The following is a 47,972-nucleotide window of genomic DNA, read 5'->3' as shown; positions in this document are numbered from 1 at the left end:
CTGACTCCACACCACTGATAAAAGAGGGTGATAAGTCTATACAAACTTGCTTGATATTCTGTCTCTGGGTACCTTTAGTTTCCAGATAATCAGCTATTTTCGTAATGGTGTCTGCTCCCTTGCCCTCAGTTGCATGTACTACCCTTGAAGTTTTCATATCCACCGCAACGGTTATATAATCATGCCCCTTTTTAGAACTTGTCTCGTCTATTCCCAATGTTGAAATATCACTATGATCTGCACCACAATAAGCAATTCCAAGCCAATAATTAAAGATATTCCAGATGCGATTGGGGTAAACTCCAATCACTTTGCCTACCTTGTTGACTGGCATTTCTTGCTCTATTAACAACATACTAAATGCCTCAAACAGAAGTGTAAAACCACTACCTTCCCGTGCCCACGGTACTGAGACTTGTTCAACCTTATTCTCAACAGTTTTTACACGTGGTATTTTACAATGTAGGTAACACTTATGCTCAAAAAAATTCTGGTGCCGCCACTTCCTATCTACTCTATCATGTACAGTACTCTTGCCAGTCTTATCAATAAAAAATCCAACTTTGTAGTCAATCGTTAAATGAAGCTCTTTTTGATAATCCCCATCCAAAAACTCTACTTTTGAAACATACCACGGCTCATTTAAACCTAAAGCCAATTGAAATATTTGTTCACTATTCATTGAACAAATATCAGAAACAAATTTTATCTTACCCACTTAATTCAACATAGCACCAAAATAAATAATAGCGGTAACGGATTTGATATTCTTTCCTTTGTTCCAAACAAGTCAAACCCAACATCTTTAAGAATATTTGAAGCTAAACCTTTGTCCGGCACTTCTGTCGAATTACCGTCGACCGTGAACAGCGGGACACAAATGAGTATGCAATGGATACAATCGAACATAAACCTAATGATTACTAATTCTGACCAAGTAATTCAGGAAGTAGGAAACTCCATGAATATATTAATGTTACAAAATAAAGTTGAGAGATTTGTAGTCACAATTGATAAAAATTTGAAGCAGGTAATTATTCTTAAACTTGATAACTTTTAAATTTATATGATTCAAGAATTGCAAGAAAAGCTTGAGCTCTGTTCAAAAAACGAGCATCTCTATTTGGAATATCTTAAAAATCCTGAATACAATGCAGAGTACTTGATAATGAATTTGATAAGTTGCAATTTGCAAATTGCCGCCAATGAAATATTTGGAAAAAAGGATATATACAAAGGTAAAAATTGCTTTTTTAGGGCAGCTTTGTTAAAACTGTTCTTGCATGAAAATTATGATAAGGGTACCTATACAAGTAGTAATTTGTTTTTAGTTTCTAACGGTTTCATGTATAGTATTTTAAGTGATAACCCTAAACTTATTAATCGCCTCTCAATATATGAAGATAATTTTTTAGACACTTTTGGAGCTTGTTTTGCTAAAGCCATTCAAGCTTGTATGAGGGGAGATAATAAATATTTAATTGAACAAATAACAAATCTAGAACGTCATACTAGAAAGGGTAATGCAAAAAATTATAGTGGAATTTCAATTGCATTTAAAGGGTTGATGGAATTTGATAAAAATACTATTGAAGAGGGTATAAAAGAAATACTTTCTAAACATAATAAACAGGAACAACCTACAGTGATAAAAGATTATTTAAATCTTGAGGCTCTTACTTTGGCAAAACTTGCATTAAGAAAAGGTATTCTTGTAAATATTGATAATCCCCTATTACCTAAAGAAATGATACCTATTAATGCATTAGAAAATTATAAAGGGTATGATATTTTAAAAGAAATTGAAGCTTTTTTATAACTCTTTGTCAAAAGGCTATTGCCTTCGCACGTGTGTAATGCGGTATTTGACCGCAGAAAGTAAATTTGAAACGAGAAGGAAATGAGTACAAAATATATATTGAATAATCAAAACGAGGTGTTTGTTTTAGGACATCAGTCATTCAATAACCGTAAAAAATATAAGAAATTATAAAAATTGATTAAAAATAAAAACCCCATTAACCCAAATATACGGATGCTAAAACCACTTTTATTAAGCCTACTGCTATACATCAGTACCGCTGTCAATTTACTGGCAGCTGGTGACCCACCCACAAAGCAAATCAAGGGCTCTGCTACTGCATTGAACGCTGCTCAGCAGCTTCAGCTCAACAAAGCCCTCGCAGGCTTGGAGCAAAGCCTTGCTGCAAATGCCGCTAACCTCAACTTTGTGGACCAAATGCAAGACATGCAGGAGACCGTAAGTCTTGCAGCCGAGTCAGACAGACAAGTAGCTCAAAAACTCATGAGCTATCTCGACGACAATCCAGAAAAAGTAAAAGACATCCTCAGTCTAAACTTTGAAGACCTCACCCGTTTGCCGATTGGTCTTACAGCCAAACTTAAAGACGACGCAAGGGTAACTCTAGGGGTTTTAGAAGCCAAGTTTTTCCCAACCTATGCTGAAGTAACCGTTTTTGCCCGTATAGTATTCACCGTTGATAACACCCAAAGAGACCTCTTCTTTGGTGTAGATGGTATCAAGTTCACCCGCAACGGCTTTGTGGATGGGGGTGGTTTTAGAGCTGTACTTCTTGGCGACTACCTCATTCCGGGTGACAAATGGACCATCAGACTCCGTGGTGGCTCAGGTAAAGGCGACAGAGATTACGATGGTTCTAAGACATTTGTCAATTTCGACTGTAACGACTTTCAAGAAGCCAGCCTAAGTGCCGATGTTATATTCCCACGCTCGGTATTGCTCCCTTATGATGTAGCCACAGGCAAAGAAAAACCTGAAGGTCGAGTAGTTTTTCAGCAAGAAAATTTAATAGGAAAAATTTAGTAAATTGCTGAATTGATTGAATATTTCAAAAATGACAATAAAAGAACTTACAGATTATTTAGAAAAGATAGCTCCACTGAGTTATCAGGAAGATTATGACAATTGTGGTCTCATTGTGGGTGAAGCTAATGCAGAAGTTACCAATGTTTTGGTAAGCTTGGATGTTACTTTGGAAGTCATAGATGAGGCCATTGCTAAGAAATGCAATTTGGTTATTGCCCATCATCCATTGATTTTCAAAGGTTTGAAGAAATTGAATGGCAAAAACTACATTGAAAAGTCGGTTATTAAGGCTATTAAAAACGATATTGCTATTTATGCCATTCATACCAATTTGGATAATGTAACGAATGGTGTTAATTTCAAAATAGCCGAGAAACTTAATCTGCAAAATGTAAGTATCCTAAAACCCAAGTCGGATACTTTGATGAAGCTTACTGTTTTTTGCCCCATAGAAAATACACCAAGACTTCAAGATGCCTTTTATGCTGCAGGTGCGGGTGAAATTGGAAACTATTCCAACTGTAGTTTTAAATCTACTGGAATAGGGAGTTTTAAGCCCAATTCGGTGGCAACACCTGTGATAGGCCAAAATAATAAGTACGAGGAAGTAGAGGAAAACAGAATTGAAGTAGTTTTTCCAGCGTATTTGGAGAGTAAAATATTGGAGACCATGCGTAAAAACCACATGTACAAAGAAGTAGCCTATTATTTACACAGAATAGAAAACCAAAACCAAGCGGTGGGTTCTGGTGCCATTGGAAACTTATCTGAGGCCATGACCAAATCTGAGTTTTTGGCCTACCTCAAAAATTGCATGAATTTGAATGTTATCAGGTTTACTGAAACAAAATCTGAAAAAATCAAGAAAGTGGCGGTATGCGGTGGAGTTGGAAGTTTCCTTTTGGCAGATGCTAAAAGACAAGGTGCTGATGCATTTGTAACGGCCGATTACAAATATCATGAGTTTTTTGATGCAGAAAATGAGATAATGATAGCAGATATTGGACATTTTGAGAGCGAAGTATACACAAAAGATTTAATTGTAGAAATAATTTCAAAAAAATTCACTAATTTTGCGTCCTATTTATCGGAAATAGATACGAATCCAATTAAATATTATCATTAAAAGAGGTGTTCTTTTTACATTCTTAAGTATATGGAGATTACAATAGCAGACAAGCTGGTTACACTTTTGGAATTACAGGAAATTGATTCAAGATTAGATCAATTAAGAAAGCTTCGTGGCGATTTGCCAGAGGAAGTGAAAGACCTTGAAGACGAGGTGATTGGAATCGAAACCAGAATTGGTAAATTCCAAATAGAGATAAACGCACTCAAAGAGGAAATCGAGCGTCATATCCAGAACAAAAAAGATGCTGAAAAACTTATAACCAAATATAAGGATCAGCAAATGAATGTTCGTAACAACCGTGAGTTTGACGCCATTACGAAAGAACTTGAGTTGCAAGAATTGGAGATTCAATTATCTGAAAAAAGAGTAAGAGAAGCTGAATACAAAATTAGCGTTAAAGAAAAAGAAATAGAAGATACCAATGCTGCCAAGGAGAAAAGATCAGAGGTATTGGAGCAGAAGCGTCAGGAATTGGACAAGTTGGTGTCTGATAGCCAAGACGAAGAGGAGAAATTAATGAAGCAGTCGGAGAAACAATCTAAGAAGGTTGAGGACAGACTTCTTAAAGCTTATATCAGAATCCGTGGAGGTGCCAAGAATGGTTTGGCGGTAGTAGCTGTTGACAGAGGTGCTTGTGGAGGCTGTTTCAACGTGGTACCACCGCAGCGTCAGGCGGATATTATGGATAAGCAAAAAATCATCATCTGTGAGCATTGCGGAAGAATATTGGCCGATGCCGATATGATAAAAGTACACAGAAAGAAGAAATAAGGATAACAGAAAAAGGAGCGATTCGCTCCTTTTTTTATGTCTTTTTTTGGAAAAGAGCGAGCTAGAAAATAAGTCTCAACATCACACTTCGGGACCGCTCAGTGTCCGAATACTCAAACTTCGGCTCCGCTCAGTGTCCGAATACTCAAACTTCGGGACCGCTCAGTGTCCAACTCCGACGTCGGCTCCGCTCAGTGTCTAACTCCGACACTTCGGCTCTGCTCAGTGTCCGAATACTCAAACTTCGGGACCTATCGGTCTCAATTTCATTTAGATTTTCATCTGAATTTTATTTTGCTCATTGTCCTGGTATTTAACTTTTCAGTAACCACACTTCGAGACCTACCGGTCGAAATTTCATTCAGATTATCATCTGAATTTCATTGTGCTCAGTGTAAAACTCTGACACTTCGGCTCCGCTCAGTGTCCAACTCCTACACTTCGGCTCCGCTCAGTGTCCAACTCCGACACTTCGGCTCCGTTCAGTGTTCGGGTGATGAATTTGCCAATAAACACTCAAATAATAACCACTCAACCAGTAACCACACTTCGGCTCCGCTCAGTGTCCAATTCCGACATTTCGACTCCGCTCAGTGTCCGAGTTACTAATTCACCAATAACCCGTCAACTAATAACCCGTCAACCAATAACCAGTATACCAATAACTAATGAACCAACCCTACTCTTCATAATAATACCCAAAAATAATTCCCATTTCGTCCTCGGAGGTAAATCCAAATCTGATGGTTTGATCCGTGTAATTGTTATAGGTTATTCTTGAGGTTAGGCTTTCTCCTGCTTTCAGTGCTATGGGGATGGCGTAGTCTATTTTAGCTGGATGTTCCCAATTTGTAGATGTGTATATCACTTCACCATTTCTGGCCCCCCCTTTAATTAATACTTCAAACTTTTCTCCTAGCTTGTGTGTATGTGAAAACAGGGTCACAATTCTAACGTTTTTGTCGAATTTGAAGTCTTTGGTAACGGTTGTTGTTTTCTTAGGAGGCAGGACAAAGTTGGTGTTGCCCAAGTCCAGTACCTTTAATGTCTTTTTTACTTTTTCTTTGGGTACGGTATATAAGTTTATGTATACTTCACCATTGTAGGACTTTGCACCTTTGTTGAAATAATGCGAGTTAACATCAAAAGTCATGTTGGCAGGAAGTTCAACTGCTGTACCTTCTGGAAAATTAAAGGTGAAATTGCTTTCACTTCCTCCAAAATAAAAAACATGATTGCCGATTTGCTGAAGGGTAAGGAAGTTAAAGGACAAATCTTTATTGCGTAAATCCCTGATTTCGTTAATTTGTGGAAGATTTTGATTGTTTCGAAAGCCATACAAAATAAAATGATGACTTCCGGGGTGCATTTTTAGTTGAAATTTATTCACGAATACGTTTTCTTTATTGTTCAAAGGTTTACGAACGAAGATTTCCCTCTCGAAATACGGATAGATTTCAAACGGCTCCAGTTTCATTTGAAAACCTTGATCGGCTGTCGGTGCGGCAAGCGGGTCGAATTTCTTTAAAACAGGCGTTTTGTCGTCTAATAGACTGACATCAACAACATTTCCTTCTTGGGGTGCTCCCGCTTCAATCCATCTTCTGATATACTCAATTTGGCCAGTAAATAGCATGTCTTTACCCAAAGGCATTATGCTACCAAAGTTCTTGTTGCTTTTGTGACTAGTTTCGAAAAGCATTTTTTGAAACATCAGACTATTTTCGGCATCAAAAGGTAAAACCCGCTTTAAGTTTTCATCTTTCGCAGTTGGATTTTTTGGAGTTGCATTTATCAGGTTTTGGTAAGATTTTCCCTCAGCTAATATTAGACCATGCTGTGGGAAAGTACCATCTGATTCGCTAAGATGACAGCCAGATACAGCACATGAAGTATTTAGAATTTCGGTTTGAATGTTTTCGAAAGTGCTGGTTTTTTCTAAATCTACGACATTTTTATTACAGCTAATTGTAAAAACAAATACCCCAGAGAAAAGTAAAAACACCCATGTTAAATTTTTCATGGCTCGATATTTTTGAAAAAAATAGGTTTTAGAATTTCTGATTACACAAATTGTTCTACAGATTATATGCAAATAAACACTGTTTATACATAATTGATTTCTTAGTGGTTTGTTTTTATTATATTTATGAGACATTCTTACCATTATGTTAAACGTAGTAATATTAGACGATGAATCCAAGGCGATTCAAAGTTTGGAGTGGGAACTTAAGAGTTTTTGTCCTAACGTGAACGTGTTGGCTACATTTACCAATCCATTCGAGGCAAAAGACTTTTTGCAGAGTAATTCCATCGATTGTATCTTTTTAGACATCGACATGCCCCAGATGGACGGCTTCCATTTTCTTGAGTTTTTTCCACAGCGTGACTTCTCGGTTATTATTACCACAGCCTATGATCAATATGGAATTCAAGCCCTAAAAATGCAGGCACTTGATTACTTGCTTAAACCTATCGATTCCGATGACCTCATTAAGTCTATTGAAAAAATAAGAGCTCATAAAAATTCTACTAACATTAAGGATATTTTGGAAGATATGCTTCTTAATATCAATACTTTACAGTCAATAGGTTCTAAAAAAATCAATATCAGTTGTGATGGTAAAATATACTTTTTAGAACCCAACGAAATACTTTTTTGTGAAAGTGACGGCAACTACTGTAATGTTTATTTGGAAAATGGACAAAAGCTTTTTTTGACCCAAATTCTAAAAAATATAGAAGAAAAATTGCCTAAAAGTATTTTTTATCGAGTTCATAATTCGTTCGTAGTCAACCTCAACAAAGTTAGGGAATATCAAAAAAATGAGGGCTATTTGGTGCTCACAAATGGAAAACACATACCGGTTTCAAGAACAAAAAAGGGGCTTTTTCTGGATAAATAAATGAAAAAAAATATCCTTATCATTTTCTTTTTCGTATTAAGTTTTGGTGCATTTGGTCAAGAAAATTTGGCAGAAGTCATCAGTTCATTGAAAGATAAACCAAATCTCGATTTAACAGAAATGGACAAAGCCTTTGCTGCCTTTAAGCGTGACTCTGCTGCTATGAGGCAACTTTCAGAGGTTTCAGGATTTGAACTAGGCAGAATATTCGGATTGAATTCATTGGGTGTATTGGCTAGAAATACCTCCAATTATAAAGAATCCATACGTCTACATCAGATGGCACTTAAAGCTGCTGAAGAACTTAAACACGCTGAATCAATTGTTTCCAGTTTAAACATGCTAGGCGTATCTTACCGACGACTAGACGAGGTACGATTGGCATTGGATTATCACAAACAAGCACTAAGTATTTCTGACAAAATAAAGCACAAGTCTGAAAGTATATTAAGAAGCACAGCCGTTTCATTAAATAGTATTGGTAACATTTATTTGGTTTTAAAACAATACGAATTGGCCGAACAGCAGTTTACCAAATCAATGGAAATTGAGAAAAAGCTAGAGAATAAATTAGGTTTAGCTATCAATTATCAGAACATCGGAATTATCAAAGAAGCTCAAAATAAGCTTGATGCGGCCCTTCAGAATTATAAAACTTCTTTGGAATATAACTTGCAAATTAAATCCGAATTGGGTAAGATTATTTGTGAAAATTCTATTGGACAGATACTTATAAAACAAAATAAGCCAGAAGAAGGTCTTCGAAGGATTCTCCCAACCATCGCATTGGCCGAAAAACTTGGGGATAAATATTATATTACAATGGCCAAGGTTAACTCAGGTTGGGCATTGAGTATACTCAAAGATTATCCGAATGCGGAGAAATATTTGCAAAGTGGTTTAGAAATGGCCATTGCCAATAGTTTCAACTCATCTACTTCTGAGGCCTACACGCATTTGGCATACCTATACGAATCCAAAGGTGAATATCCAAAGGCTTTAGAAAATTTGAAAAAGAAACAAGAATTTAGTGAGAAAATACTTAATGAAGAGAATCTTCGATATACGGCCGAGTTGATTGTAAAGTATGACAATGAGAAAAAAGAGAGTCAAATTGCCCTACTTGAAAAAGAGAATGAATTAGTTAAATACCGGCTTTTTGAAAATCAACGAATAATGATTTTCGCAGGAGTATTACTAGCCCTACTGGCTGGTCTTTTGTTTATTTGGTATAGACAATATCAACTGAAGAGTGAAAAGAAAGTTTTGATGTTAGAGCAGCAGATGATGAGGTCTCAAATGAATCCTCATTTTCTGTTTAACTCTTTGAATTCCATAAAGTTATATATCATTAATAACGAAAAGGAAAATGCAGTCTATTACCTTAATAAATTCTCTAAACTCATTAGAGCCATACTATCAAACTCAAGGGAGAAGGAAATTAGTCTGAAGGAAGAACTCGAAATGATGGAACTTTATGTCAATATTGAGAGCATCCGATTCACAGAAAAGATTCATTATGATGTAATCATAGATGAAAGCATTGACACCGAGCGAATCAAAATTCCTTCCATGATTCTACAGCCTTTCATTGAAAACGCCATTTGGCATGGTTTGTCTAATAAAGTTGGGGATAAGAATTTGAAAATATATATTACCAACAGGGTTAAGGGTCAGATTTCGTTTGAGATAGTGGATAACGGTATTGGCCGACAAAAAGCCCAAGAAATAAAGGAGAATAAGGTATCCAAACAAAACTCTATTGGCCTGAAACTGACCAAGGAGCGTCTGGAAAACTTTGCCAAAAATATCAATAAAGAGATTGTGATGGATTTTGAAGATATGGTTGACAACAATCAACAACCGTTAGGCACTAAGGCTATTATCATTTTACCTATAAAATAAAAGAGGAAGCTTTTGGCTCCCTCTTCTGGTTTATAAAATTCTCAATTATCAGTTCAGAGATTTTATCAATTTCTCGTTCAAAGCAACATAGTCAGGATTATTTCCCTTTGTGGCCAATTCCAAAGATTTTTTAGCAGTTGCTATTGCACCAGCTTTATCGCCAGATTTTGCTTGAATTTTTGCTTTAAGGTGAGCAATCCAATAAGCATCAGGTTGAGCATCTACCGCTCTATTTGCCCAAGCCAAAGCTTTGGTTAGGTCTTTGCCATTGTCAAAATAATACGAAGCAGCAGCAAAATAAGGCTTACTATCAACATTCATAGCTTTATCTATATCCGCCATGATTTTGGTGTCGATATCAGCAACAATTGGAAACTCAACCTCGGTGTTTTCCCATATAATGCTCATGTTTACGCTGTTTGATGTTTGAGCTCCAAACAAAATCATGAAGTTTTCAACATTCATTGGCAAAGTTGTAGATTTTGCCGTGAAACGCGTTACTTCGTTTTCTGCTTTGTAGTTGAATACGCTCGTTTCGGGTTTTGCAAGGATGATTTCCCACTCAGACTTTCCAGGAATAGACAAAAGCGAGTATTTTCCAGCCTTCACAGCTTTTCCTCCAACGGTTACATCTTCACCGAAAGTAATTAAGGTTTGTGAGTTTGCTCCTGTTCTCCACATTTTTCCATATGGAACCAAATCGCCAAATATTTTTCTTCCTTTGGCAGCCGGTCTAGAATAGACAACTTCCACGCTTGAAAGAGCAAAGTCTTGTTTGATTGTTTGTCCTGGACTAGGAGCAGGAGTTTTGATTCCTTGTGCAAATGCACCTAAAGACATTACCGAAAGAGCAAGTACAATAAGTTTTCTCATACAATATTAAAGGTTTGTTTATTTAAATTCAACGCAATTTACTTCAAATTAGTTTTCTGAGTTATCAAAAACGCCTTTTTTTCAAAGACTCATCGAGAGACCTCCATCAACAGGCAAGTTTACACCGTTGATTGAAGCTGCGATAGGCGAACATAAAAATGCAACCGCCGCCCCCACTTCTTCGGCAGTAGCAAATTTGCCGGTAGGGATGTTTGTCAAAATTTGATTTTCTATTTCGGATCTTGCCACATTTGATGCAACAGATTTCTGAGTTAGAACCTCATCCAATCGTCCGGTTAGGGTATATCCAGGTAATACATTGTTTACAGTTATTCCAAAATGAGCGATTTCTTTAGAAAGGGTCTTTGCCCATGAGGCAACTGCCCATCTGATGGTATTTGAAACCCCAAGACCCACCAAAGGTTGTTTAACCGAAACCGATATTACATTTACAATTCTTCCAAAGCCCGTTTCTTTCATTGCAGTTACAAACGCTTGAGTAAGAATTTGATTGGCTATCAAATGTTGCTGAAAGACATGCTCGAACTTTTCTGGGCTTTCATTAATAATATCCCCACCCGCTGGGCCACCAGTATTGTTGACTAATATTTGATATTTTTTCTTTGAAGCCAGTTGTTGAGCAACCGTTTTTAAGTTCTCTATATCTGTATAATCCAATACAATGTAGTCGTGAACTTGGGCCGAGGAGATGACAGGTAATTCGGTTAGTTTTTGTTTCAGCAGCTCTTCGTTTCTGCCTACCAAGGTTACATTAGCTTCAAGATTTGCGAGTTCAACGGCCGTTGCGAAACCAATTCCTTTTGAGCTGCCACCTACAAAGGCATTTTTGTTTTTTAGATTTAAATCCATTTGTTACTCTTTTAAATATTCGTCTTTGTAATTTCCAATGTTTTTCTCACTCTTCAATATTCGTTTTCTATGAACTAGAAAGTTTGTAATTCCAGAAATCAATAGTAAAATTGAAATCGCATAAAGGCCAATTTCTAAATAAAGCGAATTATCAATCTTTAATAAGTTATGTAGACTTAGTGCTGCTATAGAAAAATACAAGGCAGTCCTTAAGAATGCCAACAGCGTTGACTGATTGGCCAAGACTGTTCTTTGCAATGCCAATTTTTCCCTCAGTATTAAGTCTTTGTTTATGATTTTATCCATCTCAAAACGTCTAAGGCTTGCAATTTAAGCAAAAAAAAATCTCGCACCTAAGTACGAGATTTTCTTAAAGAATATATTTCCAGAATTAGTTAAAGATATATCTTAATCCCAATTGAACTTGGAATACGTTATCAATATTAACTGCTTTTACAAACGAATCTCTAATCAAATTAGGAACTCCGTCTATTGTTTGAGTAGCCAATCTATAGGTAGGAACACCGTTCACAGTACTAGCCAATGTCATTACATTTGGAGTACCTAGTAGGTTACCAACACCCCATTTGTTGTTGATCATGTTACCTACGTTCAAGATATCAGCACGGAAACGAAGCGTATTTTTCTTACCACCTACGTTGATGTAAATATCTTGCTCAGCAGTAAAGTCAAATCTTGTCAACCATGGAGAGTATCCACCGTTTCTTTCAGCATATTTGCCTCTTCTGGTTTTCAAGTAAGGATTGTTCTCAATCAATTTCTCCCAAGCTTCTTGTTGTTGAGCAGGAGTCCAAGTAATGGTTTGTCTTGCACCTGCGGCGTCAGTGTAAGTACTTGTAAACTGAGCGAAAGCCGTTTGGTTTCCGTTATTAGGAATGAACAAGAGGTCGTTCAAGGTAACGCCATCTCCGTTAATATCATTTCCAGAAACATAAGAAACTTTAAATCCACTTTGTGAGGTCATACCCAATGTAAGCATAGTTGCTCCACCAAACTCGCCACCATAAACAAATCTTTTATTTACATAACCCACAAATCTGTGACGTAGGTCATTTTGAGAGTAGGCTAGTTCAAGATAGTTTAGACCCTGAACCGAAGCAGTATTCAAATCAACTGTAGAAGAAACAGAAGCGATATCTCTGGCTTTTGCATAGGTATAACCCACCATTCCACCTATTCCATTAGCACCCATTGGCTTCTCTAATTTGGTGGTTAAACTGTATGAGTATCCCTCGTCGGTATTAGTAAGCATCAAAGCTCCGTTGATTTGAGGATTGATGTATCTGCTTGTTCCAGCAACTGCTGAGGCTGGGTATCTGTTTCTGTTATCCAATCCAGAGAATATTGCAGCTGCTGGTTTCAAGTTGGCATCGATATATTTCAACGCATTTATGTTTTTGTTGAAAATACCTTCTATTGTACCAACTATGCCCCAAGGAAGTTTTTGGTCAATAGCTAGGTTAGTTTTCCAGATTTGAGGGAATCTCAAGTTAGGATCTGATGCATTGATATTGTAACCAGTTATTTTGGTAATATCGGTAGTAGCAGGTCTGTATACAGAAGGATCCAATGTGAATGGGAAGTTATTAGCACCCGTGGCAGTAGTTCTGCTGATACCAGAGATGTTCACACCATTGTTACCCAATTGGTTTGAAATCAAAACATAAGGGATTCTTGACAAAAATAATCCAGAACCACCTCTGATTTGTGTAGTCTTGTCTCCTTTAACGTCCCAGTTAAATCCGATTCTTGGAGACCAATATAATCGTCCTTTTGGAAGGTTGGCCATATTGATTTTGTAGTCAGTATTATCAGGAAGTTTAAAAGTTAAACCGTCTACAACAGGATTGTAATAGTTACCAGCAGTTGGTGCAACACTTATGTAGTCTCCACGAAGACCGTAAGACAATTTGAATTTCTCTGTGACTTGGTAATCATCTTGAGCATAAAAACTTGTCGTGTACACTTTCAATCTCTGCCAAGGAGCTTCGCCACCGTCTACCAAAGAGTATCTGTAGTCAAATTTCGCAACTGGAACTGGTGAAACCGTAAGGTTTTTGTTATCTAAGTATGCGTTCGCAGCAGTTTTGAAATCTTCGATTGAGTTAAATGCCCAAACACCGTTGCTCGCAAAGAAGAACAAGTTGTTCGACTTGAAATATTCGAAGGCACCACCAAATGTAAGCGTATGCTTCCCAGCGAAGTATGTTAAGTTGTCTGTCAAATTGAAAGTTGAATAATCCAATCTATTATCAGGAGTAAATGGATCAAAACCAATTGTAGTGTAAGTAGTATTGTCTCTTCTGATCTCTACCGTAGGGAACAATTGCGTACGGTATTCTCTATCTTCAATTTGTTTGTTGAATGTACCAATCAAATTGTTGGCTAATTTTCCACTTAAAGTAGAGTTCCATTCTCCAACAATCGAGCGAGTGTTATCTTGGATGATATATCCTGTGTTTTGAGGAGAAAGAGCCAAAGCCGAGTTGGTTCTGTTACCAAATCCAGCAGTGTTACCACTATTTGAGTTTGATATCAAGGCGTCCGATTTCGAGTCATGATGAGAGTAACGCAAGGTAAATTTGTTTTTCTCATTCAAGTTGAAATCCAAACGAGCCAAGAATTTGTTCGATTTAACATCGTTGTTAAATTGGTCAACCGCACCGATGTTGTAATCGAATTTCTCTTGCATAAATTTACCTAAATCTTCAATGTCCGCAGCTGTCGTACGAGAAACACTACCACCAGTAGTACCTGGACGGCTAGCAATCCAGTCTAGAGCTGGTCTAGAACGACTTAAAAATTCACCGTTTGCGAAGAAAAATAGTTTATTTTTCAATATTGGGCCACCAATTCTAAAACCGAAAGAGTTCTCTGAGAAAGTAGGTGCTGGAATTGCAATTCCGTTTGCTTTTTTACCTACCAATCCATCTCCTTGAATGAACGTGTAAACTGAACCTGAAAAATCGTTGTTACCAGATCTCGTTACGGCATTGATACCTGCACCAGCAAAGCCTGATTGACGAATATCAAAAGGAGCAATATTAACTTGGATTTGCTCTATCGCGTCCAAAGAAATCGCAGAAGTTCCTGTACGTCCACCAGCAGCGGCGTCATTACCTAGTCCGAATCCGTTGTTGAAAACTGAACCGTCAATAGTAATGTTGTTGAAACGGCTATCTTGACCTCCAAATGAAGTTCCGTTGCTGTAAGCATTGTATTTGGTGATGCTGTTCATTGTACGACTCAAGGTAGGTAGGTTGTTCACCGCCTCACGTCCTAGGGTGAAGGCCGCACCTGTTCTTCCTGATGAGAAAATGTCTGATCTTGAGGCTACAACACTTACTTCATCTAGCATTTTGCCCTCTTCTGCCAATTTGAAGTCTACATTTGACGAAGTACCTAAGTTAGTAATCACACCTGTTTTTACATCTTCTTTGTAACCTACAAAAGTAGCAGTAACTGTAAAAGGACCACCAACCCTAACAGCTGGTAAAGAGTAACGACCAGAATTGTTTGTTACGGCCGCATACTTCGAGCCAGAAGGCACGTGCAAGGCTACCACCGTAGCACCAGGTAAGCCTTCTCCAGACTTGTCGATAACGACACCCGTGATGGCTGCAGTAGTTACTTGGGCATTAGAATGCATTGTAAAGAACATGAATGCGAATGCAGAAATAACTAATCTTAATAAAGTAGTTTTTTGATTCATAAAATAAAATTTGAGGTTAATTTGTTAATAAGTTCTTGATTCAAAAGTACAAATAAATTAAACGATGCAAAAGTAATGGTTTTTTCAAACGAAAAAAAATGAGTGATTTCATAAAAAGTTTAAACTTAGAATATTACACTAAAATATTGGATATGGTAAATTATGAAATTGTTAAGTGCTTTTTTTCTACCTTAATATGGGAAAAATGCAAAATTGAGTAAATACTAATCTATCATTCCGATATAGAAACTGGAACGTTTCCTGAGTAACCCAATAGGCTAAATCTGGCAAAAAGCTCCTCAGAATACCACTTTTGGCTACGTGTTTTCTTGATGACTTCAGCATGTTCATTTTTTCGGTAAGCAAATGCCTTCATACTGTTTTCATTTTTCCATACTGACAAGGTTGCTTGCTTGAAAAAAGGCATTTCGCCAACACCAATAGAGTAGAGAAAGCCCTCATTTTGAGCAAAGTTTTTGGCTATTTCTGGCACATTTCTCCAAAAATCGGCGGCCTTTTGAATCCTGATGCTTGCTCTAGTAAGAACTATTATGGTTTCATTTTCAGTGAAAATACCTTTGTTTTCGACTTCGAAGGGGTTTCTCTTATCCCAAAGTCCATGGGATTGCTTGGGTTGGAGAAATAGGGTAAAGTTTGTCGTAGAATACTTTTGGATGTATTTCATTATCCAAGACTTTTCCTTAAATCTCGCATAATCCTCCTCATTCTCCCACACCCACATGTAGGCCCATTGCTCCAGGTCGGGCTGTATATCAAAAGTTCCGTTTTTTCCAGAACCCATTAATTTGGAAAATTGTATGTTGTGGTTTTTGAAAAACAGTAAAAATCGAAATATGGCCATAGAGAAAAAGCCGAACAATATATTTTTTCCAGAATATTTAGCAACAGTGAAGCTTACAAACATATTTTCAAGATTTTAAACTAAACTCTCACTTTTTTCGTAGTTTAGCTATCATCATAACCTCTAAGTAATGAAAATCGTTTTAAATTTTATTTTCGGCCTAGTGCTACTTCAAAGTTGTTTTGCGGTAGAGTCTCCTACCTCAAATGCAGCACCGGTTTCTCACGAAATTTTTAACGGCCTTTTGAAAAAATATGTAACTGACAAAGGTGTAGTAAACTATGGCGGTTTTAAGAGAGAGCAAAAGGAGTTGAAAAAATACCTTGATATGATTTCAAACAATGCTCCTGCCAAATCATGGTCTGACAATGAAAAACTGGCTTATTGGATAAATGCCTACAATGCATTTACGATTCAGTTAATATTGGATAACGCCGATCAGAATCTCACCAGTATAAAGGATATAGGTAGCAAAATAAAAATTCCGTTTGTCAACACACCTTGGGACGTAAAATTTATTGTAATTGGCGGTAAAAAAATGGATTTGAATAACATTGAGCACGGTATCATACGCAAGCAATTCAACGAACCACGTATACACTTTGCCTTGGTTTGTGCTGCAAAATCATGCCCTCCTTTAAGAAATGAGGCCTTTACTGCTGAAAGACTTAACGAACAATTGCACAATCAAGGAGAGAAGTTTGTAAACGATGCCTCGAAGAACAAGATTTCAAAATCTGAGGTTACCATTTCTAAAATTTTCGACTGGTATGGCATGGATTTCAAGCCAACGCCTATAGTGGAGACTTTAAACAAATATTCAAAAGTTAAAATAGATGCCAAAGCCAAGGTAAATTACAATACCTACGATTGGGCATTGAATGGCTCACTTAAATAAATCTGCTTTTTGTTTCTTTTACCAAACCTATTGAGGAACTTTGTTTTTTTAAAACTTCTCAATGAGCAACGTTCTTTTTTGGTTTAGAAACGACCTGCGGTTACACGATAATGAGGCTTTCGTACGAGCTACTCAGATGGGCGATGTAGTGCCAGTTTATGTCATAGACACAAGGCTGCTGAAGAATACTTTTTTAGGTTTCAAACGCACGGGCAAATTTAGGTTAAAATTCTTGTTGGAATCTTTGGCAGATTTGAAAAAAAACCTCCAAGCCATAGGGTCTGATTTGATTGTTAAGGTTGGAATTCCTGAGCATGAATTGTTTGATATTGCCGTAAAGTATGAAGTCGAGTTTGTGGTCACTTCTAAAGAGGCTACGCAAGAGGAAACAAGCGTTGAAGCTGCTTTTTCACAAAAATTGAAAACCAAAAATATAGACATTGACTTGTTTTGGGGTAATACATTGGTGCATGTACGAGACCTTCCGTTTCAGATACATTTTGTACCAGATATTTTCACAGATTTTAGGAAAAAAGTCGAGAACTTCTGGAAAGTTAGGCCTACTTTCGAAACAGTTGTTACAGTTAATTCGCCCCAAAGCCTTGAAAGCACGACTATTCCTTCCTTGACTGACTTGGGTTATGAGGATTTTGGAAAACATCCAAACGACACCATGGGCCTTCAAGGTGGAGAAACCGCTGCTTTGACAAGACTTCAGGAATATATTTGGGATAAGGAACTTATTCATACCTACAAGAAAACCAGAAACGGAATGTTGGGTAAAGATTATTCCTCGAAATTTTCGGTTTATTTGAGTTTGGGTTGTTTGTCTCCAAGAAAAATCTACGAGGAAATCAAAAAGGCCGAAGAAATCAGAGGAGCCAATGATTCTACTTATTGGTTGATTTTTGAGTTGTTGTGGCGTGACTACTACTATTTTATTGCTCTCAAATTTGGTATCAGGCTTTTCAAAAGGGCTGGTATTAAACATGATTTTTCCAAGAAATGGAAAAGAAATAGGGAGCATTTTAAAAAATGGATGGATGGTGAAACAGGAGTGCCATTTATAGATGCTTGTATGCGGGAATTGAAATTTACGGGTTACTTATCTAACAGAGGAAGGCAAAATGTGGCCAGTTTTTTTACCAAAGATTTGGGTCTAGAATGGTGGTGGGGAGCCATGTATTTCGAGAGCCAATTGATTGATTATGAGGTTTGTAGTAACTGGGGTAATTGGAATTACCTAGCTGGAATAGGTACCGATCCCCGTGAGGATAGATATTTCAATCCAGTCAGTCAGGCCAAAAAATATGACGCCCAAGCAGAATTTATAAAGTATTGGGTTCCAGAATTGGCAGGTATTGAAAATGAGATTTTAATAGAAATCAACGAACTTCATTTGGCTCTTCCCGAGGGTGTCAATTACCCGCGGAATCCGATACCAAAAAACAAAAAATGGTAAAAGCTACCGCTCAACATGATTTTTGAAGAATCCATAAATAATATTTTTTTTGATATTGGATTCTTTATTTAAATTTGACAAATTTTAATATAAAATAGACTAAAAAATGAAAAAAGGAACTCTCGCAATCGTAGCAATTCTTCTGTTGTTTGGAATGTACGGGTGTAGCTCATACAACGGCTTGGTTGGAAAAGACAACAACGTTCAAAAACTTTGGGCTGACGTTCAAACACAATATCAAAGACGTGCGGATTTAATCAGCACATTGGTAAAAACAGTACAAGGAGCTGCAGATTTCGAAAAAAGTACACTTACGGAGGTTATTCAAGCAAGGGCATCTGCTACTCAAGTAAAGTTTGAAGCCAAAGACCTTACTCCAGAAAACATGGCGAAGTTTCAGGCTGCCCAAGACCAACTAAGTGGTTCTTTGAGCAGATTGATGGTTTCGGTAGAGCAATATCCAAACCTCAAGGCCAACCAAAACTTCCTTGATTTACAGGCTGAATTGGCTGGAACAGAAAACCGTATCGCTGTAGCACGTAGAGACTTTAACGGTGGAGTTGGGGAGTATAATCTATCAGTTAGATCATTCCCTATGAATATCTTGGCAGGTATGTTTGGTTTTGCTCCTAAGGGCTTTTTTGAAGCATCTGCAAAAGCACAAGATGCCCCAGACGTAAATTTCGATTTTAAGAAATAATTAAATAGCCCGTCGAGAGGCGGGCTTTTTTTATGTTTATTCTTTCAGAACTTCAGCAAAAAAATATCATAGAGGCCATAAAAATGGCTGAAAAAAATACTTCAGGTGAGATAAAAGTGCATATTGAAGAAAACTGTAGCAGTGCTGATGCTATGGAAAGGGCGAGCGAGGTATTTGAGTATTTATCGCTTCATAAAACTGCCCAACGCAATGGTGTTTTGTTCTATTTGGCCTACGAGGATCATAAGTTTGCTATTTTGGGTGACAAAGGTATTAACGAAAAGGTAGGTCAGACTTTTTGGGATTCTACCAAAGATCTGCTCAGAGAAAACTTCAAGAAAGGAGACTTTGAAAAAGGTCTTACTTTGGGTATTACAGAAGCTGGAAATCAGCTTAAGCACTATTTTCCATACAATACAGACGATAAGAATGAAATTTCAGACGAAATAAGCCGTGGATAACCAAAAGACAATAGTAAGATATCTTACAAGTATTATTTTATTTTTCTTCCTTCAAAGTGGTTTTGGGCAAGATATTCCAGCGAAACCTAATCCACCAAAATTAGTCAATGACTTTGTAGGAGGTTTGTTGAGTCCTGCTCAAATTCAAGCTTTGGAACAAAAACTAGTAGCTTACAACGACTCTACTTCTTCTCAGTTAACCATTGTTATCGTTAAGTCTGTTCAGCCTTACGAGTCTGGTGATGTGGCTTTGAAAATATTGAGAGAATGGGGTGTCGGTCAAAAAGACAAAAACAACGGTATAGTATTATTATGGGCTCCTGGCGATAGAAAAATAGCCATTCAAACAGGCTATGGCATGGAAGGCGTACTGCCAGATATGTATGCCAAAAGAATCATTTCAAATGTTATTGGGCCGAAATTCAAGGAACTAAAATACTATGAAGGACTTGATGAAGGTACTACAGAGATATTCAAATACGCTGCAGGTGAGTATAAAGCCGAACCTGAGGAAGAAGGTGACGCCTTTTTAGGTTTTATAATAATTCTACTGGTCATTATATTCATCATCTGGATATTTTACAAAATAGGTAAAAATAATAGAGGCGGTGGCGGATTGCTCAGCGACAGTGCTGCACCATATACCACTTATACAGGCTGGGGTCGTCAAACAGGAAGCTGGGGCGGCGGATGGTCGAGTGGCGGTGGTGGCGGATGGTCCGGTGGAGGTGGAGGTTTTGGCGGCTTCGGCGGCGGCAGCGGCGGAGGCGGCGGTGCCAGTGGAGATTATTAAAAAAATAGAGCGATTTTCCCAAATCGCTCTTTTTGTGTGCAATTAAATATGTTTTCGAAAAATATTTTGAATGAGAACTAATTTTAACGAGATATTTTAGGCTAAGTTTTATAGAACTTCTAAAATCTTCAAAATGGCCTCACAATAAACTTTTGTAAACTTTCATTACCTTGGAAATTAATAAATCAGAGTCGAAATTCTTGAGATGTTCTTGGCCTTTGCGAGCTAGTTTTCGTCTTAAGTCTTCATTGTTTGACATGGCTTTTACGGCCTCTGTTATCTGATTTATGTTGTCAGGCTCAATATAGATAGCACCTTCTCCTGCAGCCTCTTCAAGGCATGATCCTTTTGCAGCAATGATGGATTTTTGGCTAGCCAAAGCCTCTACAATTGGAATCCCAAATCCTTCATAAGATGAAATGTATATGAATGTCAAGCAGCTTTGATAAATTGCAGGTAAATCTTCGGTTTTTACCTCGCTTAATACTTTAATATTTTCTATTTTGTTATTTTCTATGTAAGCTATTATCTCGTCCTTGTATTTTTTGCCTCTGCCCACAAGTATCAATTCTAGATTTTTATCATTCAGTTGATGGAATGCTTTTACAATATTCAACTGATTTTTACGCGGTTCTAGAGTGCCAACTGACAAAATGAATGGTTTCTGTAATTTGTATTTATTCGTGATTATGTTTCTTTCACTTTCACTAATTTCTTTTCGGTAAATATCTTGTATGCTTTGATATATTACCTCAATTTTATTTTCAGGAATTCCAAAATGTTCAATTATGTCATTTTTAGTTTGTTGACTGATAGCTATAATTTTATCTGCCTTGTGACAGGCATATTTGTACTTAAGTTTATATATTAGAGCATCAAAATATTTATAGTATTGGGGATATTTCAGAAAAATTAAATCGTGGACGGTTACTACAGTTTTGGTATTTTTCCAATTCACAAATATGGGTATTTCACTACTCAAACCATGAAAGATATCTAAGGCTTTTGCTTTTATGTCTTTCTTAATGAAGTGTAATCTCCATATGGAAGACAAAAGCTTTTTTTGCGGAAGAAGGATTTTTTCTTTTGGAAAAGTTTCAAAATATCCTTCTTTTGTTTTTGGAGTATATGCGACAATGTCAATATTTTCATCCTTAAAATTCAGGATGTTTTCTATTATAAATCTACTGTAGTTACCCAAGCCTGTATTGTTACAGAAGGCTCTTTTTGCATCGTAGCCAATTCTCATTTTATAGTTTATTTTAGGTATTGACAAAAGTAAGATAATCTAATTTAATCCTCAAAAAATATATTTTTGTCTCCACATAAGGTAATTTAGAACTTATTTATAAATTGCATAGATTTATTAAAAGAACCCAGTTATGACCTTAGAAAAATCTCTAAATGAGCATCCGTTAATGGATGTGAATGAAGGAATCGTTTTATTTCATCCTAACATTCCTAAAAACGCAGGCACTTACATCAATGAAGTTTTAAAAAGCAGATGGATTGGCCAAGGCCCCAAAGTTGAAGAATTTGAACTAGCCTTCGAATCTAAATTTTCATATCCATGCAAAAGTCTGGCCGTTGGCTCTGGCACTGATGCATTGCATCTCGCTTACTTATTATCTGGTATTAAAGAAGATGACGAAGTTATCGTTCCGGTATTCACTTGCACAGCAACTAATATCCCACTTCTTTATATAGGGGCAAAAATCGTTTTTTGCGACATAGACCATAATCTAAATATCGATGCCGATGCCATTGAAGAATTAATTACTCCCAAAACCAAAGCCATTGTTTGTGTGCATTATGGTGGTTTGCCGTGTGAAATGGATAAAATTTGGTACTTGGCTGAGAAATACAATTTGAAAGTAATAGAAGACAATGCTCATGCACTTGGTGCTACCTATAAAGGCGAAATAATAGGTAGTCAAAGTGATTTTTCCATGTTTTCGTTTCAAGCCATTAAGCATATAACTACTGCTGATGGGGGCATGTTGGCTATCAAAGATCCTGAGCTTTTAGAAAAAGCGAAGAGACTGAGGTGGTTTGGAATTGATAGACTTCAAAAACAAAAAGGAATTTGGGATAATGACATTACCGAAATAGGTTATAAATACCAAATGACTGATATAGCTGCCAGTATGGGTTTGGCATCTTTGGAGGAATTTGATGAGCATTTGGCCCATAGGCAAAATCTTTACAAGCTCTATTGTGAATATTTAAAGAATACCAAAGGGATTAGAATTATTGGCTCCGAATATCAGAATAGAGAGCATGCCGCTTGGCTCCTTACGGCCGAAGTGGATGATCGAGAGGGATTTATGAGCCATTTAAGAAGACATAAAATAGAATCTTCGCAGGTGCATTTTAGAAATGACCGATACACTATTTTTGGAGGCAGACAGGAAGGAAAGTTTACCAATATGGATGCTATGGAGGACAGATATATTGTTCTCCCACTTCATGCTAAAGTGTCAGAATCAGATGTAAAATACATTGCTGAAGTAATACAGCTCGGTTGGTGAGTTATCGTATAAATTATGATTTATAAAATTCATAAAGTAAGGCTAAATTTTGAGCCAGTTTTTTCAATTTTGATTCCGACCTGGAACAATCTTGATTATTTAAAATGTGTAGTGGCTAGTATTAGAAAAAATAGCTCCTATAAACACCAAATATTGGTTCATGTCAATGAAGGTAATGACGGCACTGAAGACTGGATTTTGAGCCAAAAAGATATCGGTTATACTAAAAGTTCAGAAAATTGCGGTGTTTGCTATGGTTTCAACGCGGTATCACATCTAGCTGTTTCTGAAAACCTCGTATTAATAGATGATGACCTCTACCTCTGTCCAAACTGGGATGGTTTTTTGCTAGACGAAATAAACAATCAAACTGATGAAAAATGGTGTATCAGTGGCACCATGCTAGAACCCTACGACAAGAAAATTCCTTGCATTATTCCAAATAAAGACTTTGGGAGACACCCATCGGAGTTTGATGAAGAGAAGTTTTTAAGTTTGTATCACACCTACCCTAAAAATGATTGGACGGGAAGCCAATGGTACCCGCTTGTTTTGCCCACTTTTGTCTTTAGGGCCATCGGTGGTTTAAGCGTTGAGTTTTTTCCAGGTATGTACAGTGATCCAGATTTTATGATAAAACTTTGGCATTATGGCGTGAGGTATTTTAAAGGTGTAAGTGCCAGTAGGGCCTATCATTTTGGAAGCATTAGTACCACCAGAGTAAAACGAAACGACGGTAGAAGTAATTTTATACTCAAATGGGGAATGAGCAGTAATACTTTTTTTAATAATTACCTCAAAATTGGCACTGACTTTACAGGGCCATCACCGATACCACAGGAGGGATTTCTGCTCCAGCTAAAAAAAAGGATAGATAGGTGGAAAGTTAAGTTTAAGAATAGAGCTATTGATATTGGCCTTTTCAATTAGCACTGTTTCTTGAATGTTACACATAGGTGCTTGTGAAAAAGTATTGTAGGGTTTTGATTTAACAGATATTGCTCTTTCAGTGCCGATTTTTCAACTTTCGATGAATTCTTCGATATTTTTTTGAAGGTTAAATATGTTCTAAGGAAAAACATCCAGCTAATGAAAATGAAAAATATAAAAGAGCTAATACCAAATTGGTTTTTATGAATTTTATGTATTTTTAAGCCTGCCAGGCCGGCCAAAGTTCTTATTTTTTGTATACCAATTAAAAATATTCTACCCATATAAATTCGGTCATCATCATACCCAATAACTGTATTTTCGTTGGGTAAAAACATATCCCCACGTTCAGACTCGAGCCAAAGGTTGGCTATTCTGCCCGAAATATTGCTATTATTTGGTTTAGTTAGAATCAAAATGCCATCTTTTTTGAGTATTCTACTAATTTCCTCGAAAAGTAGTCTTTGTTCTGAAATGTGGTCAATCGTTTCCATTAATAAAACAAAATCTGCTATTTCGGATTGAATAGGGAATGGCTTATTAAGGTCAATTTTTTGACTCTGAATGTTTTTGTTTTCCATCAAGTCAGGATAGAGATCAAAGGCAAGTACATTTGCTCCGGCATTGCTCCAAAGTCCGGCCACATACCCTTTCCCAGCTGATAAATCTATTACGGTTTTTCCTGATACGTCAGTGTCTTCCAGGTATTTGTGAATAAACTTTATGGCATTTATTCTTGAATGTGGAATATCCATCTGTTTTGATTTGTTTTTAATTAAAGGGTAAAAATTAACACAGCATTTTACAAATTACCTTTTTTCAACTCACTAACAGCAAAATCAGCTGCTCTTGCAGTTAGAGCCATATAGGTCAAAGAAGGGTTGGCACAGCTGTTGGATACCATACAAGCTCCATCAGTCACGAAAACGTTTTCTGCTCCCCAAACCTGATTGTGTTTGTTGAGGACAGATTCTTTGGGTGTGTGTCCCATCCTCGCTGTGCCCATTTCGTGAATGCAACGGCCAAAGCCTTCGAAGTCGTCATAAGTGCCAATGTCTTTGTATCCCGCGGCTTCTAACATTTCTGCGGCATCGTTTACCATATCTTTTCTCATACGTTTTTCATTGTCACCAATTTCAGCAGAAAAATTAGCCAAAGGCATTCCCCATTGATCTTTTTTTGTTTCATCAATCCACATTTTGTTTTCAAAATAGGGGAGAGTTTCTGCAAATGCACTCAGACTAATATTCCATGGGCCTGGTTTGGAAGCATTATTTTTAAAATCTACCCCAAAGTCTTCCTTGGGCACGTTCCAACCTCGTCCACTTCCACCTTCGTAGCCAAATCCTCTCAAATAATCTCTTTTGTCGTTGCCAAAATTTCGGTAGCGAGGTACATAGAAGCCATTCGGTCTTCTGCCATAGTAGTATTGATCTTCAAAACCTTCAACCGTTCCATAAGCTCCAGCCGAGAAGTGATGATCCATCAAATAATGGCCCAAAACACCGCTATCATTTCCCATTCCATTTGGAAATCTGGCCGATTTGGAGTTGAGTAAAATATAGGTGGAAGCCATGGCAGATGCATTGACAAAGATTATTTTTGCATTAAATTCCAGAACTTCTTTCGAGTTTTGGTCTATCACTCTTACGCCTGATGCTTTGCCTTTGTTCGCATCATAAAGTATTTCGCTTACTATGCTATGTGGTCTGACAGTGAGATTACCCGTACGTGTAGCTGCAGGTAAGGTGGCCGATTGTGTGCTAAAATATGCCCCATACGGACAACCACGCCAGCACATGTCTCGGGCTTGGCATTTCGCTCTACCAAGTGCAAGCTGTTCCTCGGTAGGTTCGGTTATGTGGGCCTGACGTGGAGGTATCACATAACGGCCATTAAATTTTTGGCTCACAACCCCTTTTAAATGGTTTTCAACACATGTCAAATCAAAGGGCTTTTGAAAAACGCCATCAGGTAGGTGGGGAATATTTTCTAAACTACCAGAAATACCAGCAAAACGCTCCACATAGTCATACCAGGGTGCTATGTCTTTGTATCTGATCGGCCAGTCGGCACCTACTCCTTCTTTTATATTTGCCTCGAAATCAAGGTCGCTAAATCTCAAAGCTACTCGCCCCCATGTAATGCTTTTACCACCTACTTGCCAGCTTCTTATCCAATCAAAGCGTTTTTCTTCTAGGTATGGATAGTCCACATCTTTTACAAACATATCTTTGGAGGCTTCGGTGATTGTAAAACCCGTTCGTTCATGAATGGGGTAGTTTTTCATTTCCTCCAGTGGAACTTTCACGTTTCTATGTTCGAAATCCCAAGGGTTTTTGAGGGCTGTTTTGTAGTCTTTTATGTGCTCAATATTTCGTCCTCTGTCAAGCATAAGTACCTTCAATCCTTTCTCACACAGTTCTTTAGCTGCCCAGCCGCCGGATATTCCTGAACCTACAACTATTGCGTCATAAGTGAGCTTTTCGTCTTTTTTTGATTGAAGTTTCATTATTTATTTAGGGTTTGAATTTTAAAAATAATTATAATTATCCAAAAGTTCGATTTGTTTTTAATCAAAGATTTAGTTTTTTGTTATATTTCAAATAATTAGCCTTGGTTTTATTATCTTTTTTTCTACCTTTGCAGTCCGATTTAAAAAGAAGGGGGTGTAAATTATGCTACATATTCAAATTAAGGATAATGAGTCAATCGATAAGGCTCTGAAACGTTTCAAGAAGAAGTTTGAAAAAACTAAAGTTTTGAAAGAACTAAGACGCCGTCAAGCGTTTGAGAAAACCTCAGTATCGCGAAGATTCGAAGTGATCAGAGCGTCATACAAGCAAAAAACATACGGACACATCGACGATTAATCGTTTTTGTAGAACCATATATTTCGACTAATTTTGTAAGGAACATTAATCTTGCAGAATTGGTCGATTTTTTTTTATCCTACCTCCAAAACGAGAAGCGACTGAGCCCCCACACGGTGTTGGCTTATAAGATTGATTTGTTGCAATTTCAAGATTTTATGAGCTCTCCAGATCGTGCGTATGATATTTCGGAGGCTCAATATCAAGATATAAGAGCATGGATAGTGCAACTATCTGAAAACCAAATAGACAACAGAAGCATAAATCGAAAAATTGCGAGTTTAAGGGCTTTTTATAAGTTTTTGCAGATAAAGAAAAAGATTGAGGTCAATCCTGTGGCTTTGGTGAAATCGCTCAAGATGGCCAAAAGACTACCTGTTTATGTGGAGGAAACACCCATGGAGAATCTTTTTGCTGATATAGAATTTGCCGAGGATTTTGAAGGTTTGAGAGATAAGTTATTGTTAGAAATGCTTTATGGTACAGGAATTAGGCTTTCGGAACTCGTAAATATCAAAAGTTCGGATGTGGATATTTTTGGAAGGAAAATTACGGTTTTAGGTAAAAGAAGCAAATACAGAATTATCCCTTTGCATCAAACTTTACTTGATTTAATTCAGAAATACCAAGAAATTCGAGGTTTGAGTTCCATAACTGCAAACGACTATCTATTGCTAACCGATAAGTACGAGCAACTTTACAATGTATTCGTTCAAAGGAAAGTCAAACATTATTTGGAGTTAGTGACCACCATTTCGAAGAAATCACCTCATGTTTTAAGGCATTCGTTTGCCACTCATTTGTTGAATAGGGGGGCGGATTTAAATGCCATCAAAGAACTTTTGGGCCATTCAAACCTCGCTGCTACACAAATTTACACGCACAATTCAATCAGTCAATTAAAGGAGGTCTATAAAAAGGCACATCCAAAAGCTTAAATTATGAAAATCAAATTATTAGTTCTCGCATTATCTATTGCTGTTCAAGGTTTTGGACAAGAGTCAACCGAAAAATCAAAATATGATCCGGTGGCGGTTTTTAACCCCATGATAAATTACCAACCATCGACCGTCTACAGAAGTGCTTCAGGAAATCCTGGGCCTGCTTATTGGCAAAATCAAGCCAATTATAAAATTTCGGCCACATTAGATGAAAAAAACAATACCATTGCCGGTAATGTAAAAATAGAATACATAAACAATTCACCCGACGAAATTACATTTGTTTGGCTTCAATTGGATCAGAACAAGTTTAATTCAACTTCAAGAGGGAGTAAAACCACTCCACCGAACTTAGGCAGATACGGATTGAAAGATTTTGAAGGTGGGTACAAAATCGCAAATCTGAAGGTTGAACAAGCTAGAGCCAATCTTCGAAATCAGCCCGTAAAATCTTTTATTGACGATACAAGGATGCAGATATTTTTGTCTGAACCTTTGAAAACAAAACAAAAGGTAGAGATTTCAATGGATTTTGAATTTCTAATTCCTGACAATGGAGCTGACAGAATGGGTAAGTATGATGCTAAAAATGGGGTGATTTACACCATAGCTCAATGGTTTCCAAGGGTTTGTGTGTATGATGATATAGAGGGCTGGAATACTACACCGTATTTAGGTGCAGGCGAGTTTTATTTAGAGTATGGCGACTACGACTTTGAAATCACTGTCCCTTACAATCATATAGTTGTCGCATCCGGTGAATTGTTAAACGGAAGAGAAGTGTTGACTAGTAAGCAATTAGATCGATTAAAAAAGGCCCAGAATTCGGATGAAACCGTGATGATTTTAGAGAAAGACGAGATTGGCAAAAATAATTCTCGTCCAAAGAATTCAGGTGTTTTGACATGGAAATTTACTTGTAAAAATACCAGAGACGTGGCTTGGGCTAGTTCTTCTGCCTTTGTTTGGGATGCAGCCAAGGCAAGTTTGCCGTCTGGTAAAAATATTTTGGTACAATCAGTTTATCCTGCCGAGGTTGATGGCAAAAATGAGTGGGGACGTTCGACTGAATATACCAAACATAGTATGGAGTTTTATTCAAAAGAGCTTTTTGAATATCCATATCCTGTTGCTACCAATGTGGCCGGAATCGTGAGTGGAATGGAGTATCCGGGAATAGTTTTTTGTAGTGCCAAAAGCAAAAGAGCTGGACTTTTTGGGGTAACTGACCACGAGTTTGGTCATACTTGGTTTCCGATGATTGTAGGTACCAACGAGCGGAAATTTGCTTGGATGGATGAAGGTTTTAATACCTACATCAACATGCTGTCCATGAAGGCTTTTAATAGTGGCGAATATTATAAAGAGCAAAATACTCAGGATATGGGCTTTTTTGCAAGAGGAAGCAAGGCTATTCTTACTCCACCCGATGCAATGCCAGAAGTAGAGATTGGCTCATTGGCCTATTACAAGCCAGCCATCGGGCTAAAAATGCTTTCCGAAGCCGTGGTGGGAGAAGAAAGAATGAATCTTGCCCTAAAAGAGTACATAAGAAGGTGGGCTTTCAAACATCCTACGCCTTTTGATTTTTTCCATACAGTTGAGGACGTGGTAGGAGAGGATTTAGGATGGTTTTGGAAATCTTGGTTTTTCGAAAACTACAAAATAGACCAAGCGATAAAATCTGCCAAATACATTAATAACAATGCATCAAACGGTATAAATATCACACTGGAGAACTTGGAACAAATGCCTATGCCAATAGAGTTGGAAATAAAGGAAAGGGGTAAAGATGCGGTTCTTATCAACTTGCCGGTGGATATTTGGTCAAAAACCAAAGAGTGGAATTTCAACTATCCATCAAGTGCTGAAATAGAATCACTTAGACTTAATCCTAGAGGGATTATAATTGATTCTAATCTCAAAAATAACGTTTTTAAGCCAAATTGAAACTTATTCGAAAAGGGTAAGTATTTCGTTAATCTCCATTCTTTTATCTTCTTCTCCAGCTTTTTGGTAAGCAAAAGAAAGATTGGTTAGAATCCGTTTGATTATTTCGGTATTGGAGCACGATTTGTAGTATTTTTCGTTGGGTTCGATGTTCATTTGTTTCAAATAATCATCAATGTCTTTTTCTACAAAAACTTGACCTCTATTGAAAGGATTCAAGTAAAAACGATAACCTGGATAATCAAAAATCAAAACGAAAAGGTTTGGAAGGTTGACACCATAGATAGGCAAGTCTAGTTTTTGAGCAAGTAAAATATACAGACAGCTCAAGGCAACAGGATTGCCTTTTTTTTCTTTAAGAACCAAGTTGAACATGGAGTTGGAGGGAGAATGAAAGTTTTTAATGTTTGGTTCAAACATAAAATATTCGAATATTACCTCGTTCAAGACTTTTACCATATCATTAGGGTGCATTTTGTCTTGCGTACGAAGCCATATCTCCATTTGGATATTTTTTATTTCTTCACTTATGGTCTCTATTTTGAGGTCAGGAAACTGATATTTTGAAATTAACCAAAGCCCTGTAAGCAAGTCAGACGTATTGGTGTTTTTCCATATTTCAAACTCGGCAAATAGATTAGAAAGGTGCATATCATGTACCAGGTCTTCAAGTTTTTTTTGCACTGTGGGATTGAGACCTTTGTTTTCCTTTTCTCTTTTCAAAATCGGAATAGCTTCTTGACCCAGATTTTTGAGATTAGTTTCTATAATGCTAACTACCTCGACATCTGTATCATCTAGCAGCGAAACCATTGCTTTTATATCCTCCCTATTCATCACGGTAGTTTTTTTGGTCAATATCATAAGGATTCAATTTAAAACCAAACAATATTTTTAAAACATTTTTTATCTTAGTATTTTTGTCAAAATATCTCAATATGAACGTACTCGTTACTGGAGGAGCAGGTTTTATTGGCTCACACACAGTTGTAGAATTGGTAAATGCAGGTTTTTCACCTGTAATTATTGATGATCTTAGTAATTCGTCGATTACTGTACTAACTGGCCTCAAAAATATACTTGGCTTTGATGTTCCCTTTTACCAAGCAGATTGTAACGATTTTTCGACTGTCGAATCCATAGTCAAAAAGCATGATATTCAGGGGATTATCCATTTTGCTGCATTTAAAGCGGTGGGAGAGTCTGTTCAGAAGCCCATCAAATATTACAAGAACAACATAGGTTCTCTGCTTAATATTTTAGAAGTAATGCAGGCCACAAGTGTTCAAAACCTTGTCTTTAGTTCTTCATGCACAGTTTATGGTGAACCTGACCTAATTCCCGTTAGTGAAGAAACCCCAAAGAAAAAAACAGAATCACCTTACGGAAATACCAAGGCTATTGCCGAGGATATTTTGGAAGATGTCATAAAATCTGGTGAGAATATGAATATAATCTCACTCCGATATTTCAATCCAATCGGTGCACATGATAGTGCGGAGATTGGAGAATTGCCAAATGGAGTACCAAGCAATCTGATTCCTTTTGTGACCCAAACAGCGATCGGTAAAAGGCCAAAACTGGTGGTTTTCGGGAATGATTATGATACTGTGGATGGTTCAAATGTTAGGGATTTTATTCATGTGGTTGACTTGGCAAAAGCCCATGTGGCGGCCTTGGATTTATTGAAAACAAAAAATGGTACATTTTATGATGTCTTTAATATAGGTACAGGCAAGGGTAACTCTGTTTTAGAAGTAATTCAAACTTTCGAAAAGGTAAATGGACTAAAGCTGAATTATGAGATAGGTCCAAGAAGAGCAGGGGATGTGGAGAAGATATACGGAAATGTAGAAAAGGCATCTAAAATATTAAACTGGAAAACCGAAAAAACATTGGAAGAAAGTTTAAAAGATGCCTGGGCATGGGAATTAAAATTAAAAAACAATAATAATTGATGAGTTTTGAAAAAAGTATTTTGATAACTGGTGGAGCCGGTTTTATTGGCTCCCATGTGGTGCGATTATTTGTTACGCAATATCCACAATACCAGACAGTTAATTTGGATAAATTGACATATGCAGGCAATTTGGAAAACCTTAAAGATATTGACAGCTTACCGAACTATGTTTTTGAACATGGAGATATTGTAGATGAAGCTTACATTGATGGACTTTTTGCTAAATATCAATTTGACGGAGTAATACATTTGGCGGCGGAATCACATGTGGATAGGTCTATAACCGATCCTATGGCATTTGTGAAAACCAACGTGATTGGTACCTGTAATTTGTTAAATGCGGCCAAGAATACATGGAAAGGTAATATGGAGAGCAAGCGTTTTTATCACGTATCAACAGATGAGGTTTACGGGGAGCTACATGACCCAAGTGAGTTTTTTGTTGAAACTACGAGTTACGACCCAAGGTCGCCGTATTCGGCATCAAAAGCCAGTTCGGATCATTTTGTGAGAGCCTATCACAACACCTATGGCTTGCCTGTAGTGGTTTCAAATTGCTCAAATAATTACGGGCCAAATCATTTTCCGGAGAAGTTGATTCCATTGATGATAAATAACATCAAAAACGGCAAACCCCTGCCAGTATATGGCAAAGGCGAAAACGTGAGAGATTGGTTGTACGTTATTGACCATGCAAGAGCTATCGATGCTATTTTTCATAATGGGAAAAACGGAGATACATATAACATCGGTGGTAATAATGAGTGGAAAAACCTTGACCTCGTTCATTTACTTTGTGATTTGATGGACCAAAAACTAGGCAATCCGCAAGGAAAAAGCAAAGAATTAATTACCTATGTAACTGACAGAGCTGGTCATGACCTCAGATATGCTATAGATGCTACCAAATTGATGACCGAGTTGGGCTGGAATCCATCTGTAACTTTCGAGGAAGGTTTGTCCAAGACGGTTGATTGGTATCTTAATAATTGGGATTGGATAGAGAATATTACCTCGGGTGATTATCAGAAATACTATTCATCTATGTACGAAAATAAAACAAGCTAAAAAATGAAAGGAATTATATTGGCTGGTGGTAGCGGTACTAGACTTCACCCCTTGACATTGGCAGTTAGTAAACAATTGATGCCTGTTTACGATAAGCCTATGATTTATTACCCCTTATCGATTTTGATGTTGGCGGGTATAAACGAGGTCTTGATTATTTCTACGCCCCATGACCTACCGCATTTTAAGAAATTATTGGGTGATGGTTCGCAAATAGGATGTAAGTTTGAATATGCCGAACAGGCAGTGCCAAATGGCCTTGCTCAGGCTTTTGTAATTGGTGAAGAGTTTATTGGAACTGACAAAGTAGCTTTGGTGCTAGGTGATAATATTTTTTATGGAAGCGGTCTTAGCAAACTTTTACAGTCTTGTGCTGATCCTGACGGAGGAATGGTTTTCGCTTATCCAGTTCAGGATCCGGAGAGATACGGAGTAGTAGAGTTCGATGCGGATTTTAATGCACTTAGTATCGAGGAAAAACCTGAAGTTCCTAAAAGTAATTACGCAGTGCCTGGTTTGTATTTTTACGACAATGACGTTGTAGAAATAGCTAAGAATATTGAGCCTTCGCCAAGAGGAGAATATGAAATAACCGATGTGAACAGAGTATATCTGGAAAGGGGAAATCTGAAGGTTGGGGTTATGAATCGTGGAACGGCTTGGTTAGACACTGGTACTTTTAATTCGCTAATGCAAGCAGGCCAGTTTGTACAAGTCATAGAGGAAAGACAAGGCCTAAAGGTGGGTTGTATAGAAGAGGTGGCTTACAGAATGGGTTTCATCACCAAAGAACAGCTCATAAAAATAGCCCAACCTCTGGTAAAGTCGGGCTATGGTCAGTATCTTTTAAATATTCTGAAATAAAATTTTCAAATCACCAGCCGTCGTTTACTACAGGTTTCTTTTTAACTGGAGGGGTGGCGGCTGCTGTTTTTCCTTTTGCTTTGGGGTCTACTTTTGCTACCATAGGGCTCGAGGATGTAACAGATTCTTCTTTTTCGATTCTTGAATAAACTCTGCTTACGATTTTCCACTCGTTATTTACTTTCAAAAGATTCAATAAGTCTATAATCTTAGAAGTTGGATACTCAGTTTCCGTAACTGCTGTTGCTGCAGTGCCAGCGTAAGACCACGAAACTATTTTTGTAGTCCGCTCCATTTTTTGATTTGGTTTTATTTTCGATGCCAAAGATTCCACTGTCATTCCGGTAACACCAGTCTTGCCAACAGATTTTTGTATTGCATCACTTAAGAAGGCCTTTTTGAATCTTTCTACCTCTCCATTCGTTCCACCTTCAAGATAATCGTTCACGGTTTGGGTAATTAGCTCCTCGTCAGACTGGGCATTTGCCATTTGCAATGATAAAACCAACCCTAAGATTAAAAGTATGTTTCGCATTTGATTAAAATTATTTTTCTGCAATTTAAACGTATTTTTTGAATCAATATTTTTTGTGACATTTTTTTTTCTTTTCTGTCTAAATACCAGACAAAAAATTTAAATTTGTCTTTAATAAATTTTCAATTTTAAAATTTCAACAACAATGGGATTAATGTCGTTTTTTAAGGGAGTAGGTGAGAAGATTTTTGGTAAATCAGAATCTGAAGTTGCCGAAAAAACTCCAGAGCTTAAGGCTTCGGCTCTTTTGGCTCATGTACAGGGACTAGGTTTAGCGTTTAAAGCTCTTACAGTTAAAGTAAATGGTGACACAGTTACTATTTCTGGTGAAACTGAAAGCCAAGAAGACGCTGAGAAAATTGCCTTGGCAGTAGGAAACGTTGAAGGTGTAGGTGCGGTTGACAATCAGATGGTTGTCTCTACTCCGGCTCCTGAGGCAAGATACCATACCGTTGAGAAAGGTGACTCCCTTTCTAAAATAGCAAAAGCTGTTTACGGTGATGCCATGAAATACCCTGTGATTTTTGAAGCAAACAAACCAATGTTGAAGGATCCTGATCTAATTTACCCAGGTCAAGTTTTGAGAATTCCTGAGTTATAAGATAATAAGCTTATACTATTTCAAGAGGAGAGTCTTTAGAGGCTCTCCTTTTCTATTTGACAATCTGATAGTTATAGGTTTTGTTGGTTCCTATTAACTTTAAACAGTATTTGCCAGTGCCGATATTTGATAAATCCAGATCACCGCTAGATTGATTTTTTGTCCATTGTGTTTTGAGTATTTCCCCTTTAATATTGTAAATCAGTACCTTTGAAATTCTTTCGTTGGAAGCCTCGAAATGTACTTTTTCTTGGGTAACTGGATTTGGGAAGACCTTTATCTCTCTATTTTCGACTGGATTGTTTCCTAGAATCGTTTGGACCACAACACTTGCAGAGCCAGAAACACTTCCGATTCCACAATAATTAGAGATGCCTTTAAGTCTATATTCGGTAGTTAAGAGTGGATTCACAGCAATTTTTATTTCTGGAGTATTGATATTGAAATCTCCCAATGGGTCTATTGACACATTCCAAGGTGGTGAACCTTTTAGATTGAGCTGTACAAAGGCAGAGTCTCCCAAGAAAATACTTGTGCTCCCTGAGATCTCGGCTGACACTGGATCATCCACAATTACTTCCAGTTTACTTTTTAGGCTTTCGCAGCCATTAGAATCACTTTGAGAAACGAAGTAATTTTTTTTGTAAGCCTGTTTGGTGTTTAGTAATACACTGAAGGTAAAGTCTTTAGAGTTATCTTCGTCATACCATTTGAGATTTTTGCCTATTGCAGTCAAAAAATAGTTTTCTGCTCCATAACAAACATGCAGTGGAGTTACGATGCTTGGCTGAGCTGGTGGGTTTTTAACAATGAAAGATATGGTATTACTAAATTCCCCCAATTTTTTACCGACGATTTTCAGAGCATATGTTTTGTCTTTTTGGATTTCTTGAGGCAAGTAAAATTGAAGAGAATTTTGACTCAAATTTGGTAATATAATTATTGTTTGAGAATTGTGTTTAATTTGGAGTTGGTAATAATCTGCACTCTCAGTTGTTCTTACGCCTGTTAGTGGCATGTTTATGAGCGTTTCATTACAAAATACTCCATTGCTTTCTATTTTTATAGAGGGTTGCAAGACCTCTATGAAGACACTTGGAGATTGGGCTAATGTGCCGCATTCGTTCGAAATTTCTGAAATAGAAAATAATCTATTTGAATCGGCCTCTATGCTGAAACTGATAGATTTAGAGGTGATATTGCTGTAGTTGAAACCGTCCCAGTCTTTAAAACTCCATGGCCCTGAGCCTCCAAATGTTACGTTTAAATGGAATGATTCTCCACGATTTACTTTTATTTGGGAACTTGTTATTTCAGCCGTGGGATATGACTTGATTTCAAAATTTTGGCTCAAAGGACTCTCAGAGTAGGGAAGAGTGGATTTCACAATGAGTCGATAGTTGCTTCCTGTTTCCCATGATTGATCTACTTTGACTTTGATTTGTTTGTCACTCAGAACTTCAAACTCTGACACCTCTCTAAAATTTTCGCCGTTTTTGTCAGAAATTTCAACTTTCAATTGATTTTTAGCATCAAAAGATCCAGTTTTTTGATAATCTACAATAACATTTTCGCCCTTGCAATATACATTCTTGTCCAAATTTAAAACACTTAAAAAGTTCGAGACGTTTTTGGTAATTTTGTATTCAGCTAATGGAGAAAGGCGAATATTCAAGCCTGATTCCATTTTTTGAAATTGCATTGGTGTAAACTTGAAGCCACATTTGTGGTGATAGGACATGAAATTGTCAACCGGCGGATAGTAGCTCTCTCCATTGAAATCTCTGATTTCTGAGGGTATTTTTTCGTTACAACCGAACGAAAATATGGATGGTATTCTATCAAAAGGATCGGCTGGTGTATCACACAGCATATCTCCAGTGGTACTACAATTAGCCCCTATACTACGTGTAACCAGTTCTCGTTTCGTAATGTCTTCGTGGTTGCTGTCTTGATAAGTGTGCAGCAAACCAAAATAATGGCCTAACTCGTGTGTGATTATTTTTTCTTTAAGAAGCGAAAAATGACTTGGTGAATTGTCTAAGTAGCTCAGCACTATGTTATTAGAGCCTTGGCTAAGGTTAGGTAAACTGGTGTATCCATTTAATTGACTGAGGTCTGGCCTTGTAATGGTGTGCGTGAAATAAATATTAATGCCTTCGTTGCTGTCATATTTTGATCTCAGTTCTCCCTCGTTTTCGGTTTTTAGGTCATAATATTCATCGTCTACGATATGTTGAATATTATTATTGTCCACTATAAACTGAATATTGATGGGTAGAAAGTCTTGGTTTATTTTATTTATCAATTCAAAAACCTGAGTCGTGGAAATGCTAGGTGAGCCTTTGCTATTGTGAATTACTTTTGGTTTAAGATAAATTTCATAAGCAGTTCCTTTTCTAAGTTTTTTGGATGGTTTGGTATTTTTTAGTAACTCAAGGTATGTTTTCTTTTCTTCTGGAGAAAAATTACCTACACCACACCAAGTTTGTCCATTGGCTGATAGCAAAATGAATGTAAAGCCAAAAAATAAAAATATTCTCCGGAGAATCATAATTTTCACCCAACAAATTTCGAGCCGCAAATGTACTCTTTTGGGATTAAATATTTGCGTATTTGGCCTTGAATTGTTCAAATTCCTTGGTCAGAATTGCTGCTCTTTCCTGAAATCCATCCAGATTGCCAACTTTTGCAGGTACTTCTATGTCTTTGGTTATTTCATGAATTCGCATGAGACCTATAGTGCCGGAGTTTCCTTTGAGTGTATGAAGTTCCTTTTGAATGGTCACGACATCGTTTTTATGGAAGGCGGCTATGGCGTTAGCTATTTGTTCTTCTGCTTCCTTTTCAAAATCCTCAAAAACAGACAGTAACATTTCTTGTCCCACCATTTCTCTCAGACTTTCGATTACCTCCGGGTCAAATTCTGGAATCTCAGGAGAGATTTCGAAACTTGCATTTTCTTTTATTTCAGGAGAATTTTTTTCTGAGTCATCAATTTTAATCGTGATTTTTCCGTTGATATATTCGGCCACTTTCTTGATAAGTAAATTGGCACGAATAGGTTTGGAAATATAATCGTCCATACCTTTCGATATGAAATTCTCACGGTCGTGTTGCATGGAATAGGCCGTCATGGCCACAACTTTTGGTAGTTTATCGCCAAATTTTTCTTTTAGTTTTTGGGTAGTTTCAATTCCGTCCATTTCGGGCATTTGAATGTCCATCAATATGACATCGAAGTCTTGATTTTCTGTAAAAATATCAATGGCTTTCTGACCTGAATCTGCACTTTCTACTGTACAATTTGCTTTTTTTAGAATTTCTGAGGCTACTTTTCTATTAACTGCATTATCATCTACCAACAATATTTTTGGTGAGTAATCTTTGAAGAAATTATTAAAAGAGATTTCGTTTTCAGAAAACTCGCTCGCATTTACATCGGCCTGTATGGCAGGTTTGGCCTTTATAGAAAACCAGAAATTACTTCCCTGACCTTGTTGTGAAATCAAGCCAATTTCGCCTCCCATTTGACGACATAGTTCTTTAGATATTACCAAACCTAAACCTGTCCCGCCAAAAGATTTTTTTGTAGAAATGTCCAGCTGTTGGAATGAGCTGAAAAGCTTTTTCTGATTTTCTTCTGAAATTCCAATTCCAGTATCAATAATTTCGAATTTGATCATTTTTTCAATCCCATCCTCGTGGTCTGAGCTACTAACTCTAACTTTAATCTGGCCATTTTGGGTGAATTTAATGGCATTTGATGTTAAATTCGAAAGTATCTGTAATAGCCGAATCTGGTCACCTTCAATACACGAAGGGGTGTCGTGTGTTATCTCAAATATTAGTTCGTTGTTTTTCTCTCGTGCTTTTTGGTTAAACAAGGCCACCAAATTTTTAAGTGTTTCCTTGATTTCAAATGGCTTGTAGGCCAGTTCCATTTTGCCAGCCTCTATTTTTGATAAATCCAGAATATCATTCAAGATCGTCAATAACGTTTCTGATGATTTCTTGATGGTTTGGACGTAATCTTTTTGGATTTTTTCGAGAGGTGTTTCGTTTAGTACGTCTATCATACCAATGATTCCGTTCATTGGGGTACGGATTTCGTGACTCATGTTGGCCAGAAACTGCTCTTTTATTTTCAAAGAGTGTTCAGCTTCATTTTTGGCTTTTTTTAGTTCTTCCGCACTTTTCATAAGTTCAGTTATATCTCTGGCTACTCCTTCCACTTCTATAGGAATTCCCTTGGAGTCTTTAATCATCCTAATATTGAGCATAAACTGCCTCAGGGTTTGGTCTTTGCGTTTTACGATAACTTCGAAATTTGTGATGCTGCCTGTCTTGAGCAAGGCCTTTATATCCTGCGAAGAATTCTGTGCGTTTTCAAAAAATTTATCAACCTTTTGATGAATAACTTCTTCTACTGTGTAACCTGTATGTGCCAAAACAGATGGCGAAATCATGATTACATTACCAGCGAGGTCTGTTCTGTAGTATATATCTATAAATGATTCTATGGTGTTTCTGAACTTATTTTCACTTTTTTGAAGGTTTATAAGTGCATTTTTCTTTTCAGTTACGTTTCTTGCTATGCCTGACACCTCTTCTATTTGGCCGTCGTCTTCTGACAAAATTGGATTTAAGTAGAACTCAAACCAATTGTTTCCACCATCTTTTTCGCCCCAATGCATTTCAAAATACTGTGGTAAACCCTGAAAAGCCAGGTTGTATTTTTCTCTTAAAATGGGCTTGTCTTCAGAGCTAATGAGTTTCCAGCCAAGTTTTTCTATGCTACTTCCAATTGTCGGTGATACTCCAAGTTGTTCGTAAATGAGATTGTGATAGTTTTTGTTAAATGAGCTCAGTTGTCTTTTTTGTGTGACGGTCCAAATATAATGCGTACTGCTATCAAAAATGGCGTTAAGTCGAGCAGTTTGAAGTAGCAGTTCTTCCTCCGATTTTTTACGCTCCATGGCGATGGCAATCTGGCCCGAAACAAACTCCAAAAGCTCAAGATCTCTACTCGAAAACTTGTTTTCGTCAGAATATGATTTTATGCCAATTACTCCAATGGTTTTCTCGTTGATTTTTAGCGGAACCAGTATTTGCACCGCAGGTAAGTTGGACTCATAAATGAAAAGTTTTTCTTTTTCTATCAAAAGAGATAATTCTTCTTTGTTGAAAATCAGTGGTTTATTCTGTAAAATGGAATATTCAATGAGGCCATTTCCCAACTTTCTCTTAAGATAGTTTTGGCCGGTTTCATAATATTCATCCACATGGTACGGAAAATAGATGCTATTGTTCTCGGGTTCATAAACTGCCACAAAGAAATTATTGGCATAAATGTTCTTTTGAAGATTTTGGTGAACTTGCATCAAAAAACCTTCTAAACTTTTGGTATTGAGGTTACTCTGAGCAATGGCGTAGTATAAGTTTTGGGCTGCTTCAGCTCTCCTTCTTTGTGTAATGTCTTTAAGAATACACCTGAAAGACACGGCCTCGCCCTTTACATATCTACAATTGATATCGCCGGAGAGGTAAATTCTTTTCTTTTGTTTGTTGCGTATAACCAACAAAAAATCGGAGATGGGCTCACCGTTTTTAATTTTTTCGAAGTCCGACTTTATGGATTCCTTAAACTGCGGATGTAAGATATCATCAATAGATATTTCCTTTATTTCGGCCCTAGAATAGTCCAGAAGTTCTAAAAAAGCATTATTTACAAACATAAATTCACCCACAAGTGACAACATCAGTATGATGTCGGAGGTGTTATCTACAAAATCTTGAAGTAAATCAAAATTGTCATTTGTTTGTGATTCTGCTTTGTTGAGGTTTTGGGTTGCCATATAGGTTTCGAAAGTTTTTCTGCCTAAAACTAAATAATTAATGCTTAATTTTGGGTATTATTTCAATAAAAAGAATTTCATTTGGAAAACGTAAGAGCAAAGAAACATTTGGGTCAGCATTTTTTAAAAGACCTCGATGCGGCCAAGAGAATAGTGGATTTGTATCAAGACAAAAACAGTAACAAACTGGTTTTAGAAATAGGACCAGGTATGGGAGTTCTTACGCAATATTTGCTGAAAAGAGAGGAACTTGATTTGGTTTTGGTAGAAATAGACACCGAGTCGGTTGCTTATTTAAAGAAGAATTTCAGTATTGCTGAGGACAAAATAATAGAGGGGGATTTTTTGAAAATGAACTTTGAAGAGAAGTTGCAAGTGTCTGGTAATCAGAAATTTGGAATTATTGGGAATTTTCCTTACAACATCTCTTCACAAATTTTCTTTACTGTTTTAGACCACAAAGATCAGATTGAAGAGATTGTGGGCATGGTTCAAAAGGAAGTGGGTCAACGAATAGCCTCAAAACCGGGCAATAAAGACTATGGTATTTTGAGTGTGCTATTGCAGGCCTTTTATGATATTGAATATTGCTTTACAGTACTTCCGGGAGCTTTTAATCCACCACCTAAAGTTGATTCAGGCGTAATCAGGTTGGTTAGAAATTATGACAAAGTTCTCGATTGTGATTTCAAGAAATTTAAATTGGTAGTAAAAACGGCTTTTAATCAAAGACGAAAAATGCTATCGAATGCTCTCAAGCCAATTACCACCAAAGAAATTCCTTATGCCAACAAAAGAGCAGAAAATCTTGATTATCTGCAATTTGTAGAGCTGACTAAGTTAATTTTTGAGACGGCGTAGTTTCTCAAGATCCAATATTTTTATTTTTCCTGAGGAAATTTCTATCAGTTTTTCATCTTTAAAATCGGAAAGTGTTCTGATAGCAGTTTCTATAGAAGTACCAGCCATATTGGACAGGTCCTCTCTACTGATTTTCAATCCATTTACTGGTTTTTTATCTTCGTTCTGCTCAAAAAACTTAATAAGGCATTCTGAAACTCTTTTTCTTACAGAGTTGTAGGCCAGTTTAAGCAACTGGTCCTCGTTTTCTTTGATATTGTCAGATAACATTTTGATGAATTTCTGAGATACTTGTCTGTTCTGGTGGATAAGTTTGAAAAACTCAGACTTGGGAATTAGTGTAATTTCGCAGTCTTCCAAGGCCGCGGCTGATTCCATGTAGCTGTTTTCACGCATCAAGTTGACGTATCCAAAGAAATCTCCTTCGTTGTGAAGGTTGATTATCAGTTCTTTGCCATCTTCGTTGGTTTTATAGGTTTTTATTTTTCCTTGTTCTATATAAAACAAATAAAGTGGGAAGTCTCCCTCTCTGAAAATCTCTGATTTCTTTTTGTATTTTCTTTTTTCTCGGTTATTTGTAAGGTTTTTAAGCTCTTGTTCGCCACCTACATCTCTTACCAAATTGTTGAGCCCGTCTATATTTCTCGAATATTTTTTTTCGAGCAACTCCATTTTTTTAAACCTACTTTCAATGGCATTCAGCAGGTCTACATCGTCAAAAGGTTTGGTGATATAGTCGTCTGCACCCATTTCCATGCCTTTTCTAAAGTCTTGACGGTCAGCCTTGGCCGTGAGAAAAATAAAAGGAATATTTTCGGTGTCAGGGTTTTTTGACAATAAATGTAAGACACTGTAGCCATCCAAAACTGGCATCATGATATCACAAATAATCAGATCAGGTTTTGAACTAGCGGCCAATTCAACTCCAATCTTGCCGTTTTCTGCGGTTAATACTTCGTAGCCGTCCAATTCAAGTATTTCAGCTGTGTTTTCTCTTATTTCGTTATTGTCCTCTATGAGCAAAATTCGTTTCATCTGATTGTTTTTATGATGGGTCCTAGATTTTAGATGACTTTAAGTTTTTGGGTAAATTTACGTTAAAAACACTGCCTTTGCCAACTTCGCTCGAAAATTTAATGGTTCCTTTTAGATAGTTAACGTATTGCAGAACTATGCTTAGTCCTAGTCCTGTACCTTGTATATTTTCGACATTACTTGATCTGAAGAATCTTGTAAAAAGTTTCTCGTGGTCCGCTTTTGGAATTCCCAAACCGTAGTCTTTCACCTCAAGGTAAATTTCGTTAGGCTCTAGTCTGAGACTAATGTCTATTGGGCTATCTTCCTTTGAAAACTTAATGGCATTGGTCAAGAGATTAATGAGTATGTGTCTGAGCAATTTTGGATCTTGAAAGACAACAGTTTCTGGGGTTTCAGCACCTTTGAAATTTATCTTTTGACCGGGTTTAAGAAGGCCTTGTAAGTCTTGAATGAGCTCATTTATAAAATTCTGAATATTGAAATTTTCAGGATTTACAATCACTTTTCCTTCTTCTATTTTATTAACTGAAAGTATGTCATTGAGTATATCAGTGAGGTTTTTAATGGATTTTTTAATACGGTCGTTGTGCTTGTTTCGTTTTTCAGTCTCATTGAGCTCGTTGTATTTTTCCATCAACGAAAGCGACGACAAAATGGTAGAAAGTGGTGTTCGGAACTCGTGCGAAGCAATAGAAATGAATTTGGTCTTCATAGAGTTGAGCTCTTGTTCTCTCTTCAATGAATTATCAAGTTCGTTTTTGGTTTTTTCAAGCTTCTGTATGGCTTCTTTCAGAATAAGCGTTCGTTCTTCAACCTCCTTTTCCAGCTCTTTTCTATAGTTTTTTTCGTTTTCTTCAGCCTTTTTTCGAGTACTAATGTCGATAATGAAACAAATGACAAAGCTACCTTGGGAGTTTTTGAATGGACTAAGACTCACTTCCACTGGGAATTCGTCGCCACCCTTTTTTAGGGCATAGAGGTCAAATTGTAAACCCATACTGCGTGCGTGTGGCGATTCCATATATTTTTCTCGGTGTCCGACGTGTCTTTCTTGAAATCTTTTTGGAATCAAAATCTCAATTTTTTGACCAAGAACCTCGTTTTCGTGTTCATATCCAAAGGTTTTTAAACCAGAGGGGTTGATTTTCAATATCTTACTTTGATCGTCAGATATTACAATACCCTCATTGGCATATTTAAAAATAGCTTCGAATTGATTTAAAATGTCAATTTCCACGAAATACTGATTATATAATTGGTCACTTTTCTCTTCCATTGGCAAACTATCCTTATTGTTTGGTCAAAAATATGACTTTTGTCATGATAACTATTATGAATGATTAAATTTTCTTTTCTAAAATTTCTATGACTGATTTGAGTCATAGTTGCGTAATTTTTTTTTTACAAATTTTGAAGCCTATTTGAAACATAAGGTATGAAAGGCGGTAAAAAAATATTGATTGACTCTGCGACGAGGATATCTGAGCTCATGAATGGGTTTAACACCGCTTTTCCTTTTTTAAGAATTGAAATTTATAGAAAAGGAGAGGCTGTGAGTCTTGGACATAGAGATTTTGTGGTTTTCGAAATTGCCAATATTGTAAATCCTAAGGGATTTGCGATTGAAGGTGACATGAAAGTAAATGAAATTGAAAAGCTTTTTCTGGAAAACTTGGGTCTGGAAATTTCTATTTTTAGAAAAATGGGAACTTCTGAGGTGGAAACTACCTACACGAGTTTATGGACATTAAACCACCAAAACAATAAGGGAGAGGAAATTCACCTCGCAATTTAGAACTTACGAAATCTTTACCACTATTCTACCCATTTGATTGCCTCGAAGCATTTTTTCTATTTCCTTACCCAGTTCACTCAATTCTACTGTTTTCTGAATGGCTTCGAGATTATTAGGTTTCCATTCGTTTGAAAGCTTTTGCCATAAATCCTTACGCCACTTGTAGTCGGCTTCGGCTGAATCAATTCCAAAAAGTGATAGACCTCGTAATATGAATGGAAAAACTGTGGTATTCAATGCTGGAGATAATGCCATTCCACAGATTGAAACTGCACCGTTAGGTTTGATAAGCTTAAGGATATTCTCGAGTATTGTACCGCCTACCGTATCTATAGCGGCCGTGAAAATGGGCTTTAGTAATGGACGATCGGTGTTTTCAAAACTATGGATTACTTCGCTTGTTCCTAGACCCTTTAAAAATCCTACAGCAGATTCTTTTCTTGAAAAAGCCATGGTTTCTACACCTAACTTGTCCAAAATCATCAAAGCCAATGTGCCCACGCCACCAGTGGCACCGCTTACTATTACGGGACCTTGAGTGAGTCCATTGTGTAGAAGTTTGTCCACACACATGGCCGCGGTTAGACCAGCAGTACCCAGAATCATAGATTCTTTTAGACTTATTCCACTCGGTACAGGTATGGCCCAGTAAGCAGGAACCGAAATGTACTCTGAAAAACCGCCAGAGGTATTCATTCCCAAATCATAACCTGTGACGATAACTTCATCACCTTCTTTAAAATCTGTTGAACTGGATTGTACTACAATTCCGGCAGCGTCTATTCCTGGAGTATGGGGATATTTTTTGGTGACTCCTTTATTTCCTGAGGCAGAAAGGGCGTCTTTAAAGTTTAGTGAGGAAAAATGGACTTTGATCAGCAAGTCGTTATCTGGTAAAGAATCGATGCTCGCTTCCTCAATGGTTTGAGAAAACGAGCCATCTTCAAGTTCTTTTACAACTATTTTGTTGAATTTTTCCATTTTTGGAAGTCAAGTGCGGCTTTCACAAAACTGATAAACAAAGGATGCGGTTGGAGAACCGTACTTTTCAATTCTGGGTGATACTGCACACCTATGAAAAATCTTTTCGTTGGAATTTCTATGATTTCCACCAAGTCATTTTCGGGGTTAGTACCTCCAATAAATAAGCCGTTGGCTTCAAAATCTTGGCGATATTTGTTGTTAAATTCCCAACGGTGACGGTGTCTTTCCGAAATTTTAGATTTGCCGTAAATTTTCTTGGCGAGAGATTTATCGGCCAGTTTGCAATTGTATGAACCCAAACGCATCGTTCCTCCTTTATTTTCTACATTTTGCTGATCTTCCATGAGGTCAATCACAGGATAATTGGTGTTTTTCTCCATTTCAGTAGAATGTGCACCTGTCCAACCTAATACGTTTCTAGCATATTCTATTACGGCCATTTGCATGCCCAAGCAAATCCCAAGGAATGGAATATTGTTTTCTCTTACATATTTTACGGCTTCTATTTTTCCTTCTATTCCTCGCTCTCCAAAACCAGGTGCCACCAAAACGGCATCCAAGTTTTTGAGTTTTTCTTCGGTACTACCCACCACCAGAGACTCAGAGTGAATCCATGAGATTTTTACTTTGCAGTTATTCTCAGCACCTGCATGTATAAATGCCTCAATGATCGACTTGTATGCGTCTTTCAATTCAACGTATTTTCCGATAAGGCCAATATTAACTTCGAATTCAGGTTTTTTAAGTCTTTGCAAAAACTCCTCCCACTTTTTCATGTCGGCGTCGTGGTCGTTGTACACATCGAGCATATATAAGACACGTTGGTCGAGTTTTTCCTTTTTCATCAGCATAGGGACCTCGTAGATGGTTTTGGCATCCATGGCTTCTATCACCGAGTTTATTTCTACGTTACAAAAAAGGGCTATTTTTCTTCTAATGTCTGCCGGTAAATGATGTTCTGTACGGCAAACGATAATATCTGGCTGAATACCCGACTCTTGTAATTGTTTAACGGAGTGTTGAGTTGGTTTAGTCTTAAGTTCTTCGGCTGACTTTAGGTAAGGAACGAGGGTTAGGTGAATGGTAAGCATGTTTTTTTCACCCAATTCCCACTTTAATTGTCTTACCGCTTCTATAAATGGTAAGGATTCGATATCTCCAACACAACCTCCAATTTCAGTGATTATGATGTCGTATTTGCCATTGTCGCCCAGAATCCTGATATTTCTTTTGATTTCGTCAGTGATATGCGGAATTACCTGAACGGTTTTGCCAAGAAAGTCCCCGCGGCGTTCTTTGCTCAGTACATTATAGTAAATTCTACCAGTGGTAACATTGTTAGCCTGAGAAGTTTGAACGTTCAAAAAACGCTCATAGTGTCCAAGATCAAGGTCGGTTTCTGCACCGTCGTCAGTCACATAACACTCACCGTGCTCATAAGGATTGAGTGTGCCAGGGTCAACGTTTAGATAAGGGTCGAGTTTTTGAATAGTTACAGATAAGCCTCTAGCCTGTAGTAGTTTAGCCAATGAAGAGGCGATGATTCCTTTGCCCAGCGATGAGGCAACTCCGCCCGTGACAAATATATACTTAGTTTTCTTTTGCTTCCCGCTCAATGGCATCGTATTAAATGATTGATTACGGGATACAAAGTTAGGAATATTTGGCGAAGCCAAGCATACTTTTCGGAATAAAAAAGAACAAAAAACTTAATGTCTTTAAAACTAAAACATTATAGTTCGCAATCGTAGGAAAAATTTTCAGACATCGGAGTTGGTCTATTGTTCAGGGTTCGGGTGTAATCTACCTTGGTTGGAAATCCGAGTGTATTATACTGGTATTCGTAACGATAGGTAATGTTTTCAAATCCCCTTTTTACAACTGCGGTTTTAACGTTGTTGGTGTTAAGGTACTGCGTAAAATTAAGTCCACCGCTCAATAGAGAATAAACCATGTAGTAACTAAGTATATTGCCGATCTTCTGGTTTTTATAGGGCGATGGCTTGTCATCAAATTCCGTATTTTCTAATATAGTTTCCCACTCTCCATTTAAGAATGCGGTGATATATTTCACGTTTCCGTTGGCATCGTAGGTAAATCTGGTGTCTACTTTATCAGGGAAAGTAGGCCAGTTGAGAACCAATTTGTCGATTTTGCCTATATTGTTATAGGTAATTACCGTAGGGTAGCTGAATTTTTTCCCTTGGCTGTCAGTTCCTTCAAAGGTGATTTTACTTAATTGGTTTTTATCGTTGTACTCAAAAAGCGTATAGGCATTTTTTGTCCTGCTATGCACTGCTCGAGATAATTTTCCTGCTGTGTAAATGAAAGTATCAAAATCATTAAATCCGATAATGTTTTGAAGGGTATTTTCCTTAAACACAAATTGATATTGCTGACCGTCTGAGCGTGTGTTGGATAGTATTTTACACTCTTTATTAGGCTCTATTGGTTTTTCTATTCCAAGGTCTTTAGTTGCGTCTTTTTCACAGGCAAGCAGTGAAAAAAATAAAATTGTTAGGTGAAAAAATCTTTTTGGCATTATGGTGTTGTTTTGTCCATAATGTTATTGCAAAAATTGTGCTAAAAAAAAAGCCCGCATCGAAATGCAGGCTTTTTTAAAGAATATTTTAGAACGAATTACATCATTCCGCCCATTCCGCCGCCACCGTGCATGTGTGGAGCTTCTGGTTTGTCTTCTTGAATGTCACATACCACAGCCTCAGTAGTCAACAATAGACCTGCGATTGAAGCCGCATTTTCTAGTGCCAAACGAGTAACTTTAGTAGGGTCGATGATACCAGCCGTAATCATGTCTTCGTATCTGTCATCACGAGCATTGTAGCCATAAGCTCCTTTGCCAGTTTTAACTTCTTGAACCACTACTGAACCTTCGCCACCAGCGTTAGCTACGATAGTTCTCAATGGAGCCTCAATAGCATTTCTGATGATGTTGATACCAGTTTTCT

Annotated in this window: 42 protein-coding genes (1 of these 42 only partly in view); 22 read left to right on the top strand and 20 right to left on the bottom strand. The window is 37.2% G+C overall.

All coding sequences use genetic code 11. From position 1 onward, the window contains the following. Nucleotides 1–682 (bottom strand): transposase (locus EGI31_RS17840; protein ID WP_255036274.1); only part of this gene is annotated, 682 nt, incomplete at its 3' end. 384 nt (nucleotides 683–1,066) lie between these two features. Here EGI31_RS17840 and EGI31_RS17835 point away from each other — a divergent pair. From EGI31_RS17835 to EGI31_RS17820, 4 genes are all read left to right on the top strand, one after another. Continuing rightward, nucleotides 1,067–1,819 (top strand): Imm49 family immunity protein, encoded by a 753-nt coding sequence (locus EGI31_RS17835; protein WP_255038513.1) that lies wholly within the window; start codon nucleotides 1,067–1,069, stop codon nucleotides 1,817–1,819. A gap of 216 nt (nucleotides 1,820–2,035) precedes the next feature. Then, nucleotides 2,036–2,845, top strand: coding sequence for a hypothetical protein (locus EGI31_RS17830; protein WP_255038512.1), 810 nt, complete (start codon nucleotides 2,036–2,038; stop codon nucleotides 2,843–2,845). A 31-nt stretch (nucleotides 2,846–2,876) separates the two neighbouring features. Continuing rightward, entirely contained in the window at nucleotides 2,877–3,974 is a 1,098-nt protein-coding gene (locus EGI31_RS17825) for a Nif3-like dinuclear metal center hexameric protein (protein ID WP_255038511.1), read from the top strand. 30 nt (nucleotides 3,975–4,004) lie between these two features. Then, a complete protein-coding gene (locus tag EGI31_RS17820; protein WP_255038510.1) occupies nucleotides 4,005–4,751 on the top strand; it encodes a zinc ribbon domain-containing protein in 747 nt (248 codons plus the stop codon). A 679-nt stretch (nucleotides 4,752–5,430) separates the two neighbouring features. Here the strand turns inward: EGI31_RS17820 and EGI31_RS17815 are convergent. Beyond that, entirely contained in the window at nucleotides 5,431–6,774 is a 1,344-nt protein-coding gene (locus EGI31_RS17815) for a monooxygenase (protein ID WP_255038509.1), read from the bottom strand. Nucleotides 6,775–6,919: 145 nt separating this feature from the next. Between EGI31_RS17815 and EGI31_RS17810 the strand changes: the two genes are divergently transcribed. Together EGI31_RS17810 and EGI31_RS17805 are read left to right on the top strand one after the other, a co-directional pair. Continuing rightward, nucleotides 6,920–7,657 carry a LytR/AlgR family response regulator transcription factor gene (locus EGI31_RS17810; RefSeq protein ID WP_255038508.1) on the top strand — a complete coding sequence of 246 codons (738 nt, stop codon included), beginning with the start codon at nucleotides 6,920–6,922 and terminating at the stop codon, nucleotides 7,655–7,657. Next, complete coding sequence (locus tag EGI31_RS17805; protein ID WP_255038507.1) at nucleotides 7,658–9,562, top strand: tetratricopeptide repeat-containing sensor histidine kinase; 1,905 nt, start codon at nucleotides 7,658–7,660, stop codon at nucleotides 9,560–9,562. A 48-nt stretch (nucleotides 9,563–9,610) separates the two neighbouring features. Here EGI31_RS17805 and EGI31_RS17800 read toward each other — a convergent pair whose 3' ends face one another. The 5 genes from EGI31_RS17800 to EGI31_RS17780 form a co-directional block, all read right to left on the bottom strand. Continuing rightward, nucleotides 9,611–10,435 carry a DUF2911 domain-containing protein gene (locus EGI31_RS17800; protein ID WP_255038506.1) on the bottom strand — a complete coding sequence of 275 codons (825 nt, stop codon included), beginning with the start codon at nucleotides 10,433–10,435 and terminating at the stop codon, nucleotides 9,611–9,613. Nucleotides 10,436–10,516: 81 nt separating this feature from the next. Continuing rightward, entirely contained in the window at nucleotides 10,517–11,305 is a 789-nt protein-coding gene (locus EGI31_RS17795; RefSeq protein WP_255038505.1) for an SDR family oxidoreductase, read from the bottom strand. A 3-nt stretch (nucleotides 11,306–11,308) separates the two neighbouring features. Next, nucleotides 11,309–11,611, bottom strand: coding sequence for a DUF202 domain-containing protein (locus tag EGI31_RS17790; RefSeq protein ID WP_255038504.1), 303 nt, complete (start codon nucleotides 11,609–11,611; stop codon nucleotides 11,309–11,311). Nucleotides 11,612–11,696: 85 nt separating this feature from the next. Then, nucleotides 11,697–15,038 carry a TonB-dependent receptor gene (locus EGI31_RS17785; RefSeq protein ID WP_255038503.1) on the bottom strand — a complete coding sequence of 1,114 codons (3,342 nt, stop codon included), beginning with the start codon at nucleotides 15,036–15,038 and terminating at the stop codon, nucleotides 11,697–11,699. A 232-nt stretch (nucleotides 15,039–15,270) separates the two neighbouring features. Further along, nucleotides 15,271–15,840 (bottom strand): DUF3291 domain-containing protein, encoded by a 570-nt coding sequence (locus tag EGI31_RS17780; protein WP_255038502.1) that lies wholly within the window; start codon nucleotides 15,838–15,840, stop codon nucleotides 15,271–15,273. Nucleotides 15,841–16,030: 190 nt separating this feature from the next. Between EGI31_RS17780 and EGI31_RS17775 the strand changes: the two genes are divergently transcribed. The 5 genes from EGI31_RS17775 (at nucleotide 16,031) to EGI31_RS17755 (ending at nucleotide 20,214) form a co-directional block, all read left to right on the top strand. Further along, on the top strand, nucleotides 16,031–16,798 hold the full coding sequence (locus tag EGI31_RS17775; RefSeq protein ID WP_255038501.1) for a DUF547 domain-containing protein: 768 nt from the start codon (nucleotides 16,031–16,033) through the stop codon (nucleotides 16,796–16,798). A gap of 61 nt (nucleotides 16,799–16,859) precedes the next feature. Continuing rightward, nucleotides 16,860–18,260, top strand: a complete 1,401-nt coding sequence (locus tag EGI31_RS17770; RefSeq protein WP_255038500.1) for a DASH family cryptochrome — start codon at nucleotides 16,860–16,862, stop codon at nucleotides 18,258–18,260. 106 nt (nucleotides 18,261–18,366) lie between these two features. Further along, a complete protein-coding gene (locus EGI31_RS17765; protein ID WP_255038499.1) occupies nucleotides 18,367–18,960 on the top strand; it encodes a LemA family protein in 594 nt (197 codons plus the stop codon). A 32-nt stretch (nucleotides 18,961–18,992) separates the two neighbouring features. Beyond that, nucleotides 18,993–19,421, top strand: a complete 429-nt coding sequence (locus EGI31_RS17760; RefSeq protein ID WP_255038498.1) for a TPM domain-containing protein — start codon at nucleotides 18,993–18,995, stop codon at nucleotides 19,419–19,421. Continuing rightward, a complete protein-coding gene (locus EGI31_RS17755) occupies nucleotides 19,414–20,214 on the top strand; it encodes a TPM domain-containing protein (RefSeq protein WP_310586226.1) in 801 nt (266 codons plus the stop codon). Before EGI31_RS17760 ends, EGI31_RS17755 begins: the two co-directional genes overlap by 8 nt. Before the next feature lie 139 nt (nucleotides 20,215–20,353). On the opposite strand, the gene EGI31_RS17750 is transcribed toward EGI31_RS17755, so the two are convergent. Beyond that, the gene (locus tag EGI31_RS17750) at nucleotides 20,354–21,463 is read right to left on the bottom strand and encodes a glycosyltransferase family 4 protein (protein ID WP_255038497.1); all 1,110 of its coding nucleotides are present in this window, start codon (nucleotides 21,461–21,463) and stop codon (nucleotides 20,354–20,356) included. A gap of 133 nt (nucleotides 21,464–21,596) precedes the next feature. Between EGI31_RS17750 and EGI31_RS17745 the strand changes: the two genes are divergently transcribed. Further along, complete coding sequence (locus tag EGI31_RS17745; protein ID WP_255038496.1) at nucleotides 21,597–22,745, top strand: DegT/DnrJ/EryC1/StrS family aminotransferase; 1,149 nt, start codon at nucleotides 21,597–21,599, stop codon at nucleotides 22,743–22,745. A gap of 15 nt (nucleotides 22,746–22,760) precedes the next feature. Beyond that, nucleotides 22,761–23,675, top strand: coding sequence for a glycosyltransferase family 2 protein (locus tag EGI31_RS17740; protein WP_255038495.1), 915 nt, complete (start codon nucleotides 22,761–22,763; stop codon nucleotides 23,673–23,675). Here the strand turns inward: EGI31_RS17740 and EGI31_RS17735 are convergent. Together EGI31_RS17735 and EGI31_RS17730 are read right to left on the bottom strand one after the other, a co-directional pair. Continuing rightward, nucleotides 23,672–24,430, bottom strand: a complete 759-nt coding sequence (locus EGI31_RS17735; RefSeq protein WP_255038494.1) for a class I SAM-dependent methyltransferase — start codon at nucleotides 24,428–24,430, stop codon at nucleotides 23,672–23,674. The genes EGI31_RS17740 and EGI31_RS17735 overlap by 4 nt on opposite strands. A 47-nt stretch (nucleotides 24,431–24,477) precedes the next feature. Further along, nucleotides 24,478–26,187: a GMC oxidoreductase gene (locus tag EGI31_RS17730; RefSeq protein ID WP_255038493.1), complete on the bottom strand. Its 1,710-nt coding sequence runs from the start codon at nucleotides 26,185–26,187 to the stop codon at nucleotides 24,478–24,480. Between the two features lie 166 nt (nucleotides 26,188–26,353). Between EGI31_RS17730 and rpsU the strand changes: the two genes are divergently transcribed. From rpsU to EGI31_RS25575, 3 genes are read left to right on the top strand one after another with little or no spacing between them, the layout of a single operon-like run. After that, the gene (gene rpsU, locus EGI31_RS17725) at nucleotides 26,354–26,548 is read left to right on the top strand and encodes a 30S ribosomal protein S21 (protein ID WP_255038492.1); all 195 of its coding nucleotides are present in this window, start codon (nucleotides 26,354–26,356) and stop codon (nucleotides 26,546–26,548) included. A 59-nt stretch (nucleotides 26,549–26,607) separates the two neighbouring features. Further along, nucleotides 26,608–27,486 carry a tyrosine-type recombinase/integrase gene (locus EGI31_RS17720; RefSeq protein WP_255038491.1) on the top strand — a complete coding sequence of 293 codons (879 nt, stop codon included), beginning with the start codon at nucleotides 26,608–26,610 and terminating at the stop codon, nucleotides 27,484–27,486. Nucleotides 27,487–27,489: 3 nt separating this feature from the next. Beyond that, nucleotides 27,490–29,439, top strand: a complete 1,950-nt coding sequence (locus EGI31_RS25575) for a M1 family metallopeptidase (RefSeq protein WP_255038490.1) — start codon at nucleotides 27,490–27,492, stop codon at nucleotides 29,437–29,439. 3 nt (nucleotides 29,440–29,442) lie between these two features. Here the strand turns inward: EGI31_RS25575 and EGI31_RS17710 are convergent, their stop codons facing one another. Next, nucleotides 29,443–30,303 (bottom strand): transglutaminase-like domain-containing protein, encoded by an 861-nt coding sequence (locus EGI31_RS17710; RefSeq protein WP_255038489.1) that lies wholly within the window; start codon nucleotides 30,301–30,303, stop codon nucleotides 29,443–29,445. 74 nt (nucleotides 30,304–30,377) lie between these two features. Between EGI31_RS17710 and galE the strand changes: the two genes are divergently transcribed. The 3 genes from galE to rfbA are packed head-to-tail and all read left to right on the top strand — an operon-like array spanning nucleotide 30,378 to nucleotide 33,331. Further along, nucleotides 30,378–31,397 carry a UDP-glucose 4-epimerase GalE gene (galE, locus tag EGI31_RS17705; protein WP_255038488.1) on the top strand — a complete coding sequence of 340 codons (1,020 nt, stop codon included), beginning with the start codon at nucleotides 30,378–30,380 and terminating at the stop codon, nucleotides 31,395–31,397. Next, nucleotides 31,397–32,467, top strand: a complete 1,071-nt coding sequence (rfbB, locus tag EGI31_RS17700) for a dTDP-glucose 4,6-dehydratase (RefSeq protein WP_255038487.1) — start codon at nucleotides 31,397–31,399, stop codon at nucleotides 32,465–32,467. Before galE ends, rfbB begins: the two co-directional genes overlap by 1 nt. 3 nt (nucleotides 32,468–32,470) lie before the next feature. Then, nucleotides 32,471–33,331 carry a glucose-1-phosphate thymidylyltransferase RfbA gene (gene rfbA, locus EGI31_RS17695; protein ID WP_255038486.1) on the top strand — a complete coding sequence of 287 codons (861 nt, stop codon included), beginning with the start codon at nucleotides 32,471–32,473 and terminating at the stop codon, nucleotides 33,329–33,331. 10 nt (nucleotides 33,332–33,341) lie between these two features. Here the strand turns inward: rfbA and EGI31_RS17690 are convergent, their stop codons facing one another. Beyond that, on the bottom strand, nucleotides 33,342–33,866 hold the full coding sequence (locus EGI31_RS17690) for a nuclear transport factor 2 family protein (RefSeq protein WP_255038485.1): 525 nt from the start codon (nucleotides 33,864–33,866) through the stop codon (nucleotides 33,342–33,344). A 145-nt stretch (nucleotides 33,867–34,011) separates the two neighbouring features. On the opposite strand from EGI31_RS17690, the gene lysM reads away from it, so the two are divergent. Next, entirely contained in the window at nucleotides 34,012–34,467 is a 456-nt protein-coding gene (gene lysM / locus EGI31_RS17685) for a peptidoglycan-binding protein LysM (RefSeq protein ID WP_255038484.1), read from the top strand. Between the two features lie 52 nt (nucleotides 34,468–34,519). Here lysM and EGI31_RS17680 read toward each other — a convergent pair whose 3' ends face one another. Further along, complete coding sequence (locus tag EGI31_RS17680; RefSeq protein WP_255038483.1) at nucleotides 34,520–37,021, bottom strand: zinc-dependent metalloprotease; 2,502 nt, start codon at nucleotides 37,019–37,021, stop codon at nucleotides 34,520–34,522. A 46-nt stretch (nucleotides 37,022–37,067) separates the two neighbouring features. Further along, nucleotides 37,068–40,325, bottom strand: coding sequence for a PAS domain S-box protein (locus EGI31_RS17675; RefSeq protein WP_255038482.1), 3,258 nt, complete (start codon nucleotides 40,323–40,325; stop codon nucleotides 37,068–37,070). 81 nt (nucleotides 40,326–40,406) lie between these two features. Between EGI31_RS17675 and rsmA the strand changes: the two genes are divergently transcribed. After that, the gene (rsmA, locus tag EGI31_RS17670) at nucleotides 40,407–41,186 is read left to right on the top strand and encodes a 16S rRNA (adenine(1518)-N(6)/adenine(1519)-N(6))-dimethyltransferase RsmA (RefSeq protein WP_255038481.1); all 780 of its coding nucleotides are present in this window, start codon (nucleotides 40,407–40,409) and stop codon (nucleotides 41,184–41,186) included. On the opposite strand, the gene EGI31_RS17665 is transcribed toward rsmA, so the two are convergent. Together EGI31_RS17665 and EGI31_RS17660 are read right to left on the bottom strand one after the other, a co-directional pair. Further along, nucleotides 41,166–42,221, bottom strand: a complete 1,056-nt coding sequence (locus EGI31_RS17665) for a response regulator (RefSeq protein WP_255038480.1) — start codon at nucleotides 42,219–42,221, stop codon at nucleotides 41,166–41,168. The two genes, rsmA and EGI31_RS17665, sit on opposite strands and share 21 nt — an antisense overlap. A 22-nt stretch (nucleotides 42,222–42,243) precedes the next feature. Further along, nucleotides 42,244–43,500 carry a PAS domain-containing sensor histidine kinase gene (locus EGI31_RS17660; RefSeq protein WP_255038479.1) on the bottom strand — a complete coding sequence of 419 codons (1,257 nt, stop codon included), beginning with the start codon at nucleotides 43,498–43,500 and terminating at the stop codon, nucleotides 42,244–42,246. Nucleotides 43,501–43,659: 159 nt separating this feature from the next. Between EGI31_RS17660 and EGI31_RS17655 the strand changes: the two genes are divergently transcribed. Further along, a complete protein-coding gene (locus tag EGI31_RS17655) occupies nucleotides 43,660–44,019 on the top strand; it encodes a hypothetical protein (RefSeq protein ID WP_255038478.1) in 360 nt (119 codons plus the stop codon). A 3-nt stretch (nucleotides 44,020–44,022) separates the two neighbouring features. Here the strand turns inward: EGI31_RS17655 and EGI31_RS17650 are convergent, their stop codons facing one another. The 4 genes from EGI31_RS17650 to groL form a co-directional block, all read right to left on the bottom strand. Continuing rightward, nucleotides 44,023–45,000 (bottom strand): YhdH/YhfP family quinone oxidoreductase, encoded by a 978-nt coding sequence (locus tag EGI31_RS17650; RefSeq protein ID WP_255038477.1) that lies wholly within the window; start codon nucleotides 44,998–45,000, stop codon nucleotides 44,023–44,025. Beyond that, complete coding sequence (gene pyrG, locus EGI31_RS17645) at nucleotides 44,979–46,625, bottom strand: CTP synthase (protein WP_255038476.1); 1,647 nt, start codon at nucleotides 46,623–46,625, stop codon at nucleotides 44,979–44,981. The genes EGI31_RS17650 and pyrG overlap by 22 nt, the downstream gene beginning before the upstream one ends. Before the next feature lie 110 nt (nucleotides 46,626–46,735). Beyond that, the gene (locus EGI31_RS17640; protein ID WP_255038475.1) at nucleotides 46,736–47,545 is read right to left on the bottom strand and encodes a hypothetical protein; all 810 of its coding nucleotides are present in this window, start codon (nucleotides 47,543–47,545) and stop codon (nucleotides 46,736–46,738) included. 98 nt (nucleotides 47,546–47,643) lie between these two features. Further along, nucleotides 47,644–47,972, bottom strand: partial view of a chaperonin GroEL gene (gene groL, locus EGI31_RS17635; RefSeq protein WP_255038474.1) — the end only. It continues 1,303 nt past the right edge of the window; the window shows 329 of its 1,632 coding nt (coding positions 1,304–1,632); its start codon lies beyond the right edge, outside the window; its stop codon occupies nucleotides 47,644–47,646.

The organism is Lacihabitans soyangensis (assembly GCF_024343775.1).
Lineage (GTDB): Bacteria > Bacteroidota > Bacteroidia > Cytophagales > Spirosomataceae > Leadbetterella > Leadbetterella soyangensis.
The sequence above is the reverse complement of the archived record's forward strand: the minus strand, read 5'-3'. Positions and strand labels throughout refer to the sequence as shown.

Coding starts and splice junctions, on each gene's coding strand:
- EGI31_RS17825 (WP_255038511.1), top strand. CDS start 2,877: ATGACAATAAAAGAACTTACAGATTATTTAGAAAAGATAGCTCCACTG.
- EGI31_RS17740 (WP_255038495.1), top strand. CDS start 22,761: ATGATTTATAAAATTCATAAAGTAAGGCTAAATTTTGAGCCAGTTTTT.
- EGI31_RS17730 (WP_255038493.1), bottom strand. CDS start 26,187: ATGAAACTTCAATCAAAAAAAGACGAAAAGCTCACTTATGACGCAATA.
- EGI31_RS17770 (WP_255038500.1), top strand. CDS start 16,860: ATGAGCAACGTTCTTTTTTGGTTTAGAAACGACCTGCGGTTACACGAT.
- EGI31_RS17675 (WP_255038482.1), bottom strand. CDS start 40,325: ATGGCAACCCAAAACCTCAACAAAGCAGAATCACAAACAAATGACAAT.
- EGI31_RS17805 (WP_255038507.1), top strand. CDS start 7,658: ATGAAAAAAAATATCCTTATCATTTTCTTTTTCGTATTAAGTTTTGGT.
- EGI31_RS17820 (WP_255038510.1), top strand. CDS start 4,005: ATGGAGATTACAATAGCAGACAAGCTGGTTACACTTTTGGAATTACAG.
- EGI31_RS17830 (WP_255038512.1), top strand. CDS start 2,036: ATGCTAAAACCACTTTTATTAAGCCTACTGCTATACATCAGTACCGCT.
- EGI31_RS17660 (WP_255038479.1), bottom strand. CDS start 43,500: ATGGAAGAGAAAAGTGACCAATTATATAATCAGTATTTCGTGGAAATT.
- EGI31_RS17810 (WP_255038508.1), top strand. CDS start 6,920: ATGTTAAACGTAGTAATATTAGACGATGAATCCAAGGCGATTCAAAGT.
- EGI31_RS17780 (WP_255038502.1), bottom strand. CDS start 15,840: ATGGGTTCTGGAAAAAACGGAACTTTTGATATACAGCCCGACCTGGAG.
- rfbA (WP_255038486.1), top strand. CDS start 32,471: ATGAAAGGAATTATATTGGCTGGTGGTAGCGGTACTAGACTTCACCCC.
- EGI31_RS17760 (WP_255038498.1), top strand. CDS start 18,993: ATGTTTATTCTTTCAGAACTTCAGCAAAAAAATATCATAGAGGCCATA.
- rfbB (WP_255038487.1), top strand. CDS start 31,397: ATGAGTTTTGAAAAAAGTATTTTGATAACTGGTGGAGCCGGTTTTATT.
- EGI31_RS17835 (WP_255038513.1), top strand. CDS start 1,067: ATGATTCAAGAATTGCAAGAAAAGCTTGAGCTCTGTTCAAAAAACGAG.
- EGI31_RS17665 (WP_255038480.1), bottom strand. CDS start 42,221: ATGAAACGAATTTTGCTCATAGAGGACAATAACGAAATAAGAGAAAAC.
- EGI31_RS17785 (WP_255038503.1), bottom strand. CDS start 15,038: ATGAATCAAAAAACTACTTTATTAAGATTAGTTATTTCTGCATTCGCA.
- EGI31_RS17650 (WP_255038477.1), bottom strand. CDS start 45,000: ATGGAAAAATTCAACAAAATAGTTGTAAAAGAACTTGAAGATGGCTCG.
- pyrG (WP_255038476.1), bottom strand. CDS start 46,625: ATGCCATTGAGCGGGAAGCAAAAGAAAACTAAGTATATATTTGTCACG.
- EGI31_RS17735 (WP_255038494.1), bottom strand. CDS start 24,430: ATGGATATTCCACATTCAAGAATAAATGCCATAAAGTTTATTCACAAA.
- EGI31_RS17710 (WP_255038489.1), bottom strand. CDS start 30,303: ATGATATTGACCAAAAAAACTACCGTGATGAATAGGGAGGATATAAAA.
- EGI31_RS25575 (WP_255038490.1), top strand. CDS start 27,490: ATGAAAATCAAATTATTAGTTCTCGCATTATCTATTGCTGTTCAAGGT.
- EGI31_RS17790 (WP_255038504.1), bottom strand. CDS start 11,611: ATGGATAAAATCATAAACAAAGACTTAATACTGAGGGAAAAATTGGCA.
- rpsU (WP_255038492.1), top strand. CDS start 26,354: ATGCTACATATTCAAATTAAGGATAATGAGTCAATCGATAAGGCTCTG.
- EGI31_RS17795 (WP_255038505.1), bottom strand. CDS start 11,305: ATGGATTTAAATCTAAAAAACAAAAATGCCTTTGTAGGTGGCAGCTCA.
- EGI31_RS17655 (WP_255038478.1), top strand. CDS start 43,660: ATGAAAGGCGGTAAAAAAATATTGATTGACTCTGCGACGAGGATATCT.
- EGI31_RS17815 (WP_255038509.1), bottom strand. CDS start 6,774: ATGAAAAATTTAACATGGGTGTTTTTACTTTTCTCTGGGGTATTTGTT.
- lysM (WP_255038484.1), top strand. CDS start 34,012: ATGGGATTAATGTCGTTTTTTAAGGGAGTAGGTGAGAAGATTTTTGGT.
- EGI31_RS17775 (WP_255038501.1), top strand. CDS start 16,031: ATGAAAATCGTTTTAAATTTTATTTTCGGCCTAGTGCTACTTCAAAGT.
- EGI31_RS17745 (WP_255038496.1), top strand. CDS start 21,597: ATGACCTTAGAAAAATCTCTAAATGAGCATCCGTTAATGGATGTGAAT.
- galE (WP_255038488.1), top strand. CDS start 30,378: ATGAACGTACTCGTTACTGGAGGAGCAGGTTTTATTGGCTCACACACA.
- EGI31_RS17765 (WP_255038499.1), top strand. CDS start 18,367: ATGAAAAAAGGAACTCTCGCAATCGTAGCAATTCTTCTGTTGTTTGGA.
- EGI31_RS17690 (WP_255038485.1), bottom strand. CDS start 33,866: ATGCGAAACATACTTTTAATCTTAGGGTTGGTTTTATCATTGCAAATG.
- EGI31_RS17640 (WP_255038475.1), bottom strand. CDS start 47,545: ATGCCAAAAAGATTTTTTCACCTAACAATTTTATTTTTTTCACTGCTT.
- EGI31_RS17750 (WP_255038497.1), bottom strand. CDS start 21,463: ATGAGAATTGGCTACGATGCAAAAAGAGCCTTCTGTAACAATACAGGC.
- EGI31_RS17680 (WP_255038483.1), bottom strand. CDS start 37,021: ATGATTCTCCGGAGAATATTTTTATTTTTTGGCTTTACATTCATTTTG.
- EGI31_RS17800 (WP_255038506.1), bottom strand. CDS start 10,435: ATGAGAAAACTTATTGTACTTGCTCTTTCGGTAATGTCTTTAGGTGCA.